The organism is Variovorax sp. JS1663 (genome assembly GCF_002157355.1).
GTDB lineage: Bacteria > Pseudomonadota > Gammaproteobacteria > Burkholderiales > Burkholderiaceae_C > Variovorax.
In genome coordinates this window covers 1-56,633 of the sequence record NZ_LYMK01000041.1, presented here as the reverse complement: position 1 = coordinate 56,633, position 56,633 = coordinate 1, and the positions used below count along the sequence as shown (strand labels likewise).

The following is a 56,633-nucleotide window of genomic DNA, read 5'->3' as shown; positions in this document are numbered from 1 at the left end:
GGTGATCACTACCAGCTTGTTACGGGGAATGTCAAGGTCGACGTTCTTGAGGTTGTGCGTGCGTGCGCCGCGGATGCTGATGCGCTGCTGGGCGAGCGCCGCGCCTAGGTAGGCGCCTTCGTCGTGATCGAGGTAGGCGCCGCCGGTGCTATCCATGGAGGGGGAGTTCACGGGACGGTCGTTTCTGGACAACCGGACATGATAAATCGGCGGGGATTTCGGGGGGCTGCGGCCGGTTTCGGTCCGACATCCCCGGCGGCGTCCCCGCGGCTGGGCGCGGGGCTGCATGACACCCGCTTGCATGCGGCACAATGTCCCGTTTTCCGTCTTCCACCCATTCATCCTCAGGGGCATCCATGGCATCGGTCAACAAAGTCATCCTCGTCGGCAACCTCGGGCGCGATCCCGAAACCCGCACTTTTCCGAGCGGGGACCAGGTCTGCAACGTGACCCTGGCCACCACGGACCGCTGGAAGGACAAGCAAAGCGGCGAGATGCGCGAAGCCACCGAGTGGCATCGCCTGGTGTTCAACGGACGCCTCGCCGAGATCGCCGCGCAGTACTTGCGCAAGGGCTCGCAGATCTACGTCGAGGGCCAGATCCGCACGCGCAAGTACACCGACAAGGACGGGGTCGAGAAGTACGCCACCGACATCCGCGTCGACCAGATGCAGATGCTGGGCAGTCGCCAGGGTCAGGGTGCGCCGTCGGGCGATGACGACGGCGGCTATGGCGGTGGCGGCGGTGGCGGTGGTTACTCGCGTCCGCCTGCCGCGGCGCCGCGCGCCCCTGCGCCGGCACCGCGCCAGGCGCCGGCCAAGTCTTCGTCCGGCTTCGACGACATGGACGACGACATTCCTTTCTGACGCGATTCTTCTGACCGCCTCGAAAAAGCGCAGGGTCTGACGACCCTGCGCTTTTTTTGCGCCTGATGCAAACGCTGGGATGAGGGCGCGGTGCGAGACGGTGCGTGCGAACCGTGACCTGTGACGCAAAGAGCACCTGGTGAGGACGCGGTATCTGATGAATTGTCGCGTCAATCGTTGCCGGTGAGAGCTTCCTCGCACCATACGCGCCCACGACTTCCAGACCCTGACGATGAGCCCTCGCCGATCGCTTCTCCAACATGCTGCACTGGCATGCATGGTGGCGGTCCTGGGCGGCTGCACGTTCGCTCCAGGCGGAAATTTCGGCGGCAAGGTCGAGTCTGCCAGCGTGTCGGCAGATTCGCCGCCACCGGGCGCGCTGCAGAGCATCACGCCCGAACTGATTCGCCGCCAGCGTGCCGCCAACGCGGGCGAATTGGGTCCGGAGGTCAAGCGTTTGTTCGGTGTGCCGCAGCCCTATCGGATCGGCAGCGGAGACATCCTGAACGTCGTGGTATGGGATCACCCCGACCTGGTTCTCGCACCTGCCGGTGCACTCACCACCGATGCCGTGACTGGGTCGCCCGTGAGCAATGGCTACAACGTCAGCGCCGATGGCCTGATTCAGTTTCCCTACGTGGGGCCTTTCAAGGTTGCGGGCCTCACCGAGGCGGAGGTGCGTGATCGCCTGGTCAGCCGTCTTGCCAAGTATTTCAGCGAACCGAAGGTGACGGTGCGCATTCAGTCGTATCGGGCCGGCCGAGTCTACGTGGATGGCGAGGTCCGTACGCCAGGCCTGCAGGCGGTCAACGACATCCCGATGACCCTGCCGGAGGCGATCAACCGTGCGGGTGGGTTCACGGCGCAGGCCGACCGCTCCGCTGTTTTTGTTTCGCGCGAGGGCGTGACAACCCTCATCAATCTCCAGCGGCTCGCAGAGAAGGGTGTCAATCCCGCGCAGATACTCCTGGCCCCTGGCGATCTGGTGCGTGTGCTCAGCAGCGAGGATGCCAAGGTCTATGTGATGGGGGAGGTCACGCGGCCTGTGTCTCCACCCCTTCGCAACGGGCGCCTGACGCTCAATCAGGCGTTGGGTGAGGCGGGCGGCGTCAGCAGCGCCAGCGGTAATCCCCAGCAGATCTACGTGGTGCGCGCCGGTGCGGGCGATTCGCCGGAGATCTTCCATCTCGACGCCGCTTCCCCTGTGGCCTACGCGCTGGCGGAAGGCTTCGAACTCAAAGCGCGCGACGTCGTGTATGTCGATCCGGCGTCTCTGGTTCGCTGGAACCGGGTCATCAGCCTGATCCTGCCGAGCGCGCAGGTAGTCAACGTGGCCAACAACCTCAAATGACGCAGCGCATCCTCGTCCTGTGTACGGGCAACGTCTGTCGCAGTCCCTTGGCTGCTGCGATGCTGGCGCGCGAGTTTCCGGGTGGAATGCTCGAGTCCGCGGGGTTGGCTGCGTTGCTGGGGCGGCCTGCCGACCCCATGGCGACCGAACTCGTCGAAGCGCTGAACCTGGACCTCTCGGCCCACCGCGCTCGGCAGGTCACGGGCGCCATGTGCCGGGCAGCCGATCTCATTCTTGTGATGGAGCAGAAGCACAAGGCGGAGCTTTCACGGAGATATCCACTTATGCGGGGCAAGGTGTTCCGGCTGGGTGAGGCGGGGGCGTTCGATGTCGCCGATCCCTATCGCGGATCCCGGCATGCCTACGAGGCTGCACTCGTGGAGATCGCGTCGGGCGTCAATGCATGGAGCAGGCAAATTCGCCAACTGAGCTGAAGCGCTTGCCCGGCCTTCTCCTTTTCATCTCGAAATGAACTCTTCCTTGTCCGCTTCTTCCGGCGCGTCGCCCCTCGCAGGCGACAGGGGCGGCGTCGGCCTGCTTGAACTGCTCGATGTCATCCTCGACAACCGCTGGATCATTGCTGCCGTCGCGGCATTCGGCATTGTGGTCGGGGTCGGCTACGCGTTGCTCGCCACACCCGTCTATCGAGCCGACACCATGGTGCAAGTGGAAGAAAGCAAGGGCGGGGCGGGAACGTTGCTCGGCGAGGCTTCCGCTTTGTTCGACATCCGATCTCCGGCTTCGGCCGAAATCCAGATTCTTCGCTCGCGCCTGGTGCTTGTGCAGGCGATACAGAACCTGGGGCTCGATATCGACCTGCAGCCCAAGTACTTGCCAGTCGTCGGTCGGGCGATGGCTCGTCTTGCGAGTGAGCCTTCCGATCCTGGCTTCCTGATGTTGCCGGGCTACATCAACGGCAACGAGACGCTGAACGTCGATCGCTTCGAGGTGCCGCCGGACCTGGAAGGCGAGCGCTTCCGAGTGAGGCTGACCCCCGGAGGATACGAGTTGCTGTTGCCAGGGGGTGAGCGTCTCGGTGTGCAGGAAATCGGTCGCCCGCTGGATTTTTCCGTGAATGGCGCACCAGGCGTTCTCCACGTCAAGGCTGCCATCGGCAAGCCTGGTGCCGAGTTCTACATCACGCGCAACGTACAGCTCGAAGTCGTGGAGCAACTGCAAAAAGACCTCGTGATCACGGAGGAGGGGAAGCAATCCGGCGTGATCCGTGCCAGTCTTCAAGGTGGCGATCCCCGCGCGATCGCTCGTGTGCTCAACGAGATCGGGTCGCTCTACGTGCGGCAAAACGTCGAGCGCAAAGCAGCCGAGGCCGAGAAGTCGCTCGGTTTTCTGAGCGCCTTCCTGCCTGAGCTGCGCAAGCAGCTCGAGGCTTCCGAAACGAGGTTCAACCAGTTCCGCAACCGCAACAGCACCTTCGACCTGGATGCGGAAGGCAAGCTGATCCTGGAGCAAGGCGTCAAGCTGCAGACCAGCCTCATCGAGCTGCAACAGAAGCGCAAGGAGTTGCTCGCGCTCTATACCCCCGAGCATCACCTTGTTCGCGCACTCGACGCGCGCATCGTTGCCTTGAACGGCGAGCTGAGCGCATTGAACGGTCGGGTGAAGACGCTTCCCGATGTCGAGCAGGAGATGTTGCGTTTGACGCGCGATGTCAAAGTCAACAGCGAGTTGTACGTCAAGCTTCTGGATAGCGCGCAGCAGCTGCGGCTGGTGAAAGAGGGCAAGGTCGGCAACGTGCGCATTGTGGATGTGGCGGCCGTGCCGAGAAAGCCTGCGAGGCCGATGCGCGTGCTGTCGGTGCTTCTCGCCACGATGCTGGGTCTGCTGGCGGGCATTGCGCTGGCTTTTGCTCGAACTGCCCTGCGTTCAGGCCTCGGAGATCCCGCCGACATCGAGGAGCGCATCGGGTTGCACGTGTTCGCCACCGTGCCGCATTCCGATGCACAGATGAAGCTCGCGCGCAAATCTGCTGGCAAGGGGCGCGGCGTCCTTGCAATCGACGTACCGGACGACGGGGCCGTGGAGAGCCTGCGCAGCTTCAGGACGGCCCTTCAGTTCGCGATGTTGGACGCTGTCACCAAAGTGGTCGTGATCAGCGGGCCGACGCCGGGTGTCGGCAAATCGTTCATCAGCGCCAACGTCGCCGCGGTGCTGGGGGCTGCCAACAAGAAAGTGCTTCTGGTCGACGGCGATCTTCGCAGGGGCCGCCTGAACCAGTATCTCGGCCTGGATCGCGGCAAAGGTTTGAGCGATGTGATCCACGGGAAGGTGGCGCTGGAGGATGCGCTGCATCGAGACGTTGTCCCGAATGTGGATTTTCTCTCGACGGGTCAGTTGCCGCCGAATCCGGCGGAGCTACTGATGAGGCCTTCGACATCGGCCTTGTTGTGGCAGGCCGCTGGTGGCCGTTATGACGTTGTCATTGTCGATACCCCGCCCGTACTGGTGGCCGCCGACACCGCCATTCTCGCGCCTCTGGCTGGCGCTGTGTTCCTCGTCGCGCGAGCGGACGTCAGCACGCAGGGCGACCTGAAGGAATCGGCCAAGCGCCTCCAGGCCGCCGGTGTGGAGGTCAAGGGTGTCGTCTTCAACGATCTCGATGTGACCAAGCGACGGTATGGCGCAGCGAAATACCGGGGCTATCGCTATGCCGACTATCGGTGTTGACTTGTTGTGATCTTCGCCTGTGCGAGTGACGCAGCCTACTGGAGGGTATGAACAAATGAAGAGCCATCTACGAGATGGGGTGATGATGGATGCTGCTGGCGGCGAATGTTTGGCCGCCAATGGTGGCGCTGCGGATTGGATGCATGCGCCGATCGCGGATGATGATGCAATCGCGATCGTCGGCCTCGGCTATGTGGGCCTTCCTCTTGCCGTGGAGCTCGGCAAGCGGCGCGCGGTGGTGGGATTCGACATCGATACGTCGCGCGTTGCGGACCTGCAGTCCGGCAAGGATGCGACGCTGGAGGTCGGCACCGAAGAGCTGCAGAAGGCCGAACGGCTTCGCTTCAGCAGCTGCGTCAAGGACATCGCAGAGTGTCGCGTCTTCATCGTCACCGTGCCGACGCCCGTGGACCTGGCGAACCGGCCCGACATGAGTACCCTGATCGCCGCGACGGAGATGGTGGGGCGCATCATCCGGCGCGGGGCGATCGTCATCTACGAGTCGACGGTCTATCCGGGCGCGACCGAAGAGATCTGCGTGCCGGTCCTCGAACGGGTCTCCGGCAAGAAATTCAATGTGGACTTCTTCTGCGGTTACAGCCCGGAGCGGATCAATCCCGGGGACAAGGAGCGTCGCCTGTCGACCATCAAGAAGATCACCAGTGGCAGCACGCCGGAGGTGGCGGATCTTGTCGACCGGCTCTACAGCGAGATAGTCGTCGCGGGCACGCACAGGGCGAGCAGCATAAAGGTCGCGGAAGCGGCCAAGGTCATCGAAAACACCCAGCGTGACCTGAATATCGCGCTGATGAACGAGCTCAGCCTTATTTTCCGCAGGCTCGGCATCGACACGCTCGAGGTGCTGGAAGCCGCGGGCACCAAGTGGAACTTCCTGCCTTTCCGTCCGGGGCTGGTCGGCGGGCACTGCATCGGCGTCGATCCGTATTACCTGACACACAAGGCCGAAGAGGTCGGCTATCACCCGCAGGTCATCCTGGCCGGCCGCCGCATCAACGACCACATGGCCACCCATGTGGCGGATGAAGCGATCAAGCTCATGCTGCAGAAGGGGCTGCCGGTATTGAACAGCAGGATCCTGGTGCTGGGGTTGAGTTTCAAGGAGAACTGCCCCGATCTGCGTAATTCGAAAGTGATCGATATCGTTCGTACATTGCAGCGCTACAAGACGCAGGTCGATGTGTTCGATCCGTGGATCGATGCGGCCGAAGCTGAGCACGAGTACGGCCTGCGCTGCCTGCGCGAGATGCCTGGCGCGGGCCAGTACGCTGCCATCGTGCTGGCCGTGAGCCACCGTCAGTTCGTGGCACTGGGTGCCGAAGGCATCAGGGCCCTGGGGCAACCCGGCGCTGTCGTTTTCGACGTGAAGGGCGTCCTTCCTCCAGGCGTTGCCGACGGGCGACTCTGAGGCGGCGCGAGGATCATGACGAACGACGCTGTCGCGCTCACTGCGTACGACATTCTTCAAGGGCGCCTGGTGAGGGAGCCGCGGACCTGGCTTGTCAGCGGCGTGGCCGGCTTCATCGGCAGCAACTTGCTGGAGACCCTGTTGAAGCTCGGCCAGCGCGTGGTGGGTTTGGACAACTTCGCGACCGGCCACAGGCGCAACCTGGAGGATGTGCGAGCAGCCGTCCGTCCGCAGCAGTGGGCCGGTTTCAGCCTTCTCGAAGGCGACATCCGTGACTTGGCAGTCTGCCGGGCCGCGTGCGAGGGCGTGGACCATGTTCTGCATCAGGCCGCGCTGGGCAGCGTCCCTCGCAGCCTGGCTGATCCGGTCGTCAGCAACGACGTCAATGTCGCCGGCTTTCTCAACATGCTGGAGGCCGCGCGGCAGGCCGAGGTCAAGAGCTTCGTCTACGCTGCAAGCAGCAGCACCTATGGCGACCATCCGGCGCTGCCGAAGGTGGAGGACGTCATCGGCAGACCCTTGAGTCCTTACGCGATCACGAAGTACGTGAACGAGCTGTACGCCGAAGTCTTCGACCGGTGCTATGGATTCAAGGCCGTGGGCCTGCGCTACTTCAATGTCTTCGGCAAACGCCAGGATCCCGAAGGGGCCTACGCCGCCGTGATCCCCCGATGGACCGCGGCGATGGCGCGCGGCGAGCCGGTTTACATCAATGGCGACGGGGAAAGCAGCCGGGACTTCTGCTACGTGGCGAATGCCGTGCAAGCCAATCTGCTGGCGGCGACGACCGATGATCCGGAAGCACGAAGCCAGGTCTACAACGTGGCGGTGAGCGGCCGCACCACGCTCAATGCATTGTTCGATCTGCTGCGCGGCAGCTTGGCCGCGCATGGCGTCGTGGCCGGCGCACCGATCTACCGGAACTTCCGTGCGGGCGACGTGCGCCACAGCCAGGCCGATATTTCTAAAGCCCGGAAGCTGCTCGGCTACAGGCCGACGCACGATATCGTCCAGGGCATACCCGCCGCGGTAGCGTGGTACATGAACCACTTGAAGAAACCGAGTTAGCCCGGTGTTCAAGGATTCCTTCGTCTACTTGGTTGTCCGCTTCGTCAACGGCGTGTTGTCGCTGGGGGCGATCTATGCATTGACGCGCACCCTCACGGCAGAGGAGTACGGGCTCTATGCATTGGGAGCCGCGGCGATAGGAATCGCCGCATCCGTCTTCTTTCAATGGATCGCGGTTTCCGTTTCGCGCTTCTACGCCGCTCACCGGGACGACCCCGAGGCGTTGCTGGGTGAGGCGTATCGGCTCCTGCTGTGCGTTGCCTCCGCGCTGATGCTCGTGTTGACAGTGCTTTTGGTGTGGACTCCGTCGGCCAGGCTCGCTCCTCTGCTCACGCTGGGCGTCGGCATCGGGGCGGTCGGGATGGGGCTTTTCAGCCTGGCGTTGCAGGTCGCCAATGCCCGCGGCCAGGTTCGCCGCTATGGGCTCCTGACGGGACTCCGCGGAGCCCTCGCACTGGTTTTTTCAGTGCTCATGGTGCAACTGGGACTGGCCGGCACCGGGGCCGTACTCGGTGTTGCGCTGGCGGCGATCGTCACCGTTCTGTGCCTGGGGGGGCGCCTCCAGTGTGGAACACGACACGGCGACGCTTCACTGCGCCGCCAGATGGTCGTCTACGGTTTGCCGCTCACCTTGACCTATCTGACGATCATGGTGCTGGATATGTCGGGCCGCTTCATGATCGGCTGGTGGTTCGGTGCAGCCTCGGTGGCGGCTTATGCGGCGTCCTACGATCTCACGCAGCAGACAGTGGGCGCCTTGCTGAATGTGCTCTTTCTCTCAAGCTACTCGCGCATCACGATGGCATGGGAAAGTGGCGGTACCTTGGCCGCCCGTGCAGCCATGTTGCCGTTGTCTCGCGCCATGGTGACGGGGATGCCCTTGATCGTGGGGGGCTTCATTGGGCTTGCTCCGGAGATATCGCGGCTCGTTCTGGGCGCGGCCATACAGAAGGAAGCCGCAGGACTGATCCCGTGGATTGCCCTGGCTATCGGATTCGGATGCTTCAGAAGCTACTTCCTGGACATCGCCTTTCAACTCGCCAAGACGACCCGTGTCCAGTTGGGGGTCACGACCGTGATGGCAGGCAGCAATTTTTCGTTGAACCTCGTCCTGATACCGATGTTCGGTGCGCGTGGCGCGGCCATGTCGACTACGGCGGCGTACCTGCTGGGCACGACGGTGAGCTGGTTCCTCGGCAGGCGACTGGGCGTGTACCCGACTTCATCGGGCGATCTGCTCGGCATGGTGCTGGCGCTCGGTGCGATGGCCCTCGGCTGCGCCCTCCCGCCGGTGGCCAGCGGCCATGCGCTGCTGGATCTGCTCCTTCGCGCAGTGATGGGAGGGGTCGCTTTTTCCGCGGTCGTGATCGCCATTGACCTTGCGGGCGCTCGCTCCCTTCTGATGCAGCGGGTCCGCGTCCTGCGCAGAAGCGCGCTCTGATCGGCGGCGGCCTGTGCTGGCAAGTCTTTTCATCGGGGGGCTCCTGGTATTGGCGGCTACTGCCTGTCTTGGTCTGCGCGGGGACGTTCTTCATCCAGCCATCGTGTTTCCGGCAGTCTGGGGCGCGGCCATTATCTTGCTCGGGCTGGCTGCCCCATTCGGATATTTCCAGTTGTCGGCTGCCGCCTTCCTGGTTTTTGTCGTGGGTGCCTTCTGTTTTGCGATCGGAGCTCTGGTCGCTGGATCAATGCGCGTATCACCGAAAGAGATTGGCGCCGATGCTTTGAACTACAAAAAGATCGCTTGGGCCTGTGTCGCTCTTCACGCAGTGATGCTGCCCCTTTCCTGGAGAGAAATCGAGGAGATGGTGAGTGGATCCAAGGACATATGGGCCGCCGCCTACTATCTGAGATCGAGTGCCGTGAGCGGTGAAGAATCAGTCGGACCTGTCGTGGGCAATTATTTGCTTGTCGGCCTGCTGTTTGTGCCGATGCTGATGACGGGATGGATGCGGAAGAAGATCTGGTTCTGGGTACTGTTGTCTCTATCGGCTCCTTGGGTTCTTCTGATTATTTTTGTCAATGGCAGAAGCAACCTGGTTTTCCTGATTCTGGCGCTGGCCTATATCTACTTTTCCTTGGGCGGAAGGATGTCATTCCGGGCTGGAACAGTGTTTGCCTTGGCATTTGTGGCCGTTCTGGTCGTGGGAAATCTGCTGGTCGGAAAGATAGATGCCGGTATCGATGATGCTTGGCTGGAAGTTTTTGCGCAGTCGGCAAAGGGGTTTTTCGATTATCTGCTGCAAGGCCCAATTCTTTTTTCCAGATACTTCGAGGATCCATCAAGAATCAACCCAACTTGGGATGCATTGATTTTTCCTTGTCATGTACTCGAGAAATTCAATCTGTGCGTCAGGCCTCCATTGCATCAGGATTTCATGGCTTTTTCGGTGCGGGGTGATCTTGGAAATGTTTATTCCATTTTCTTCTCGATTTACCCGAAATACGGATGGTTTGGGATTGTCTTGATCATGTTTTTGTATGGCTGCTGGGCAGGGTTTCATCATGCCCGTAGAGATAACGGGATTCTTCATCTGTTGATGGGAGGGTTTTTGTTTTCGGCTGCCCTGCTCTCTGTTTTTTCCGACATGTTCGGCGCCAATGCTTATTTTTTTCTGAAATTGCTTTTCATCGTCACAGGAGCGAATCTTGTCTTCCGGAAGACTTAGCGTTCTGGCTCTGACGCCGGGCGCGGGGGTTCCCAGCGCCAGATTTCGCTGGCAGCAATATGTCGGCGAGTTGAGGCGTTCCGGCCTGGATGCGTCCGAGATTCCGAGCCGGGCGGGTGCTTTTGCGCCGGGCGCGCGGGGCTTGCGGCCGTTATGGTTGGCCGGGTCGCTTGCCGAGAATTTCGCTCGCGTCCTGCGTTCGAATCGCCACGACCTGCGCTTCCTCCAGCGCCCGCTGATAGCGACCCTCCGCACGTGGGAACCTCTCCTGCGGCGACCTTTCGTCTTCGACGTGGACGACGCGATCTTCCTCGGCCCCCGGGGCGGCAGTGCGGATCGCATCGCGCGTTCCGCCGCGATGACCCTCTGCGGCAATGCCTTCCTCGCGGAACATTTTTCCCGGCATGGCCGCGTGGAAGTCCTTCCTACTGCCGTCGACACGGCGCGTTTCACGCTGCGAGCGGCGCCCCTCCCCTCGCGACCAGTGATCGGGTGGTCCGGTACCTCGTCGAATTTCAGGTATCTCCATGACATCGAGCCCGCGCTGCTGAAGTTGTTGAAGAGCGTGCCCGACGCGGTGTTTAAGGTGGTGTCAGACAGGCAGCCCGAATTCAGGCTTCTGCCCCCCGGTCAGGTCCTTTACGAGCGCTGGACGCCCGAGCGGGAAGTGGCGGTGCTGCATGAATTCACGGTGGGGCTCATGCCGCTGGAGGACAGTCTCTGGGCGCGTGGCAAGTGCAGCTTCAAGATGCTGACTTACATGGCTGTCGGCCTTCCGGTGGTGGTGTCGCCGGTCGGCATGAATGCCGAGGTCCTGGCGCAGGGGCCCTGCGGCCTGCCGGCCAGTACGACCGACGAATGGGTGGATGCCATGTCCTTCCTGCTGCTCGACGATGCCATGGCGGTCCGCATGGGTCGCCTCGGCCGTCGGATCGTCGAGACGCACTATGCGCAGAACACGGTGGCGCCCCGGTTGGCCCGGCTATTGAGGAGCGTGGCGTGAGAGGCGAATGCACGACACGCATCGTCCACGTCATCGTGGGCCTGGATATCGGGGGGGCGGAGCTCATGCTCAAGCGGCTGATCCAGGCATACGCCCAGGACGCCCGCTATCGCCACAGTGTCATCGTGCTGACCACGCCGGGACCGGTGGGTGCCGAGCTCAGGGCGCAGGGCGTCGAGGTCGAAGCGCTCGGGTTGCGGGGCGCGCTCGATGTGCTCCCGAAGATGTTCACGTTGACACGGATGATCCGGAAGGCACGTCCCGACATCGTGCAGACCTGGATGTATCACGCCGACCTGCTTGGCGGCCTGGCGGCACGCCTCGCCGGCAGGCAGAGCATCATCTGGGGCATTCGAACGACCGAGGTCGCTGCTGGTGGCGCGCGTGCCACGGCGATGGTGCGCTGGCTGTGTGCCCGGCTGTCGAGACGGGTGCCGTGCGTCACTGTCTGTGCGGCCGAGGCGTCGCGCCGCCGGCACGTGGCGTTGGGATACGACAGACGTCGGATGGTGGTCGTGCCCAACGGCTTCGATCTGGCGCGCCTGCAGGCAACATCTGCACAGGCAGCGGCGGTACGTGCCAGGGCCGGCCTGGAGCGGGACGCCCTGGTCGTCGGTACCGTGGGACGCTTTCACGAAAGCAAGGATCCACGCAACTTCGTTCGCGCTGCCGGACTGCTTGCGCGCGCACATCCGGAGGCCCGCTTTCTGATGGTGGGTCGCGGTTGCGACGACGACAACAGGACGTTGAGGCGCTGGATCGACGAGACGGGCCACGGCGATCGCTTCCGGCTGCTCGGCCAGCGGGAAGACGTGCCGGCCTGCCTGGCCGCTCTGGATGTCTTCTGCCTGCCGTCGCGCACCGAGGGCTTTCCGAACGTCGTTGGCGAAGCGATGGCCATGCGCAGGGCCTGCGTGGTGACGGATGCCGGCGACGCCGCCCACCTGCTGGGCGAATGCGGCGTCGTGGTTCCGAGGGAAGACGCGGCAGCGCTCGCGGCCGGCATGGCGCGCTTGCTTCGCATGTCGGCCGCCGAGCGGGACGCGCTGGGCGCACGCGCGCATGCCCGCATCGCCGCAGAGTTCACGATGGCGCGCACGCGCGATCGCTTCGAGGCGATATACCTCGACGTACTGAAGAGCCGGCATTGAGGCCGGGAGGAAAGAGCAAGCCATGTGCGGTTTCGTCGGATTTCTTTCGGCCCGGGCAGCCCACTGGGGCGAGCCCGTGCTGCGCGACATGGCCAATGCCATCGCCAGGCGCGGGCCAGACGACGCGGGTTACTGGCTGGATGCGCAGGCCGGTGCAGCCCTGGGTCACCGCCGCCTTGCCATCGTGGACCTGTCGGATGCCGGCCATCAGCCCATGGCCTCCGGCGGCGGACGCTATGTGCTGGCATTCAATGGCGAGATCTACAACCACCTGGAACTGCGCCGCGAACTGCAGGCCCATGGTGCGACAGGCTGGCGCGGCCGTTCGGATACCGAGACCCTCCTGGCAGGCTTCGATGCCTGGGGCATCGAGAAGATGCTCGGGAAGTGTGTTGGCATGTTCGCTTTCGCGGCCTGGGACAGACAAGAGCGCGTGCTGACGCTTGGGCGGGATCGCCTCGGAGAGAAGCCGCTGTACTACGGCTGGCAGGGCGTGGGTGAAGACGCCGCCTTTCTCTTCGGTTCCGAGCTCAAGGCCCTACAGGCGCATCCAGCCTTTGACGCGCCGGTCTGCCGCCATGCGTTGGCGCTCTTCATGCGGCACAGCTGCGTTCCTGCGCCCTATAGCATCCGTCAGGGCATCGCCAAGTTGCCGCCCGGCCATCTGCTCACGATAGGCCTGCATGACCGCACGCCCCGCGTCAGCGACTACTGGAGCGGCAAGACGGTGGTCGAGCAGGGGCTGGCGCAGACTTTCGCCGGCACGCCGGCGCAGGCGGTGGATGCCCTGGACGCGCTGTTGAGGCAGGCCATCGCCGGCCAATTGATGGCCGACGTGCCCCTCGGCGCGCTGTTGTCGGGCGGCGTGGACAGCAGCACTGTGGTTGCCCTGATGCAGGCGCTCGCGAAGGAGCGGGGCGCACCGCCGGTCAGGACCTTCACCATCGGCTTCGAGGAAGCGGGTTACGACGAAGCCGTGCATGCCCGGGCCGTGGCGAGGCATTTGGGAACGGCGCACACCGAGCTGTACATGTCCCACCACCACGCGCTGGCGGTCATCCCCGCGCTGCCCCGCATCTATTGCGAGCCGTTCGCCGACAGTTCGCAGATCCCGACTTACCTCGTCAGCCAGTTGGCGCGGGGCCATGTCACTGTGTCGTTGAGCGGCGATGGGGGAGACGAGCTGTTCGGCGGCTATCAGCGCTACTGGCTCGCGCACCGGCTGTGGCGCCGCATCGCGCAGATGCCGCGAAGCATGCGGCGGCTGGCCGCTGCGAGCCTGGTCGCGCTGTCTCCGTCGGCATGGAATCGCTTGCTGAAGCCGGCGCAGCGCTTGCTGCCGGCCCGCCAGCAGGCGAGGAACTGGGGCGATACCCTTCACAAGGGCGCCGGCATCCTGGCGGCGGCCGGAGAGATGGAACTCTACCGCCTGCTGGTGAGTGCATGGCCGGATCCGGCCGCGGTTGTGATTGACGGCATCGAGCCGCTGACCATCCTGACCGATGCGGCCCGGCAGCCCACCGGCGGCTCGTTCGTCCACCGGCTGATGGCGCTGGATATGCAGAGCTATCTGCCGGACGACATCCTGTGCAAGGTGGATCGCGCGGCCATGGACTGCAGCCTGGAGACCCGTGTCCCCATGCTCGACCACCGCGTGGTGGAGTTCGCCTGGAGCCTGCCATTGGGCTACAAGAAGCGCGCAGGCGTGAGCAAGTGGATTCTTCGGGAGGTTTTGCACAGGTACGTGCCACGCGAGTTGATCGAGCGGCCGAAGATGGGATTCGGCATTCCCCTGGGCGAATGGCTGCGCGGGCCGCTGCGAGGCTGGGCCGAGGAACTGCTGGCCGAGCCGCGGCTTTTGCGGCAGGGTTACTTCCATCCCGCGCCGATCCGTCGCAAGTGGGCGGAGCATACGAGCGGACAGCGCAACTGGGCGCGTCAGCTGTGGACAGTCCTGATGTTCCAGAGCTGGATAGAGGGGCAGGGGGCTCTTTCATGAAGCGCCTTCTGTTCGTCGTGTCGGAGGACTGGTACTTCGTTTCCCATCGGCTCCACCTGGCGCTGCGTGCCCTTGATGCCGGCTACCGTGTCGCCGTCTTGTGCCGGCTCTCGGTTCACCGGCGGCGGCTCGAGGAGGCAGGCATCGAGGTGTTCGAGTGGTCGCTCGAGCGGCGCTCGGGTGCTCTGCTGCGCGAGTGGCGCGCGGTGCGCGAACTTCGGGATGCACTTCGCAGCTTCAAGCCTTCCATCGTGCATGCAGTGGCGCTGAAGCCCGTGCTCTACAGCGCTCTCGCGTCGATCGCGCAGCAACCCTGCGGCAAAGTCTATGCCCTCGGAGGCCTGGGCTTCGTGTTCGCGTCGACGCGGCTATTGGCGCGCGTACTGCGACCGCTCGTGATGCAGGCACTTCGCCTCTCGTTCAGCGGGCCGTCGACGCGCTTGATCGTCCAGAACCCCGACGACCGGGCGCTGCTGCTGAATGCCCGATCCATCGAGGCCGGAAAGGTGCGCCTCATCCGTGGCGCCGGCGTCGACACCGGCGCGTTTGCGCCGACACCCGAGCACGGCGGCGAGGCGTTGGTCATGCTGCCTGCCCGTCTTTTGTGGGACAAGGGTGTGGGCGAGTTCGTCGAAGCCGCGCGGATCCTGCGCCGGCGCGGCACGCGCGCGCGCTTCGCCCTGGTCGGGGACCGTGACGAGCACAACCCCGCCTGCGTGGCGCTGGAGCAGTTGGCCTCATGGCGCGCGGAAGGTGTGGTGGAGTGCTGGGGGCGTCGCGACGACATGCCCGCGGCATTGGCCCAGGCCGACGTGGTCTGCCTGCCTTCCCGCCGCGAGGGATTGCCCAAGGCGCTGCTCGAAGCAGCCAGTTGCGCCAAGCCGATCGTGGCTTTCGATGTGCCGGGTTGCCGCGAAGTGGTCGTCCATGGCGGAAACGGCCTGCTCGCGCCCGCGGGCGATGTCCCTGCGCTGGCCGATGCACTCGAGACGCTGCTCATGGACGTACCTTTGCGCCGGCGAATGGGCACGCAAGGACGCCTCCTGGTGGAACAGCAGTTCTCGCAGGAGCTCGTCGCGGACCAGACGATGCAGGTGTGGCGCGAGGTGACCGCATGAAGGTTCTGATCACCGGCGCGACGGGCTTCGTCGGCGGCGCGCTTGTGCAACGCCTGGCGTCGCTCAGCGCCTGGCAGAGCCTGGAGGTCAACGTTGCGACCCGCCTGCCCGGCGGCGTCTGGCCGAGCGGCGTGCTGCATTGCACAGTCGGTGAGCTTTCCGGCAGCACCGCTTGGCAGGACGCCGTGCAAGGCACCGAGGTGGTCGTGCACTGTGCGGCACACGCGCATGTCCTGGGTGTTCGCGCTGCGAACGCACTCGCCGCATTCCGCGCGGTGAACGTCGAAGGCACGCTGCAACTCGCCCGTAGCGCGGCTGCCGCCGGTGTTCGGCGCTTTGTCTTCCTCAGCTCGATCAAGGTCAATGGGGAGTCGACCCCGCCGGGCGAGTGCTTCCGGCCGGATGACACGCCGCGCCCTCAGGATGCCTACGGCCTGAGCAAGCTCGAGGCGGAGACGGGCTTGCGCCGGATCGCGGAAAGCTCGGGCATGGAACTGGTGATCATTCGCCCCCCGCTGGTCCACGGGCCCGGCGCCAAAGGCAACTTCGCGACCATGGAGCGCTGGCTTCAGCGTGGATGGCCTTTGCCGCTGGGTGCCGTCGACAACCAGCGCAGCCTTGTCGGGCTGGACAACCTGATCGATCTCATCGTGACATGCATGACGCACACCGCGGCGCCGGGGCAGATCTTTCTCGTTTCCGACGGCGAAGATATCTCGACGACGCAACTGCTGCGTCGGCTCGGGCAGGCGCTGGGCCGTCCCGCGCGCATGTTCCCCGTGCCCTGTGCATGGCTGAGGCTGGGGGCGACGGCCGTGGGCAAGGCGGGCGTGGCCCGGCGCCTGTGCGACTCCCTGCAAGTGGATCCCCGTCGCACCTGCGAACTGCTGGGGTGGCGGCCTCCGTGGAGCCTGGATGAGGGCCTGGCAAGAGCAGTGAAAGGGCATGCGCATGAAACGGCTGCTTGATCTCGTGCTGGCGTCGATGGCCGTGGTCGCGCTGGCCATACCGGTGCTGCTCCTGGCCCTGTTGGTCCGGCTCACGTCCGCCGGCCCGATTCTTTACTGGTCCGACCGTGTCGGCTGCCACAACCGCATCTTCAAGATGCCCAAGTTCCGCAGCATGCGGGTCGGCACGCCGGCGGTCGCCACCCACCTGCTGGCCGATGCGACGTCGCATCTCACCCCTATCGGGGGCTTCCTGCGCAAGAGCAGCCTGGACGAACTGCCGCAGCTGTGGAGCATCTTGAGAGGCGAGATGAGCTTCGTCGGTCCTCGCCCGGCCTTGTTCAATCAGCAGGATCTCATCGAGCTCAGAACCCGACACGGCGTTCATGAACTGGTACCGGGCCTCACCGGGTGGGCGCAGGTGAACGGCCGGGACGAACTCTCGATCACCGACAAGGTGAAACTGGACATCGAATACCTGCGCCATCGGTCGGTCTGGTTCGATCTCCGGATCCTGTGGCTGACCGGCGCCAGGGTTCTGGCGCGGGAAGGAGTGGTGCACTGATGAAAATCTGGCTGACAAGGCACCGGCTCAAGGCATGGCGTGGTGCTTTCTGGAGCGTGGCGCTGGCGATGCTGGTCCTTTCGATCCTCCCACCGTCGCCACAGTTGCCTACCACCGGCTGGGACAAGAGCAATCACGTGCTGGGTTTCGCCGTGCTGATGATGCTGGGGCGCTGGGCGTACCCGAAGCGCGCGGTCTCGTTGCTGCTGCTCGGTTTGCTGGGCTACGGCGCAGCCATCGAATGCCTGCAATCGCTCACCCCCGATCGCTTTGCCGAATGGGCGGATCTGCTGGCGGACGGTATTGGGCTGCTGTGTGGATGGCTGCTTGGCAGCGCGATCGACTTCGTTCCAGCATGGCGCCGTGCGCCGAGGTCGGCCGATGAATGAGCATTCCATTCTTCTGAACAAGGCTGCCGCCCCGCTGCTGGCCCTGCCTCGTGCTGCCAAACGTGCATTGGCTTTGGGGCTTGACGCTGTCCTGTGTGCGCTCACCGTCTGGCTTGCCCTGTCGCTGCGACTGGAAGACTGGGTGCTGCCCTCGGCCCGTGACGGCTGGGCGGTCGGCGGGTCGCTCGCGCTCGCCCTGCCCCTGTTCGTCAAATTGGGCCTGTACCGTGCCATCTTTCGCTACAGCGGCTGGCCGGCTCTGGTGACGGTCATGAAGGCGATAGCGATCTATGCCGGGCTGTACGGCCTGGTGTTCTCGTTGATCGGTGTTCCCGGCCTCCCGCGCTCGGTGGGCCTGATCCAGCCCCTGCTGCTGTTGCTGTGCGTAGGCGCATCGCGCGTCATCGCGCGCTGGTGGCTGGGCGGTCTCTATCAAGCCGCATTGGCGCGCAGGTTGCAGCCGCGGGTCCTGATCTATGGCGCAGGCGACGCCGGCCGCAAGCTCGCGCAGGCGATGTCCAGCAGCTCGGAATTGCGCATGGTGGGCTTCCTTGACGACGACAAACGCCTGCATGGGGGCCTGATCCATGGCCTGCCGGTCCTCGACCCCGCGATGCTGAAGGTGCAGGTGGCCTCGCTGCAGATCAGCGACATCTTCCTGGCCATTCCCTCGGCATCTCACCGGCGTCGCCAGGAGATCCTGGAGCAGGTTCGGCAGGCCCGGGTCTCGGTGCGCACCCTGCCAGGCCTGATGGCGCTGGCCCAGGGGAGGGTTCAGGTCAGCGATCTGCGCGAGCTGGATATCGAGGATCTGCTGGGCCGCGAATCCGTGCCGCCGGATGTCGTCCTGCTGGCGAGGAAGATCCATCGCAAGGTGGTGCTGGTGACCGGCGCAGGCGGCTCCATCGGCAGCGAGCTGTGCAGGCAGATCGTCAACGGAGATCCCTCCGTGCTGCTGCTGGTGGATCGCTCCGAATATGCGCTCTACACCATCCATCGCGAACTGGTGCAGGCGCTGGAAGGCCGGGGTCCGGCGGCGCCGCGGATCGTGCCACTGCTGGCTTCTGTCGTGGATGCGCGCCGCATGCGCGAGATCATGGCTGCCTGGCATCCGCACACCGTCTACCACGCCGCCGCCTACAAGCATGTGCCGCTGGTGGAGCACAACCCGGCCGAGGGCGTTCGCAACAACGTGTTCGGCACCCTGGTCACCGCCGGTACAGCGGCTGCCCACGGCGTCCACGATTTCGTGCTGGTCAGCACCGACAAGGCCGTGCGGCCCACCAACATCATGGGCAGCAGCAAGCGCCTGGCAGAAATGGGCCTGCAGGCACTGGCCGAGCAGGGCGCACACAGGCACGGCGGCACGCGTTTCTCGATGGTACGTTTCGGCAACGTGCTGGACTCCTCAGGTTCAGTGGTCCCGTTGTTCCGCCAGCAGATCAGGAACGGGGGGCCGATCACGCTGACGCACCGCGACATCACCCGCTACTTCATGACCATCCCCGAGGCCGCGCAGCTGGTGATCCAGGCCGGGGCGATGGCGAGCGGCGGCGAGGTGTTCGTGCTGGACATGGGCGAGCCGCTGCGCATTGCCGACTTGGCTCGGCGCATGGTCGAGCTCTCGGGCATGACGGTGCGGGATGCCGACAACCCCGGGGGCGACATCGAGATCCGGGTGGTCGGTCTGAGGCCCGGCGAGAAGCTTTACGAAGAGCTGCTCATCGGCGACAACCCGTTGCCGACGTCACACCCCCGCATCATGAAGGCGCGTGACGAGTTCCTGCCCTGGGCCGAACTGGCGCCCCAGCTGGAGCGGCTGCAGGCCGCACTCGACGTCAATGACGCGCCACTGATCCGGCAGCAACTACAGCAGTTGGTGCTCGGCTATCGGCCTGGCGGCGAAGTGGTCGACTGGGTTCACCTCGAGCAGCGCGGCGAACTCGCGCTGGCAGCTCTCTGACATGGGCGCGGCGGCAGACAGGAAATCCCGATGCCGCCGGTGACGCCATGTTGGCGGTGATCAGGCCAGCATCCTGTCCACGATCAGATGCCAATGCACCGGCTCAACCGGCGTGATCGACAGCCGGTTGGCCCGGCGCAGCACGATCATGTCGGCCAGCTCTGGCGTGGCCCGCATCTCGGGCAGGCCCAGCAGACGCGTCTTGCGCAGCGCCTGCACGTCCACCAGCACCCAGCGCGGGTGCTCCGGCTTCGAGACGGGGTCGTAATAGGGCGATTGCGGATCGAACTGCGTCGGGTCGGGCTTCGCACCCGAGGCCACCCGCGCGATGCCGACGATCCCTGGCTGCGGACAGCTTGAGTGGTAGAACAGCACACCGTCGCCCACCTGCATCTGCTTGGCCATGAAGTTGCGTGCCTGCCAGCCGCGCACCCCGGTCCAGGGCACGGTCGCGTCGGATGCGGCCAGCGCATCGTCGATCGAGCAATCGTCGGGTTCGGACTTCATCAACCAGAACTGTTCGGACATGATGGCCTCGGGGAGTCTCGATAGGGCGGCGTTTTATCAGAACCCGCAAATGGGCCTGCGCGAGCGGGATTGACGGGTTCGCGCCATGATCCGCCGATCATGCCGCCCTTCTCCATCCTCGACCTTTCCCCCATCACCGACGGCAGCGATGCTGCGCAGTCCTTCCGCAACTCCCTCAGCCTCGCCCAGCATGGTGAGCGCCTCGGCTACCAGCGCTACTGGCTCGCGGAGCACCACGGCATGCCGGGCATCGCGAGCGCGGCGACGGCGGTGCTGCTGGCGTACGTGGGGGCGGGGACCTCGACCATCCGCATCGGCGCCGGCGGGGTGATGCTGCCCAATCACTCGCCGCTGGTGATCGCCGAGCAGTTCGGCACGCTGGAGTCGCTCTACCCGGGCCGCATCGACCTGGGCCTGGGCCGCGCACCGGGTTCCGACCAGCGCACCGCGCGGGCCCTGCGGCGCGACCTGCAGTCGGATGCCGACCAGTTCCCGCAGGACGTGGTCGAACTGATGGACTTCATGTCCAAGGAGCCGCAGCAGCCGGTGCGTGCTGTGCCGGGCATGGGGCTGGAGGTGCCGATCTGGATTCTCGGCTCCAGCACCTTCGGCGCCCAGCTGGCGGCGCACCTGGGCCTGCCCTATGCCTTCGCTTCCCACTTCGCGCCGCAGCAGCTGATGCAGGCGATCCGCATCTACCGCGACACCTTCAAGCCCTCGAAGCAATTGGCCAAGCCCTACGTGATGCTCGGCTTCAACGTGTTCGCGGCCGAGACCGACGAGGAGGCCGTGTTCCGCTCGAGCTCGTGGCAGCAGGCCTTCGTCAACCTGCGCAGCGGCAGGCCGGGGCGGCTGCCGCCGCCGGTGGAGAACTATCGCGCCCGCATCGGGCCGGCGGAGAACGCGCTGCTCGATTCGGTGCTGTCCTGCGCCGCGGTGGGGTCACGCGAGACGGTGCGAGCCGGCGTGCAGGCCTTCGTCGAGCGCACCGGGGCCGACGAGCTGATGATCACCTCGCAGGTCTTCGACCACCAGGCCCGGCTGAAGTCCTACGAGATCCTGGCCGGACTGCGGGACTGAAGGCGCGCCCTCAGTTCAAAGGGGCGGCTCGCTTCGATGATGCGGCGGACTTGCGAGGCGCTGCTGCCGGACGCGCGGCCTTGGCCGCAACCTTCTTGGCGACCACCTTGGGCGCGGCGCGCTTTCTGGCCGCGCGCTTGGGCGCCGCAGCAGCAGGCGCGGTGGCCGGTGATGCAGTCGCTGGTGCGGCGGCGGTAGCCGCGGGCACCGTGTCCTTCGCCTTGTCGCCCACGATCAGCCCGTACAGCTTGCGGTGCTCCGCCACCACGTAGTCGCCCAGATCCGCGACGTCAGGCACGGCCCGCCGGCAGGCCGTGAGGCCGAATTCGAGCGCGCCGTTGTAGCTCTGCACCGTCATGTTGAGCGCGAGCCCGTGGCCCGGGATCGAGACCGGGAAGTAGGCCGCCACCTTGGCCCCCGCGAAGTAGAGCGCGAAGGAGGGCCCCGGCACGTTGGAGATGGCCACGTTGGCAGCCGGCGGCAGCTTGTCGGCCAGGCCCGAGCGGCCGTAGAGCGAGGCCAGCCCCGACATCAGCGACGGCACCCCGAGCGAGGGAAAATCCGTCGGGATCGCCGCCTTGACGTTGCCGCTGAGCTTCTTGCCCTCGCTCGACGATTCGTGGATGGCCGCGAGCCGCTCCAGCGGATCGGTGATGTCGGTCGCCAGGCTCACCAGCATCACCGACACCTGGTTGTTGAAGTCGGTGTTGCCTTGCTCGCGCAGCGACACCGGCACGCCCGCGACGAGCGGCTTGTCGGGCTTGCAGCCGTAGTCGGCGAGGTAGCGCTTGAGTGCCCCGGCGCAGATGGCCAGGACGATGTCGTTGAGGCTGGTGTCGGTGGCCTTGGACATCTGCTTCACCTCGGCCAGCGACACCGTGCGCGCCGCGAAGGAGCGCTGGTTGGTGATCGAGACGTTCAGCGGTGTCCTCGGTGCGGTCCGCAGGCTCTTGGGCAGTTTGAAGCCGCCGCCCCGGCCCGCCGCCTCGGACCACGAGCCCAGCACGCTGCCGATGGCCTTGGCCGTGGCCGGGATCGACTGGATCAGCTTCACGTACTGCTGCACCGTGTTGCTGAGGGCGGCCGTGGCCAGCTCAGCCATGCCCAGCTGCGAGGACTCGGCCCGGCGCGTCGCGCGCGGCGGTTTCACCGGAGCCGGTGTCTCCGAGATGTCGAACAGCGCCTTGGCCACCGCCACGCCGGCCTGGCCGTCGATGGCGGCATGGTGCATCTTGCTGTAGAGCGCCACCTGGCCGGTCTGCAGGCCCTCGATGATGTGGATCTCCCACAGCGGGCGGCTGCGGTCCAGCAGCGAGGAGTGCAGGCGCCCGACCAGGCGCTCCAGCTGCGCCATGGTGCCGGGCCGGGGCATGATCACGTGGTGGATGTGGTGGTCCAGGTCCAGGTCGTCGTCGTCCAACCAGACCGGGTTGGCGAGGTCAAAGGGCATCATGGCCAGCTTGCGAACGAAGACCGAGGCCAGGTGCAGGCGGCCACTCAGGTACTTCTTGGCGTCCTCGGCGAAATCGCCCTCGTAGCCGGGCGGCAGATCGATCAGCTGCAGGCTGCCCACGTGCATCGGCTGCTCGGGCGTCTCGAGGTGCAGGAACGAGGCGTCCATGCCGCTGAGGTGATCCATAGGTGCTCCTTCCGGGTCGGGCGTTGCAGTGTGAACCTCGGCGCCCCTTCTTTCAAACTTCTTTGGCGGCCGCTCTTCGGTGATTACCCGGACGCGGGCACCGGCTTGGCCGGCCTGGGACAATCGCCGCCCATGGACAAGCAGCGCATCGTGGTGGGCCTGAGCGGCGGGGTGGACTCCGCGGTCACGGCGCACCTGCTCAAGCAGCAGGGCCACGAGGTGGTCGGCATCTTCATGAAGAACTGGGAGGACGACGACGACAGCGAGTACTGCTCGTCGAACATCGACTTCGTCGATGCCGCCAGCGTGGCCGATGTGCTGGGCATCGAGATCGAGCACGTCAACTTCGCGGCCGACTACAAGGACCGGGTGTTCGCAGAGTTCCTGCGCGAGTACCAGGCCGGCCGCACGCCCAATCCCGACGTGCTGTGCAACGCCGAGATCAAGTTCAAGGCCTTCCTCGACCATGCGATGCGCCTGGGCGCCGAGAAGATCGCCACCGGTCACTACGCACGCGTGCGCTTCGATCCGGCGACCGGCCGCCATGAGCTGCTCAAGGGACTGGATCCGGCCAAGGACCAGAGCTATTTCCTGCATCGCCTGAACCAGCAGCAGCTGGCGAAGACGATGTTCCCGGTCGGCGAGCTGCACAAGACCGAGGTGCGCCGCATCGCCGACGAGATCGGCCTGCCCAATGCGAAGAAGAAGGACTCCACCGGCATCTGCTTCATCGGCGAGCGGCCCTTCCGCGAGTTCCTCAACCGCTACATCTCGAAGGAGCCTGGGCCCATCCGCGACGATCGGGGACGACGCATCGGCGAGCATCAGGGTCTGAGCTTCTATACGCTGGGGCAGCGCCAGGGGCTGGGCATCGGCGGGGTCAAGCCGAAGGGCGCGCCGCGCGGGGGCGGCGAGCATGCGCCCTGGTTCGTCGCACGCAAGGAGCTCGAAAGCAACACGCTGTGGGTGGTGCAAGGCCATGACCACCCGTGGCTGCTGTCGCCGGCCCTGGATGCGGACGACGCCAGCTGGGTGGCCGGCGAGGCGCCGGCCGCGGGCGCCTACGCCGCGAAGTCGCGCTACCGCCAGGTCGATGCGGGCTGCACTCTTGCCGAGGGCGCTAACGGCGCCTTCCGGCTGGCCTTCGCCGAGCCCCAGTGGGCCGTCACGCCGGGACAGTCGGCGGTGCTCTACGACGGCGAGGTGTGCCTGGGCGGTGGCGTGATTGCCCGGGCAGGCTGACGTCCTCTCAGGCCTCGTCCTCGCCGGCCACCGAGGCATCGATGTGAATCAGATCCAGCGGATGGCGATGCCCGGCGAGATAGTCGTCCACGCACTGCATCAACAATGGGCTGCGGTGCCGCGACCGGCTGGCGCGCAACTCATCCGCCGTCATCCAGAGGGTGCGCACGATGCCATGGTCCAGTGCCCGGCCCGGCTCTCGCACGCCCAGGGCGCCTGTGAAGGCAAATCGCATGTAGGTGACGTCCTCGCCCCGAGCACCACGCTGGCGCGCCATGTAGATGCCCACCAGTGCGGTCGGCGTGAAGTGGTGGGCGGTTTCCTCCAGCGTTTCGCGCGCGCAGCCTGCAGCCGGCGACTCGCCGGGATCGAGGTGGCCGGCGGGCGAATTCAGCCGCAGGCCGTCGCTGGTCTCTTCCTCGACCACCAGGAAGCGGCCGTTTTGCTCGATCACTGCCGCAACGGTGACGTTGGGCTTCCAGCGATGCGCCATGGGCTCAGCGCAGCACGTAGCCCGAGAAGCGCCAGACCCGGTCCTCGCCCAGCTGGAAGGTCACCAGCTCGCGCACCGTGGCGTTGGCCTTGTTGGCGAAGCGCGTCTCGTACTCGATGCTCACGTACTGGCCGGCCAGGTCCGGGTCGCCGTCACCCACCACCTGGCGGTTGATCGCGACCCATGTGCGCTGCTGTGCGGCGCCCAGCGGAGCGCGGGCCTTGGCGACCTGGTTCACGAAATCGACGCGGGCGACGCGCTTGCGGGCCGCGGCGGTGGCGCCGTCCCAGAGCTCGCCTGTCTTGTTCTGGTCGATCATCTGGATCGCCTGGAGTCCGCCGCGCACCAGGTCGCTCGGCTCGGCGTCCTGCGCAAAAGAGAGTGGCAGCCAGCCGGTCAGCAGGATGGCGGCGAACAGGAAGCGGATGACGCGATTCATGGTGAAAGGACTCCTTGGGTTGACAGCATTGCTCATTCTGCGGCGTCGGCTGTGGGATAGGGCGAATCGTTCCAGTCGTTGCCGAGGAATTCGAGCCGGTAGCCCATGCCGTAGACCGAGGCGAGCACCATGCCGTTGTCCGGGCGCAGCTCCATGCGCGCTCGCAGCCGAGACACGTGCGTGTCGAGCGAGCGGGAATGGCGCTCGAGATCCTGGCCCCAGACTGTGCGGATCAGGTGCTCGCGCGAGAGCAGCCGGCCGATATTGCGGAACAGATAGAGCGCAAGTTCGTACTCGCGATGCTTGAGCCGCACCGGCACGCCGCGCAGGCTCAGCGTGCGCGCAAGGGGGTCGAAGTGGTAGGGGCCGCAGACCAGTTCCTTGTCGAAGCGGGTCGGGTAGGCGCGACGCAGCAGGGCCTGCACGCGCGCCTGGAGCTCCGCGCGACCCAGGGGCCTGAGCATGAAGTCGTCGGCACCCGACAGCAGGGACGCGATCAGGTCGGCCTTGTCACGCTGGGCGGCGACCAGGAGCAGCGGCATCCGGTTGCCGAAGCGGTCGCGCAACCATTTCACCAACTCGGGCCCCTGGAGATCCGGCGGACGCCAGTCGAGCAAAAGCAGGTCGTAGCTCGTGACGCGCAGTCCGCGCAGCAGTGACTGACCATTGGCGAATGCGTGGCACTCGTGACCGATCGTCGTCAACATGCGCTGGATCCACCTGGTCTCGCGCGGCTCGTTGTCGAGCGTCGCTATTCGCATGGCATCCCCCTGAAAATTCTTGATCTGTCGCGCCGGCCTTCCGCGTGCCGGTCGCTGTCGAGGGGGCAACTGTACAGGAAGCGTTGGGCCTGCGCGATCATTCCGCGCCTCGAAACGCATGGGGGCAGCGCCAGCCCCTGCGGCTGTCATCTTCATGTAAGCTCGGCCCGAATTCCAACGCTGCCCCGAGGAGAATCCCATGCTGATAGGCGTGCCGGCCGAGACTGTGCCCGGCGAAACCCGAGTGGCCGTGACATCGGAGACGGCCAAGAAACTCACGGCACAGGGACATACCGTGCGCGTGCAGTCAGGCGCCGGCGTCACTGCCGCCATCACCGATGCCGCCTACCAGGCTGCTGGAGCCGAGATCACCGACGCGGCCGGTGCCTTCGCCTGCGAACTCGTCCTCAAGGTGCGCGCCCCTTCCCAGGCCGAGCTCCCTCTCCTGAAGCCCGGCACCGTCGTCGTGGGCATGCTCAACCCCTTTGACGCCGAGGGCCTGCAGCGCCTGGCAGCAGCCGGCCTCACCAGCTTCGCCTTGGAAGCCGCCCCCCGCACCACCCGTGCCCAGAGCATGGACGTCTTGTCCTCCCAGGCCAACATCGCCGGCTACAAGGCCGTCATGATCGCCGCGGACAAGTACCAGCGCTTCTTCCCCATGCTCATGACCGCCGCCGGCACCGTCAAGGCTGCCCGAGTCGTCATCCTCGGCGTGGGCGTGGCCGGCCTGCAGGCCATCGCCACCGCCAAGCGCCTGGGCGCCGTCATCGAGGCCAGCGACGTGCGCCCCTCCGTCAAGGAGCAGGTCGAGTCCCTGGGCGCCAAATTCATCGACGTCCCCTACGAAACCCAGGAAGAGAAGGAAGCCGCCGAAGGCGTCGGCGGCTACGCCAGGCCCATGCCCCAGAGCTGGCTCGACCGCCAGAAGGCCGAAGTCGCCAAGCGCGTCGCCCAGGCCGACGTCGTCATCACCACCGCCCTCATCCCCGGCCGCCCCGCCCCTGTCCTCGTCACCGAGGACATGGTCAAGGCCATGAAGCCCGGTAGCGTCATCGTCGACCTCGCCGCCCCCCAGGGCGGCAACTGCCCGCTGACGGAGCCCGGCCAGACCGTCATCAAGCACGGCGTCACCCTCGTGGGCGAGACCAACCTTCCCGCCCTGGTGGCCGCCGACGCCTCCTCCCTCTACGCCCGCAACGTCCTGGACTTCCTCAAGCTCGTCCTGCCCAAGGAAGGCGGCTTCAAGATCGACCTGGAAGACGACATCGTCGCCGCCTGCCGCATGACGCAGGACGGCCAGGTCACCCGCAAGTAAAGCCGAACGAGGAGAAACAGCACCATGGATCCCGTCTCCCACACCGTCATCAACCTCATCATCTTCGTGCTGGCCATCTACGTGGGCTACCACGTCGTGTGGACCGTCACCCCCGCCCTGCACACCCCCCTGATGGCCGTCACCAACGCCATCTCCGCCATCGTCATCGTCGGGGCCATGCTGGCCGCGGCGCTGACCACCGGCTGGTTCGGCAAGAGCATGGGCGTCTTGGCCGTGGCCCTGGCCGCGGTCAACGTCTTCGGCGGCTTCCTGGTCACCCGGCGCATGCTGGAGATGTTCAAGAAGAAGGACAAGAAGCCTGCGAAGGCGGGGGAGTGACGCGATGTCGATGAATGTCGTCACCCTGCTGTACCTGATCGCCAGCATCTGCTTCATCCAGTCCCTCAAGGGCCTGAGCCATCCCACCACCTCCATCCGGGGCAACATCTTCGGCATGGTCGGCATGGCCATCGCCATCCTGACCACCGCCGCGCTGATCGTGCAGCTCTCCGGCGGCAAGGCCGCCGGCATGGCCTGGGTGCTGCTCGGCCTGGTGGTCGGCGGCGGCTACGGCGCCTACCGCGCCAAGACCGTCGAGATGACCCAGATGCCCGAACTGGTGGCCTTCTTTCACAGCATGATCGGCCTGGCCGCCGTCTTCATCGCCGTCGCCGCGGTGGTCGAGCCCTGGGCCTTCGGCATCACCCCGCCTCCGGTGGCCGGCGTCATCGGCGCCGCCACCCCCGAGGGCACGATGCTCATCGACGGCATCGCGCGCTACGCCATCCCGGCGGGCAACCGGCTGGAGCTGTTCCTGGGCGCGGCCATCGGCGCCATCACCTTCAGCGGCTCCGTCATCGCCTTCGGCAAGCTCTCGGGCAAGTACAAGTTCCGCCTGTTCCAGGGCGCGCCCGTGCAGTTCAAGGGCCAGCACATGCTCAACCTGGTGCTGGGGCTGCTCACCATCGCCCTGGGCCTGGTGTTCGTCTTCACCGAGAGCTGGACCGCCTTCTTCCTGATGCTGGTCTTGTCCTTCGTGATGGGCGTCCTGATCATCATCCCGATCGGCGGGGCGGACATGCCGGTGGTGGTGTCCATGCTCAACAGCTACTCGGGCTGGGCAGCCGCGGGCATCGGCTTCAGCCTGAACAACGCCATGCTGATCGTGGCTGGCAGCCTGGTGGGCTCCTCGGGTGCGATCCTGAGCTACATCATGTGCAAGGCGATGAACCGCTCGTTCTTCAACGTGATCCTGGGCGGCTTCGGGGGCGAGGCGGCTGCGGCCACGGGCGGCGCCAAGGAGCAGCGGCCGGTCAAGAGCGGCAGCGCGGACGATGCGGCCTACATGCTGAGCAATGCCGAGACGGTGATCATCGTGCCGGGCTACGGCCTGGCGGTGGCGCGGGCGCAGCACGCGGTCAACGAGCTGGCGCAGAAGCTCACCGAGCATGGCGTGACGGTGAAGTACGCCATCCACCCGGTGGCCGGGCGCATGCCGGGGCACATGAACGTGCTGCTGGCGGAGGCGGAGGTGCCCTACGACCAGGTGTTCGAGATGGAGGACATCAACGGCGAGTTCGCGCAGGCCGACGTGGCGATCATCCTGGGGGCCAACGACGTGGTGAACCCGGCGGCGCTGCAGAAGGGCACGCCGATCTACGGGATGCCGATCCTGGAGGCGTACAAGGCCAAGACGGTGATCGTGAACAAGCGAAGCATGGCCGCCGGTTATGCCGGGCTGGACAACGAGCTGTTCTACATGGACAAGACGATGATGGTCTTCGGCGATGCCAAGAAGGTGGTCGAGGACATGGGGAAGGCCATCGAGTAGACAAGCGGGGCGCCAAGGCGCCCGCCGCCCGGCGCTTTCGAAGCCCGGGCGGCGCTCTTGCGAGCAGAACCCAAGAATTCGTTTGAGGAGACACATCCATGACAGACCGTCCCTGGCTCAGCAGTTACCCGCAGGGGGTGCCGGCCGACATCGACGCCTCAGGCTACACCTCGCTGGTGGGCATCATGGAGGAGAGCTTCAAGCGCTTCGCCGGGCGCACCGCCTACAGCTTCATGGGCAAGGACCTGAGCTACGCCGACGTCGACAAGGCGAGCCACGCCTTCGCCGGTTACCTGCAGGGTCTGGGCCTCGGCAAGGGCGAGCGCGTGGCCGTCATGATGCCCAACTGCCTGCAGTACCCGATCGCGGTCTGCGGCATCCTGCGCGCCGGCCTGATCCTGGTGAACGTGAACCCGCTGTACACGCCGCGCGAGTTGGAGCACCAGCTCAAGGACTCCGGCGCCAAGGCGATCGTGATCATGGAGAACTTCGGCAACACGCTGCAGCAGTGCATCGGCGCCACGCCGGTCAAGCATGTGGTGCTGAGCGGCATGGGCGACCGCCTGGGCCTCCTCAAGGGCGCGCTGGTGAACTACGTGGTGCGCAATGTCAAGAAGATGGTGCCCGAGTACAGCCTGCCGGGCGCGGTGCGCTTCAACGATGCGCTGGACAAGGGGGCAGGGCGCACCCTGCAGCCGGTGGCCGTGGGGCCGGACGACGTGGCGGTGCTGCAGTACACGGGCGGCACCACCGGCGTCTCCAAGGGCGCGGTGCTTCTGCACCGCAACGTGATCGCCAACGTGCTGCAGTCCGAGGCCTGGAACGACCCGGTGATGCAGAAGGTGCCGGCAGGCGAGCAGCCCACCAGCGTGTGCGCGCTGCCGCTCTATCACATCTTCGCCTTCACGGTGAACATGATGCTGAGCATGCGCACGGGCGGCAAGCTGATCCTGATTCCCAATCCGCGCGACATCCCGGCCGTGCTCAAGGAACTGTCGAAGCACACGTTCCACAGTTTTCCGGCGGTCAACACCCTGTTCAATGGTCTGGCGAACCATCCGGACTTCAACACCGTCAACTGGAAGAACCTCAAGATCTCGGTTGGCGGAGGCATGGCGGTGCAGGGCGCCGTGGCCAAGCTGTGGCTCGAGAAGACCGGCTGCCCGATCTGCGAAGGTTATGGCCTGTCGGAGACTTCGCCATCGACGACCTGCAACCCCACCAACAGTACCGCGTACACCGGCACCATCGGCGTGCCGCTGCCGAGCACCTGGCTCAAGCTGCTGGACGACGACGGTCATGAGGTGCCGCTGGGCCAGCCCGGCGAGATCGCGATCAAGGGCCCACAGGTGATGGCCGGCTACTGGCAGCGCCCCGACGAAACGGCCAAGGTCATGACCGCCGACGGCTACTTCAAGTCCGGCGACGTGGGCGTTGTGGACGAGCGCGGCTACTTCAAGATCGTCGACCGCAAGAAGGACATGATCCTGGTCTCGGGTTTCAACGTGTACCCCAACGAGGTCGAGGACGTGGTGGCTCAGGTCCCCGGCGTGCTCGAATGCGCAGCCGTGGGCATCGCCGACGACAAGACCGGCGAGGCCGTCAAGCTGGTGATCGTCAAGAAGAATCCCGATCTCACCGAGGCCCAGGTGCGCGAGTTCTGCCGTGCCAATCTCACGGGCTACAAGCAGCCCAAGGTGATCGAGTTCCGCACCGACCTGCCGAAGACGCCGGTGGGCAAGATCCTGCGCCGCGAGCTGCGGGATAAGAAGTAGGGCGTTCCGGCATGGCGGCACCGGTCGCGATCGTGGCGGCCATGCAGGAGGAGCTGGGCGCACTGCTCGCCGCCATGCCCGACGAGCGGCGCGTGCGCGTCGCTGGCCGCGAGTTCTGGGTTGGCCACCTGCAGGGCCAGTCCGTGGTGGCGGTGCTGTCGCGCATCGGCAAGGTCGCTGCGGCCACCACGGCCACCGTGCTGCTCGAGCGCTTCGGCGTACGCGCCATCGTCTTCACCGGTGTCGCAGGCGGCTTGGCGCCCCAGGTGCGGGTGGGGGATGTCGTGGTGGCGAGCCGACTGCTGCAGCATGACCTGGATGCGTCGCCGATCTTTCCGCGCTACGAGGTGCCGCTGACCGGCCATGCGCGCTTCGCGACCGACACCGCAATCAGCGACGCGCTGGCCACTGTGGCCGAGAGGCTCTTGCGCGATCCGGTGGCGTTACTGGGCCAGAAGGTGGTGGACGATTTCGGGCTGCAGGCACCGCGCCTGCATCGCGGCCTGGTGGTCAGCGGCGACCGCTTCATCGCCCGGGCGGCCGACAGCGAAGCGCTGCGCCACGACCTGCCCGATGCGCTGGCCTGCGAGATGGAAGGGGCGGCCGTGGCCCAGGTCTGTCACGATTTCCGCGTGCCCTTCGCTGCGATGCGGACGATCTCGGACCGCGCCGACGACCAGCCCCATACCGATTTCCTGCGCTTCGTCGCCACGGTGGCCAGCCGCTACAGCCTCGCATTGATCGAGGCCTGGCTGGCCGGGTTGTCCGAGTGCCGCGCTACTTGAGCCAGCCGCGCCGGCGGAAGTACCACATCGGCACCAGCGCACTGGCGATCATCAGCACGATCGCGTACGCATAGCCGTACCCCCATTCCAGCTCCGGCATGAGCTTGAAATTCATGCCGTACACGCTCGCGATCAGCGTCGGCGGCAGCAGCGCCACGCTGGCCACCGAGAAGATCTTGATGGTCTTGTTCTGGTTGATGTTGATGAAGCCGACGGTGGCGTCCATCAGGAAGTTGATCTTGTCGAACAGGAAAGCCGTGTGGTTGTCCAGCGACTCGATGTCGCGCAGGATCTGCCGCGCCTCCTCGAACTGCTCGGCGTTGAGCATGCGGCTGCGCATCATGAAGCTGACCGCGCGGCGCGTGTCCATCACGTTGCGGCGGATGCGGCCGTTCAGGTCTTCCTGCCGTGCGATTGCAGCCAGCACCTCGCCGGCCAGCTCGTCGCTCACGTTGCCTTCCAGCACCTTCTTGCCAGCGACCTCGAGTTCGTCGTAGATGTTCTCCAGCGAGTCGGCCGAGTACTCGGCATCGGCGTCGAAGAGCTTCAGCAGCACCTCCTTCGCGTCCTCGATGAGCCCGGGCGCGCGCCGGGCGCGCATGCGCACCAGGCGGAACACCGGCACGTCCTCGTCGTGGATCGAGAACAGCACGCCGCGGCTGCGCAGTTCGGTGTTGTGCTGGTTGAGGATGAAGGCCACGCGCACCGAGCGCGGGTTCTCGTCGTCATCGATCAGGAAGTCGCTGCGCACGTGCAGCTCGCCGTTGTCTTCCTCGTAAAAGCGCGCCGACTCCTCGATGTCCTCGTCCATTGCGTCCTCGGGGATGGACAGGCCGTAGTACTGCTTGATCCAGCGCTTTTCTTCCAGCGTGGGCGCTTCGAGGTCGACCCAGATCGGCTGGAACTTCGACAGTTCTTCCAGCGCCTCGATCTCTTCCTGGACGAGGCGGCCGTTGGCAAGCGTGAAGATGTTGAGCATGGCTCGCTCCCGTGGGGCTTTTGGCGATTGGCGAGGGTTCGGGGCGCTTTCAAATCCCTGGCCAACAACGCGTCACCGGGGAGTTGAAAGCTGCCGAGGCGGAACGGTTTCCATCTGGAGTCTCCGGTTGCAGCGAGGCGCGATTATGTCACCGGGCCCTTTCATTTATCTGGCAAACATGGATGGGCATCCAGTGGCGTCGCAGGTCCTGGAGCACAGGGCGCGGCCTTTTGGACTACTGAATCGATAGCTGCCAGGGCTTGACCCTACGGGGGCGCTGGGGTTTGCGCTCGGAGGGATTGCAATTCGATGACAGCATGGGCATAGTGAACCGACAGTCCTCTCTCATCCTTCTCTTTCTTCTCCCCTCACCCCCTTCGATTTCGCCGGCCAGGCTTCACCTCCATGAAGCAGGGTCTTTTCCCCAACCGTCAATTCCAGGAGGTCATTCATGAATTTGACGATCAGCGGTCATCACCTCGACGTCACCCCCGCGCTTCGCAGCTACGTCACGAGCAAGCTGGACCGAATCACTCGACATTTCGACCAGGTGGTCGATGTCAAGGTGATCCTTACGGTGGAGAAGCAGAAGGAAAAGGAAGGCCAGCGCGCCGAATGCAATATTCACGTCAAGGGCAGTGACATGTTCGCCGAGTCGAGCCACGCTGATCTCTATGCCGCCGTCGACGCGCTCGTCGACAAGCTCGACCGCCAGGTCAAGCGGCACAAGGAACTGGTCAAGGACCATGTCCACGCGGCACCCAAGCGCGTGATGTAGTGCCACTTCGGGCAAACACTCTTGCGGGCCGCCTTCGGGCGGCCCTTTGCTTTTTGCGGCGCGGGTGCATAATCGCCCCCGCCCCGCTCCACCATGAATCGACTCGCGTCCATCCTGCCGCCCGCTCAAGTCCTCGTGAGCGTCGATGCCACGAGCAAGAAACGAGCTTTCGAAGAAGCCGGCTTGCTGTTTGAAAATCTGCACGGCCTGGGTCGCGCGCTGATCACGGACAGCCTGTTCGCCCGCGAGCGCCTCGGCTCCACCGGGCTGGGTCATGGGGTCGCCATTCCGCACGGGCGGATCAAGGGCCTCAAGTCCCCGATGGCCGCCGTGTTCCAGCTGGAAAACCCGATCGGCTTCGATGCGCCGGACGAGCAGCCGGTGGTGCTTCTGATCTTCCTTCTGGTGCCCGAGGCGGCAACCCAGAAACATCTGGAAATACTCTCCGAGATTGCCGAGTTGCTCAGCGATGCCGGCCTGCGCGAGCAGATCAAGTCCAGCAAGGACGCCGCGCAGCTGCACGCGCTGATCGCAGGATGGCAATCGGCCCAGGTCGCTTGACGCAGCGCCTCATTCGCCCGGGACCGTCTGGCGCATGAAGCCGACCGTCATCAGCGCCGACGCGATGTTCGAGGAGTTCCGCGGCTCGCTCCGATGGGAGTGGCTGGCGGGCCTGGGCGCCTCGGAGCGGCAGTTCGATCCCGGCGTCATCAGCCGGGCCCAGTCCGCCGCCGATCTGGTCGGCTACCTCAACTACATCCATCCCTACCGCGTACAGATCCTTGGCGCGCGCGAAGTGGCGTACCTGACGCGCGGCTCGCCCGAGGACTGCGTGCGGCGCATCGCCCGCATCGTGACCCTGGAGCCGCCCATGCTGGTGCTGGCCGACGGCCAGGCCGCGCCCGACCAGTTGCTGTCGATCTGCGAGCGCGCGCAGTTGCCCCTGTTCGCGACGCGGGAATCCTCCGCCTTCGTGATCGACCTGCTGCGCGCCTACCTGTCCAAGCACTTCGCCGAGCGCACCTCGATGCACGGCGTATTCATGGACATCCTGGGCATGGGCGTCATGATCACCGGCGAGTCGGGGCTCGGGAAGAGCGAGCTGGGGCTGGAACTCATCTCCCGCGGCAACGGCCTGGTGGCCGACGACGCGGTCGACCTCTACCGCATCAACCAGGCCACGCTGGAAGGGCGCTGCCCCGACCTGCTGCAGAACCTGCTGGAGGTGCGCGGCATCGGCCTGCTGGACATCCGCGCGATCTTCGGTGAGACGGCCGTGCGTCGGAAGATGCGGCTCAAGCTCATCGTGCACCTGGTGCGGCGCGACAGCTTCGAGCGCGACTACGAGCGCATGCCTTCAGCGCCGCTGACCCAGGACGTGCTGGGCATCCCGGTGCGCAAGGTGATCATCCAGGTGGTGGCCGGCCGCAACATCGCGGTGCTGGTGGAGGCCGCCGTGCGCAACTCGATCCTGCAGTTGCGCGGCATCGACACCTACGCCGATTTCGTGGCCCGCCACCACAAGGCGATGGAAGGCGCCAGGGACGACGACTAGCGTTTGCTCGCGCAGTCGGCACACAGACCATAGAGGGACATGGCGTGGTCCTGCAGGATCCAGCCCTTGTCCTTCGACACCATCTGCTGGCGCTGCTCGATCTCCGGGTCGTAGAACTCCTCGACCTTGCCGCAGCCGGTGCACACCAAGTGGTCGTGGTGCTTGCCCTCGTTGAGCTCGTAGACCGCCTTGCCGCTCTCGAAGTGGCTGCGCTCGAGGATGCCGGCCTGCTCGAACTGCGTCAGCACGCGGTAGACGGTCGCCAGGCCGATGTCCGAATGCTCGTTGAGAAGCACCCGGAACACGTCTTCCGCCGTCATGTGGCGCTGGCCGCCGTTCTGGAAGATCTCGAGGATCTTGAGGCGCGGCAGCGTGGCCTTGAGGCCGGTGTTCTTGAGTTCGTCGATGTTGCCCATGATGCTTCCTGCGTCCGTCCCTGAAAGGGCCGACAAAGGGCCAGCCGCTACAATGGCTCGATCATATCGCTTGCCCTCCTGGCCCTTTTCCATGCCTGAGATTTCCCAACGCCGCCTCTGGCTGCTCGTCGGCGCCGTCGCCGCGATGCTGAGCCTGGGGGCCTGCAGCAGCTTCACCGAGCGTTCGCGCAGCGCGCTGTACGCCATCACCCCCTACAAGGTGGAAGTGGTGCAGGGCAATTTCGTCTCGAAGGAACAGGTCGAGCTGCTCAAGCCCGGCATGTCGCGCCAGCAGGTGCGCGAAATCCTCGGCACCTCGCTGCTCAACGACGTGTTCCACGCCAACCGCTGGGACTATGTATTCACCATCCGGCGCCAGGGCGTCGAGGCGCAGCAGCGCCGCCTGACCCTGTTCTTCAACGGCGAGGTGCTCGACCGCTTCGAAGGCGACCCGATGCCCAGCGAGCAGGAGTTCGTCGCTGCGGTCGACGCCCGTGGGCGCGCCGGCAAGGTGCCCGTGCTGGAGGCCACCGAGGACCAGCTCAAGAAGTTCGACCCGGCCAAGGACAAGGAAAAGTCCGCCGAGAGCGATACCGCTTCCGCATCCCTGCCGCCGCTGCCCCCCAGCTATCCGCCGCTCGAATCCGGCCGTTAGCGTGCTGTTCGAGCCGGCCGGCGCGGCCGGCCTCCCCCGAAAGCTCCCCCGCGTGACCGACTCTTCCTCCTCCACTCCTCCGCTCCACCGCGTCGCGGTGGCCGGCGCTTCCGGCCGCATGGGCCACATGCTGATCGAGGCCGTGCGCGAGGCGCAGGACTGCCGCCTGGCCGGTGCCCTCGACATCGCGGGCAGCCCGGCCCTCGGCAGCGACGCCGCCGCTTTCCTTGGCTTCGCCAGCGGCGTGCCCATCGTGGCCGACCTGCGCGAAGGCCTGAAGAATGCGCAGGTGCTGATCGACTTCACCCGCCCCGAGGGGACGCTGGCGCACCTGGCGGTATGCCGCGAGCTCGGCGTGCAGGCTGTGATCGGCACCACCGGCTTCAGCGAGGCGCAGAAGGCGGAGATCGCCGCCGCGGCGAAGGACATCGCGATCGTCATGGCGCCCAACATGAGCGTGGGCGTGAACGTCACCTTCAAGCTGCTGGAGATGGCGGCCAAGGCGCTGTCCACGGGCTATGACATCGAGGTCATCGAGGCGCACCACCGCCACAAGGTCGACGCGCCCTCGGGCACCGCGCTCAAGATGGGCGAGGTGATCGCCGAGGCGCTGGGCCGCGACCTGAAGGATTGCGCCGTCTACGCGCGCGAGGGCGTCACCGGCGAGCGTGACCCGTCGACCATCGGCTTCGCGACCATCCGCGGCGGCGACATCGTCGGCGACCACACGGTGCTCTTCGCCGGGACCGGCGAGCGCATCGAGATCACGCACAAGTCCGCCAGCCGCGCCACCTACGCCCAGGGCAGCCTGCGCGCCGTGCGTTTCCTGGCCGGGCGCCAGGCCGGGCTGTTCGACATGTTCGACGTGCTCGGGCTGAAATGACGCTCTCCCCCAGGCTTCGCGCACTTCGTGTCGCTACGCCAACCCCCTCACCGGGGGCAACACCAGCGGCCCGGCAAAGCCGGTTCCGCGGTGTTTCCCGAACGGGCATCGCTTCGCTTGCCGCGATGCTCCAGAGGGAGCGCAGCGTCATGGGGCCACCGGAATGACAGTCCTGGAGTTGCTCACCCATGGCGATGGCGTCAGCCGCTCGGTGGCAGCGCTGCTCCTGCTGATGTCGGTGTCGAGTTGGGTGATCATCCTCTGGAAGGCCTGGCTGCTGCGCGGCGGCACGCGTGACGTGGCGCGCAGCATCGCCGCGTTCTGGCAGTCGGCCTCGCTCGGCGACGCCGAGCAGAAGCTGCGCAGCTTCGACCGCGCGGCCCTGGTCTGGCCGGCGGTGAGCGCAGTGCGCCAGTTGGCCGTCGATCCCGATCCCGCCACGCTGGGCGGCGCCGTCGACCGGGCGCAGCGCCTGACGCGCGTGCTGCGCGACGCCCTCCATGCCGCGCTGCGGCGCCTGCAGTCCGGCCAGATCCTGCTTGCCACCGTGGGCGCGACAGCTCCCTTCGTCGGCCTGCTGGGCACGGTGTGGGGCATCTACGGCGCCCTGACCGGCATCGCCGGCGAGACCGGCGGCTTCACCATCGACAAGGTGGCCGGCCCGGTGGGTGAGGCGCTGATCATGACCGCCTTCGGCCTGGCGGTGGCGATCCCCGCCGTGCTGGCCTACAACGTGTTCGGCCGGGTGGTCGGTCGCATCGAGGCCGAGCTGGAAGGCTTCGCGCACGACCTGCTCGGTGCCCTGGGCGAAACGCCGGCACGCGAGGCGCAGCTGCCGCCCGCGCGGCCCGTGCCTGCCTGAGAGGCCCCTGCGCATGGCCTTCGGTCGCACCTCGCTCGGCAGCACCGCCACCGGCGGGCGCGCGATCGGCGGCGGAGGCCAACGCCCGCTGTCCGACATCAACGTCACGCCGCTGGTCGACGTGATGCTGGTGCTCTTGGTGATCTTCATCATCACCGCCCCCTTGATGGCCAGCTCGATCAAGCTCGACCTGCCGCGCACGGCGGCCGGCCAGCCCACCGACACGCCGAAGTTCGTGAGCCTGTCGGTGAATGCGGCGGGCGAGGTCTTCCTCAACGACCAGCCCGTCACCGCCGAGGTGTTGGTCGAGCGGCTGCGCAAGGCGGCCGCCGACAGCCCCGACACCGAGATCCAGCTGCGCGCCGACCAGGCCGTGCCCTACGGCCGAGTGGTCGAGCTCATGGGCGTCGCGAACCAGGCCGGCCTCCATCGCATCGGCTTCGTGACGGAAGCGCCCCCGAAGAAGCCCTGAGTCCTCTCTGCGGAGGAGGCAAGGCGTGTCTTCCCGGCCCGCGCCGAGCGGCACGGCGTTCCCAGCCGCGATAATCCGCTTTTCCCCGGTTCCCGGCCACCCGCTGCCGGGCCTTTGTTGCCCTGCCCAATGAACCCCAGCTACAAACCCAGTGACGTCGAGTCCGCCGCCCAGGCGGCCTGGACTGCGGCCGACGCCTACCGCGTGACCGAGGACGCGAAAAAGAAGAAGTACTACGCCTGCTCGATGCTGCCCTACCCCAGCGGCAAGCTGCACATGGGCCACGTGCGCAACTACACCATCAACGACATGCTCACGCGCTACCTGCGCATGAGCGGCTACAACGTCCTGATGCCGATGGGCTGGGATGCCTTCGGCCTGCCGGCCGAGAACGCGGCGCTCAAGAATGGCGTGCCGCCGGCCAAGTGGACCTACGAGAACATCGGTTACATGAAGAGCCAGCTCCAGGCCATGGGCCTGGCGATCGACTGGAGCCGCGAGATCGCGACCTGCGACCCCGGCTACTACAAGTGGAACCAGTGGCTGTTCCTCAAGATGCTCGAGAAGGGCATTGCCTACCGCAAGACCCAGGTGGTCAACTGGGACCCGGTCGACCAGACCGTGCTGGCCAACGAGCAGGTGATCGACGGCAAGGGCTGGCGCACCGGCGCCACCGTCGAGCGGCGCGAGATCCCGGGCTATTACCTGAAGATCAGCGATTACGCCGAGGAATTGCTGGATCACACCCAGCACAAGCTGCCGGGCTGGCCCGAGCGGGTCAAGCTGATGCAGGAGAACTGGATCGGCAAGAGCGAGGGCGTGCGCTTCGCCTTCACCCACGACATCCGGGATGCGCAGGGCGAGCTGATCCAGGGCGGCCGCATGTACGTCTTCACGACGCGTGCCGACACCATCATGGGCGTGACCTTCTGCGCCGTAGCGCCGGAGCATCCGCTGGCCGCGCACGCCGCCCGGAAGGACGCCAAGGTCGCCGCATTCATCGAGGAATGCAAGAGCGGCGGCACGACCGAGGCCGAGCTCGCGACGCAGGAGAAGAGGGGCGTGCCCACCGGCCTGTTCGTCCAGCACCCCATCACCGAGGAGCCGGTCCCGGTGTGGGTCGGCAACTACGTGTTGATGGGCTACGGTGACGGTGCCGTGATGGGCGTGCCCGCCCACGACGAGCGCGACTTCGCCTTCGCCAACAAGTACGGCATCGAGATCATCCAGGTGGTGCTGGTCGACGACGAGCCCCATTTCGACTACCACCGCTGGCAGGACTGGTACGCCGACAAGCAGCGCGGCGTCACCATCAACTCCGACAACTTCAGTGGCATGTCGTATGCGGAGGCGGTCAAGGCGGTGGCCCACGCGCTTGGCCAGAAGGGCCTGGGCGAGATGCAGACTACCTGGCGCCTGCGCGACTGGGGCATCAGCCGCCAGCGCTACTGGGGCACGCCGATCCCCATCATCCATTGCGAGGAGCACGGCGCGGTGCCGGTCCCCGAGAAGGACCTGCCGGTGGTGCTGCCCACCGACTGCGTGCCCGACGGCTCGGGCAACCCGCTGCACAAGCACGAAGGCTTCCATGCCGGTGTGGTCTGCCCCGTCTGCGGCAAGCCGGCGCGGCGCGAGACCGACACCATGGACACCTTCGTGGACAGCGCCTGGTATTTCATGCGCTACTGCGACCCGACGAACGACGAGGCGATGGTGGCCGAGGGCGCCCGCTACTGGATGCCGATGGACCAGTACATCGGCGGCATCGAGCATGCGATCCTGCACCTGCTGTACGCGCGCTTCTGGACCAAGGTGATGCGCGACATGGGCCTGGTGAAGGCGGACGAGCCCTTCAGCAAGCTGCTGACCCAGGGCATGGTGCTCAACCACATCTTCTATCGGCGTACCGAGAAGGGCGGCAAGGAGTACTTCCCACCCTCCGAGGTCACACAGGTGCTTGACGCGCAGGGCCGCATCAGCGGCGGCACGCTGGCCGACGGTACGGCGGTCGAGTACGGCGGCGTCGGCAAGATGGGCAAGAGCGAGCGCAACGGCGTCGACCCACAGGACCTGATCGAGAAGTACGGCGCCGACACCGCACGCCTCTACACCATGTTCACCGCGCCGCCCGAGGCCACGTTGGAGTGGAACGACGCCGCGGTGGAAGGCAGCTTCCGCTTCCTGCGTCGAGTCTGGAACTATGGCGTCGCGCTCGGCACCGCGGAGGCCGCCGTGCCTGAGGGCGACCAGATCGACCTCGATACGGTGGACCCGCGTTCGGCCTTCGGCAAGGAGGCCAAGGCCCTGCGCCGCGAGGTGCACACCGTGCTGCGCCAGGTCGACTACGACTACCAGCGCATGCAGTACAACACCGTCGTCTCCGGCGCGATGAAGCTGCTGAACGCGCTGGAGGGCTTCAAGTCCGACGGCAGCCCCGGCGACCGTGCGGCCGCGCGCGAGGGCTTCGGCATCCTGCTGCGCTGCCTCTACCCGGCCACGCCGCACATCACCCATGCGCTGTGGCACGCGCTGGGCTACGACCGTCTGCAGGGCCCGCTGCTCGATGCGCCCTGGCCGGAGGTCGATGCCGTCGCGCTGGAACAGGACGAGATCGAGTTGATGCTGCAGGTCAACGGCAAGCTGCGCGGCTCCCTGCGCGTGCCGGCCAACGCCACCAAGCCGGAGATCGAGAAGATCGCGCTGGCGAGCGAGGACTTCGTCAAGTTCGCCGGTGGTGCGCCCGCCAAGCGCGTGATCGTGGTGCCGGGCCGGCTGGTCAACGTGGTGGTATGAGAGGCGGCATGAACAGCTCTTTTTCTTCGCGCCGTGCACTGCTGGCCGGCGCTGCCGCCACGTTGGCGCTCGCGGGCTGCGGCTTCCAGCTGCGCCGCGCGCCGGATTTCGCCTTCAAGTCACTGTTCGTACCGGGCAAGACGGCTTTCGTGAACGCGCTGCGCCGTCAGTTGCGTGCCGCCGGCAACGTCGAGCTGGTGCCGGAGGAGGAGAAGGAGCGCGCCGATGCGATCCTGGAGGTGCTTTCGGAAAACCGCGGTACCGCCGTCCTCTCTACCAACTCGGCCGGCCAGGTGCGCGAGTTGCAGCTGCGCCTGACCATGCGCATCCGCCTGCGTACGCCCGGCGGCAAGGAGTTGCTGGGCCCGACCCAGATCGAGCAATTCCGCGACATCACCTACAACGAGACCGCCGCCCTGGCCAAGGAAGGCGAGACCGAGCTGCTGTACCGCGACATGCAGAACGACATCGCTCAGCAGACCCTGCGCCGGCTGGCGGCCGTCAAGAGCCTCTGATCCGATGCAGCTTGCGGCGGCCCAGCTCGATGCGCACCTGCAGAAGGGGCTGAAGCCGCTGTACGTCATCCACGGCGACGAGCCCCTGCTGGCGCAGGAGGCGGCGGATGCCATCCGGGCCGCCGCGCGGACGCAGGGCTGCACCGAGCGCAGCTCCTATACCGTTGCAGGCGCCCATTTCGACTGGAGCGCGGTGCTCGCAGCCGGTGGATCGCTGAGCCTGTTCGCCGAGCGGCAGATCGTCGAGATCCGCATTCCCTCGGGCAAGCCGGGCAAGGACGGCAGTGCCGCGCTGCAGCAGATCGCCGAAAGCGCTGCCGGCAACGACAGCACCCTGACCCTTGTGCTGCTGCCCCGGCTGGACAAGGCCACGCGCACCGGCGCCTGGTTCGCGGCGCTGGAGGCGCATGGCGTCAGCCTGGCGGTCGAGACCATCGAGCGCGCCGCGCTGCCGCAGTGGATCGCGCAGCGCCTGGCGCGGCAGGACCAGCGCGTGAAGGCTGGCGAGGAAGGCCAGCGCACGCTGCAGTTCTTCGCCGACCGGGTGGAGGGCAACCTGCTGGCTGCCCACCAGGAGATCCAGAAGCTGGCCCTGCTGTACCCGGCCGGCGAACTGGGCTGGGCGCAGGTCGAGGCCGCGGTCAACAACGTGGCGCGCTACGACGTCTTCAAGCTCTCCGAGGCGGTGCTGGGCGGCAATCCCCAGCGCGTGGCCCGCATGCTTGACGGCCTGCAGGCCGAAGGCGAGGCCGAGGTGCTGGTGCACTACACGCTGGCGGAAGACATCCGCGCCCTCAAGCGGGTGAAGGACGCCATGACGGCCGGCCGTCCTTTGCCCATGGCCCTGCGCGAGAACCGCATCTGGGGGCCGCGCGAGCGCGCTTTCGAGCGCGTGCTGCCGCGGTTGGACGACCGTGCGCTGGTTCGCCTGCTGCGTGCCGCCCACGTGGTGGATGGCATCGTCAAGGGCCTGAAGCAGCCCGACTGGCCGGCCAGCGGCTGGCAGGCGCTGCAGCGGCTGGCGCTGATGCTGTGCCGCGCGTGCGCCGCGCCGGCGCGCGGATGAGAGCCTGAGAGGCTTTCGTTGCATTTTCAGGAACTCGGCGTTTCGCGCCGGCGCCATGCCGCCCGGACCCTGCGTGGGACAATCCGGAGGATGAACGCCTTCAACGTCAACGAATACATGCAGACCCTGGGCATGCAGGCCAAGACGGCCGCTGCCCGGATGGCGAAGGCCTCCGCTGCGACCAAGAGCCAGGCGCTGCGCGTCCTGGCCCGGCGCCTGCGCGAGAGCGCCGAGGCGTTGGGCCCGGCCAATGCCCGCGACGTGGAGCGCGCCCGGGCCGCCGGCCTCTCGGCCCCCCTGGTCGATCGCCTCAAGCTCAGCCCCGAGGCCCTCGAGACCGTCGCGCTGGGCTGCGAGCAGCTGGCCGCCATGCCGGACGTGATCGGCGAGGTCATCGGCATGCGCCAGCAGCCCAGCGGCATCCGCGTGGGCCAGATGCGGGTGCCGATCGGCGTCTTCGGCATGATCTACGAGAGCCGCCCCAACGTGACCATCGAGGCCGCCAGTCTGGCGATCAAGAGCGGCAACGCGGCGATCCTGCGCGGCGGCTCGGAGGCGATCGAGTCCAACAAGGCGCTGGCCGCGCTGGTTGGCGAGGCACTGGCCGAGGCCGCCCTGCCGGTGGAGGCGGTGCAACTGGTACAGACCACCGACCGCGAGGCCGTCGGCCGGCTGATCGCCATGCCCGAGTTCGTCGACGTGGTCATCCCCCGCGGCGGCAAGGGCCTGATCGAGCGCATCAGCCGCGAGGCCAAGGTGCCGGTCATCAAGCACCTGGACGGCAACTGCCACGTCTACGTCGACGACACCGCCGAGCTCGACATGGCGGTGCGTATCGTGGACAACGCCAAGACCCAGAAATACAGCCCCTGCAACGCGGCCGAAGGGCTGCTGGTGGCCGCCTCGATGGCCGATAGCTTTCTGCCCGAGATCGGTGCCATCTTCGCGGCCAAGGGCGTGGAGATGCGCTGCGACCCAGCCGCCGCCCGCATCCTGCGCGCCGAAGGTGCGCTGCCGCCGGGGGCCAAGGTGGTCGACGCGGTCGAGTCGGACTGGTCGGAGGAATACCTTGCAGCCGTCATCAGCATCAAGGTCGTGGCGGACGTGGACGAGGCCATCGCCCACATCAACCACTACTCCAGCCATCACACCGATGCCATTGTCACCCGGGATCACATGCATGCCCAGCGCTTCCTGCGCGAGGTCGATTCGGCCAGCGTCATGGTGAATGCCAGCACCCGCTTCGCCGACGGCTTCGAGTTCGGGCTGGGCGCCGAGATCGGCATCAGCACCGACAAGTTCCACGCTCGCGGGCCGGTGGGCATCGAGGGGCTGACCTCGCTGAAGTACGTGGTGCTGGGGCAGGGCGAAGTGCGCACCTGAGGTGGCGGGGCGGCCGGGGCGCTTGTCATCCGGGCCGGCGCCCTCAAATCCTACAATTCCACTCCACCTTTCGCCGCAGAACACGCACTACAAGGCCGCCGCATGGTCCCCCATCTCGTCACTGCCCTGACCGGCCCGATCAACGAACTCGAGCAGCGCATCCTCGATTCCATGCCGGCCATCGAGCGCTGGTTCCGGCTGGAATGGATGGAGCACACCCCGCCCTTCTACAGCTCGGCCGACATCCGCAACGCCGGCTTCAAGCTGGCGCCGGTGGACACCAACCTCTACCCGCGCGGCTGGAACAACCTGACCGAGGACATGCTGCCGCTGGCAGTGCAGGCCGCGCAGGCCGCGATCGAGAAGATCTGCCCGGAGGCGCGCAACCTGCTCGTCATTCCCGAGAACCATTCGAAGAACACCTTCTACCTGGCCAACGTGGCCCGGCTGGTGCGCATCTTCCACATGGCGGGGCTCAACGTGCGCGTGGGCTCCATCGACCCCGCCATCAAGTCACCCAAGAAGATCGAGCTGCCGCACGGCGAGAGCGTGTGCCTGGAGCCTGTGGTGCGCAGCCGCCGGCGCCTGGGGCTCAAGCATTTCGATCCCTGCACCATCCTGCTCAACAACGACCTCTCGGCCGGCACGCCCGGCATCCTGGAGGACCTGCACGAGCAGTACCTGCTGCCGCCGCTGCATGCTGGCTGGTCGGTGCGCCGCAAGAGCAACCACCTGCACAGCTACGAGGAAGTGTCCAAGCGCTTCGGCAAGCTGCTGGGCATCGACCCCTGGCTGATCAACCCGATGCACGCGCGCGCCGGCGGCGTCGACCTCGCCGAGGGCAAGGGCCTGGACGTGCTGACCAGCCACGTCGATGCGCTGCTCACCAAGGTCCGGCGCAAGTACAAGGAATACGGCATCAACGAAAAGCCCTTCGTGGTGGTCAAGGCCGACAACGGTGCCGACCCGATGGGCGTGATGACCGTGCGCGACGTCAAGGACCTGGAGGCCTTCGGTCGTCGCAGCCGCGGCAAGGCGCCCGCCTCGCCGGGGCAGGAAACGCCCCAGGGGCCGACCGACCTGATCGTGCAGGAGGGCGTGCTGACCAACGAGCGGGTCAACAACGGCGTGGCCGAGCCGGTGGTCTACATGATGGACCGCTACGTGGTCGGCGGCTTCTACCGCGTGCATGCCGAGCGCAGCCCGGACGAGAACCTCAACATGCCGGGCGCCAGCTTCGTGCCGCTGGCTTTCTCGGAGAGTGCGCACTTACCGCAACCCGGCGCCAAGCCCGGTGCGAGCGCACCCAATCGCTTCTACATGTACGGGGTGATTGGCCGGCTGGCCATGGTCGCGGCCAGCTACGAAATGGAAGCGACCAATCCGGACGCCGAAACGTACGAATAATTTCTTAGCGGACTTGGCCTTGCGGCCGGTCCCGCTGGCGGCAAAATAGCGGCCCCACAGCAACGCAAACCCGAGGGCGGAGGGCGACGCGGAGGCCAGACAAGGCCGCCCCGCCGCCCCGGCGTGCATTCGACGCCGGACACCCTCGTGCACCCACTTTCGTGTCCCCGACCAAATCCTCCTCCGCCGCGCTGATCGTCGCGGCCATCGGCGTCGTCTACGGCGACATCGGCACCAGCGTGCTGTATGCAGTGAAGGAGGTCTTCGGCCACGGCCACGTGCCGTTCACCACCGAGAACGTCTACGGCATCTTGTCGATGTTCTTCTGGACGCTGACGGTGATCGTCTCGCTGAAGTACGTGGTGCTGGTGCTGCGCGCCGACAACGAGGGCGAAGGCGGCCTGGTCGCAATGCTGGCGCTGGCCTCGCAGGCGGTGGTCGACAAGCCGCGGCTGCGCCAGGTGCTGCTGGCGGTGGGCATCTTCGGCACCTCGCTCTTCTACGGCGACGGCGTCATCACGCCGGCGATCTCGGTGCTCTCGGCGGTCGAGGGCCTGGAGGTGGTGTCGCCGCACTTCAAGCACTACGTGATACCGATCACCCTGGTGGTGCTGTTCTGCCTGTTCGCCGTCCAGAAGCATGGCACCGCGGGCATCGGCCGCTTCTTCGGCCCGATCACGCTGGCCTGGTTCATCGCCATCGCTTTGCTGGGCGTTGCGCAGATCCTCACCCATCCGGAGATCCTCAAGGCCATCAGCCCGCTTTATGCGCTGCGCTTCATGTGGGACAACCCGGGCACCAGCTTCATCATCCTGGGCGCCACCGTGCTGTGCGTGACCGGCGCCGAGGCGCTCTATGCCGACCTCGGCCACTTCGGCAAGGGCCCGATCCGCATCGCCTGGTTCTCGGTCGTGATGCCCGCGCTCGTGCTCAACTACTTCGGCCAGGGCGCGCTGCTGCTGGAGAACCCGGCGGCAGTGAAGAACCCGTTCTTCATGATGGCGCCCGAGTGGGCCCTGATCCCGCTGGTGCTGCTGGCCACCGCCGCCACCGTGATAGCCTCGCAGGCGCTGATCACCGGCGCCTTCAGCGTCACCCGCCAGGTGATCCAACTCGGCTACCTGCCGCGCCTGAACATCGAGCACACCAGCGTGCGCGCCGCGGGCCAGATCTACATCCCCTTCGTCAACTGGGGCCTGTTCGTGGCGATCGTGCTGGCGGTGGTCATGTTCCGTTCGTCGAGCAACCTCGCGGCGGCGTACGGCATCGCCGTCACCACCGACATGCTGATCACCACGGTGCTGACCTTCTTCGTGATCCGCTATGCCTGGAACTACCCGCTGTGGCTCTGCGTCGCGGCCACCGGCTGGTTCTTCGTGGTGGACTTCCTGTTCTTTGCCTCCAACCTGCTCAAGCTCTTCGAGGGCGGCTGGTTCCCGCTGCTCATCGGCGGCTCCATCTTCATGCTGATGCTGACCTGGAAGGAAGGCCGGCGCCTGATGGGCCAGATGCAGCTGGCCGAGGCCATCGACCTGCGCGGTTTTCTCGATTCCGTCTTCGTCAACCCGCCGGCGCGGGTGGACGGCACCGCCGTCTTCATGACGGCCGAGCCGGGCGTCGTGCCCAACGCGCTCCTGCACAACCTCAAGCACAACAAGGTGATGCACGAGCAGAACCTGTTCGTCACCGTGCGCAACCACGAGGTGCCGTGGATCCCGATGGACAAGCGCATCGAGATGGAGGCGCTCGGCCACCACTGCTGGCAGGTGATCGTGCACTACGGCTTCAAGAACGACGTGGACCTGCCGCGCGCGCTCGAGCATGCGCGCCTGCGCGGCTGCCAGCTCGAGCCCATGACCACCAGCTACTTCCTGTCGCGCGACGTGGTCATTCCCACCCTGGGCAGCGGCATGGCGCCGTGGCGCGAGAAACTCTTCGCGCAGATGCACCACAGCGCGAGCGGGGCGGCCGGCTTCCTCGGCCTGCCGAACAACGCGGTGGTGGAATTGGGTTCGAAGATAGAAATTTAGCTCTCCCCCAGGCTCCCCCACTTCGTGCGGTCCGCCAACCCCCTCACCGGGGGCGACACCAGCGGCCCGGCAAAGCCGGTTCCGCGGTATCTCCCGAACGGGCCTGGCTTCGCCGGCCATGACTCGGCGCTCGGCGGCACAATTCTCGAATGAGATTCTTCAAGGACCTGGGCTTCTCGTCTTTTACCGCCGGCTTCGTCGCCGTGCTGGTGGGCTTCACCAGTTCCGTGGCCATCGTGTTCCAGGCGGCGCAGGCCTTCGGCGCCACGCCCGAGATCATCAGCTCCTGGATGTGGGCGCTGGGCCTCGGCATGGGCCTGGCCACGGCGCTGCCCTCGCTGTGGTGGCGCAAGCCGGTGATGATCGCCTGGAGCACGCCCGGCGCGGCTGTGCTGGCGGTGGCCGGGTCGGGCTACGGCATGGGCGAGGCCGTGGGCGCCTTCATCGTCTGCGCCCTGCTCATCACGCTGGCCGGCGCCACCGGATGGTTCGAGCGCGTGATGAACCGCATCCCGATGGCGCTGGCCTCGGCCTTGCTGGCCGGCGTGCTGGCGCGCTTCGGCCTGGAGGCCTTCCTCGCGGCGCGCACCGCGCTGCCTCTGGTGCTGCTGATGCTGCTGTGCTACCTCGTCACGCGGCGCCTGCTGCCGCGCTACGCGGTGCCGCTGACGCTGCTGGCCGCCATCGCCTTCGCGGCGGCGCGCGGCGAACTGGCATGGAACGCGGTGCACCTCAGCGTGGCGGCGCCGGTCTTCACCTTGCCGGTCTTCAGCTGGCAGGCGGTGGTCAGCCTGGCGCTACCGCTCTTCGTCGTCACCATGGCCTCGCAGAACCTGCCGGGCGTGGCGGCGATCCGCGCGGCCGGCTACGACCTGCCCATCTCGAAGCTGATCACCCTCAGCGGCCTGGCCACGCTGGCGTTCGCGCCCTTCGGCGCCTTCGCACTCAACCTGAGCGCGATCACCGCCGCCATCTGCATGGGCCGCGAGGCGCACGAGGATCCGGCGCGGCGCTATACCGCGGCAGTGAGCTGCGGAGCGATCTACGTGGTGATCGGCCTGTTTGGCGCCGCGGTCACGGGGCTGCTCACCGCCTTCCCGAAGGAACTGGTCGCTGCCATCGCCGGCCTGGCGCTGCTGGGCACCATCGGCAGTGGCCTGGCCGCGGCGGTGCGGGAGGAATCGCACCGCGAGGCGGCGCTGATCACCTTCCTGGTCACGCTCTCGGGCCTCACCATCGCCGGCATCGGCTCCGCCTTCTGGGGCGTGGCGGCCGGCGCCGTCGGGCTCGCGATCCAGCAACTGGGCCGCAAACCCTTCGCCGGCAAGGACATCGCACCTGCCTGCAAGATCAGGCAAGACGCCCGGGCCGCGGCAGACGCAGCCCGCTCCTCATCGACCACCGGAAAGACATCCTGATGCACATCCTTTTCGTTGCGGACCCTCTCGAGCAGTTCAAGATCTACAAGGACACCACCTTCTCGATGATGCGCGAGGCCCAGCGCCGCGGGCACAAGCTCTCGGCCTGCGTGCCGCAGGACCTCACCTGGCAGCGCGGGCGCCCCGTCATCGCGAAAGTGCGCGAAATCACGCTCACCGGCGAGCAGGCCTGGTTCCGCGAGGAGGCCGTGATCGAGCGGCCCCTGCATGCCTTCGACGCGGTGCTGATGCGCAAGGACCCGCCCTTCGACGCCGAATACATCTACGCCACGCACCTGCTGGAGCAGGCCGAGCGCGAGGGCGCGCGCGTGATCAACCGCCCGCGCGCGCTGCGCGACCATCCAGAGAAGCTGGCGATCATGGAGTTCGCCGAATACACCACGCCCACGCTGGTCACGCGCGATCCGGCCGCGGTGCGCGCCTTCCATGCCGAGCACCAGGACATCATCCTCAAGCCGCTGGACGGCATGGGTGGCATGGGGATCTTCCGCGTGCGGGCCGACGGGCTCAACCTGGGTTCCATCGTCGAGACGCTCAACAATCATGGGGAGCAGACCCTCATGGTGCAGCGCTTCGTGCCCGAGATCACGCAGGGCGACAAGCGCATCCTGGTGATCGCCGGGCAGGCCGTGCCCTTCAGCCTGGCGCGCATTCCCCAGGGCACCGAGGTGCGCGGCAACCTGGCCGCCGGCGGCAAAGGCGTGGCCCAGCCGCTGACCGACCAGGACCGGCGCATCGCCGAGGCCATCGGCCCGGTGCTCAGCGAGCGCGGGCTGCTGCTGATCGGGCTGGACGTGATCGGCAATGCGCTGACCGAGATCAACGTGACCAGCCCGACCTGCTTCCAGGAGATCACCGAGCAGACCGGCTTCGACGTGCCGGCCATGTTCATCGACGCGCTCGAGGCGGAACTGCGCTAGCCTCACTCAGGCTCTCAGCCCAACGCCAGCGCTTTGGGGGAACCCGGGGAGCGCTCAGCTTTGTCGCTGGCCGTCGACGAACACCGCCAACTCGCCGGGCATGAAAGCGGTCCAGGTCTCGTTGGTGGTCAGGGGCGCGGTGACCACCACCGCCACGCGATCGTCGGGCGTGGTGTGCTGCGCGAAGTCGATGGACAAGTCCTCATCCGACAGCTCCGCCGTCAGGAAGGGATGGCGCCGCTCGATGTACCAGAGGTGCGTGGAGGCATGGGACCACAGCGCCTGCCCGTTCGAGAGCATGAAGTTGAAGCTGCCGTGGCGCGCGAAGCGCGGCGCCAGCTCGCGCAGCGTGAGCGTCAGCTCCTCGACCGTCGGCACGCCGGCATGCGACTTGGCCAGCTCCTGCATGATCCAGCAGAAGGCATGCTCGCTGTCGGTGCTGCCCACCGGGTGGAAGTTGCCGTGCAGGCGCGGGCGGAAGTCCTTCAGGTCACCGTTGTGGGCGAACACCCAGTAGCGGCCCCACAGCTCGCGCACGAAGGGGTGGCAGTTCTGCAGGTTCACCGCGCCCTGCGTGGCCTTGCGGATGTGGGCGATGACGTGGCGGCTCTTGATCGGGTAGCGCCGGATCAGATCGGCCACCGGCGATTCGCAGGCCGGCTGGTGGTCGACGAAATGCCGCAGCCCCCGGTCCTCGAAGAAGGCGATGCCCCAGCCGTCGGCATGGTGGTCGGTGCGGCCGCCGCGCTGCGCGAAGCCCGTGAAACTGAAGGTCACGTCCGTGGGCGTGTTGCAGTTCATTCCGAGCAGTTGGCACATGCCGGCTATTAGAACGCAGCGGCGCCCACTCAGGCGCCAGGCTTTTCTTTCAGTTGCCAGGCGGCGCACATCGCCAGCGCGCATAGCGCCGCCAGCAGCGCGAACACCTCGTCGAAGGCCGCCAGCCGCGCGGCGCTGGTGGCCGGGTTCGCCAGCGAATCGCCGTGCGCGGCCAGCCGCCATTCGAGCACGATCGCGCACAGGCTCACGCCGGCTGCGCCGCCCAGCATGCGCAGGAAGTTGATCGCGCTCGCGCCCTGGGGGATCAGCGGTTTCTCCAGCGGCCGCATCGCGCCCAGGTTGAGCGAGGGCAGGATGAAGCCCAGCCCGATGCGGCCGATCACGGCGAAGACGGCCAGCAGCCAGATCGCGCTGTCCAGCCGCAGCACCAGCATCAGCGCGAAGGAGAGGGCCAGCAGCGCCAGCCCGATGCTCACCAGCAGCCAGGTCGGCTGCCGGTCCGCCAGCCGACCCACCAGCGCGATGGCGAAGGCCAGCACGATGCCGGCCGGCAGCAGGATGGTGCCGACGTGCGAGGCCGACAGCTGCAGCCCCACCTGCATGTAGACCGGCAGCAGGTAGGTCGAGCCGAACAGCGCCGTGCCGTAGATGAAGGCGACCACGCTGCCCATGGCGAACTGGCGGTGATGGAACAGCGCCAGGTTCATCAGCGGCGCGCCGCCCGCGGCCGCCACCCGCCGCTGCCAAGCCACGAAGGCGCCGAAGGCCAGGCCGGCGCCGGCCAGCAGCGCCGCGGCCTGCAGCGGTGCATCGCCGCGCAGTTCCACCAGGCCATTCAGCAGGCACAACGTGCCCACGGTGCCCAGCGCCACGCCGCCCCAGTCCAGCGCCGCGCCGCGCGCCGCGGTCGCGCCGCCCGGCGCGGTGACCGGCACGAAGCGATACGCCAGCCAGATCGACGCCAGGCAGAAGGGCACGACCATGAAGAAGATCGAGCGCCAGCCGAACAGATCCACCAGCACACCGCCGATGCTGGGCCCGATGGCCGGCGCCAGCACCACGCCCATGCCGAAGATGCCGCTCGCGCGGCCCTGCTCATGGGGCTCGAAGGCGCGCAGGATGATGATGGCGGGGATCGGCTGCACCACCCCGGCCGCCAGCCCCTCCGCCACGCGTGCGGCCAGCACCAGCGGGAAGTGGTTCGCGACCCCGCCCGTGATGCCGCCGGCCAGCAGCAGCACCATGGTGCCGACGTAGGTGCGGCGGTAGCCGTAGCGCGCCAGCAGCCAGGGCGTGGTGAGCATCGAGACCGTCATCGCCACCATGAAGCCGGAGCTGACCCACTGGGCCCGTTCCTGCCCCAGCGTGAAGTGGTGGCTCAGACCCGGGATCGCCACGTTGACGATGGTCGAGGACATGATCGACGCCATCACGCCCACCATCACGGAGAACAGCAGCAGCCAGCGGTAGCGGGTGCCGTAGCGGGCGGTGAGGGTCTGGGTGGAGGGAACGGCGTCGGTCATCGGGCGCAGCCGGGCGGGCTGTCCTACAAGGATATCGGGGTTTGCGCGCCGGGCCGGCCGGCCAGGCGACCGCAAAATGGCCCGCCTTCCCTTTCGCGCCCCCGAGAAGAACACATGGAACCCGCCACCGCCGACCCCACGCCCGCCGACGACGGTGGGGCATCCTCGCTCGCCGCCGAACTGAAGGCCCCCACCGTCACCCGCGCCTACCAGTGCCAGTGCGGCCGGCCCGTGTTCCTGCACAACAGCCGTTGCCTGGCCTGCCAGACCCCGCTCGGCTACGTGATCGAGCAACTCGGGGTGGTGCCTCTCGCACCGGCCACCCACGAGGGCGCCGAGCCCGACACCTTCGCCGTCTTCGGCGATGCTGGCGGTCGGGCCTACCGCTGCTGCGCAAACCTGATGACGCCGGCGGCCTGCAACTGGATGGTCCCCGCGCCGCGCGCGGGCGACGATCCGTCCTTCAACACCGACGGCCTGGTGCCCGGCATGTGTCTGGCCTGCAGCGTGACGCGCACCATCCCCGACCTGTCCATCGAGGTCAACGGCGAGCTGTGGCGCAAGCTGGAGCTGGCCAAGCGGCGCCTGATCTCGCAATTGCTGGCGCTGAAGCTGCCGGTGGCCACGCGCCTGTCCGACCCGGAGCACGGCCTTGCCTTCGACTTCCTCGGCAACCTGCCGGGCGGCCCGCACGTGATGACCGGCCACCAGATGGGCGTGATCACCCTCAACGCCGAGGAGGCCGAGGACGCGGTGCGCGAGCGCATCCGCGCCGAGATGCGCGAGCCCTACCGCACCCTGGTCGGCCACTTCCGCCACGAGATCGGCCACTACTACTGGGACCTGCTGGTGCACCCCGCGCCCTGGCTCGAAGGCTTTCGCGAGCTATTCGGCGACGAGCGCGCCGACTACGCGGCCGCGCTGCAGAACCACTACAACAACGGTCCGCCCGCGGACTGGGCCAATCACCACGTCACCAGCTATGCCAGCGCGCATCCGTGGGAGGACTGGGCCGAGACCTGGGCCCACTACCTGCACATGGCGGACACGGCCGACACGGCGAAGAGCTTCGGCGTGGATGCGCAGAACGTGGAGCTCACCAGCGACCTGTTCGAGCTGTCCGACCTCTGGCAGCCGGAGCATCCCGAGGCGAGCGAGTTCCTCGACTTCCTCAACGGCTGGGTGCGATTGACCAACGTGCTCAACGAGCTCTCGCGCAGCATGGGCCAGCCCGATTTCTATCCCTTCGTGCTGCCGCGCGAGGCGGTGCGCAAGCTGCAGTTCATCCACGAGGTGATCGCGCAGCAGCGCAAGGGCGGCGCCGCGCCGCCGGCGGTCATGCCTGGGACTGATGAAGAGCCGCCACCGGCGCCGGAGCCGGAGGTGGCACCACAGGAGCCGCCATCTCCGTCGCCGCCTGCGTAGCACAGCGGGCGCAGATGCAGGCGAGGCCGCGCGCCTCGGCCGGCACACGTGCCAATACTGACGGAGGCATCGGGGTCTGCATGCACCAGCAGGGACCCTGAGGCTGGCCCGTCTCGCGTTCGAGTTCGATGGAGCAGCGGTTGGCTTCGCTGCACAGGGGGCAGCGCGTGGCGTCGGGCAGCGGCGTCGCAGGCTTCACTTCGTGATCTCGAAGGGTGGCAGCTTCTTGGCCACCGGATGGTTCTGCAGCGTCACGTAGACCGGCAGCCCGTCGCGGTAGCTGGGGTAGTCCTCGCCCTGGATCAGCGGCAGCAGGTAGGCGCGGCCCTTGTCGCTGATGCCGTAGCCATCGGCCGAGATGTAGTCGCGCGGCATGAACTTCTCGGCATTGGCCACCTGGTCCAGCGGCGCGCTGCCGATGCGGTAGGCATAGGGCGAGTCGGAGGTGCGCTCGATGGTCGGCATCACCGAATTCTTGCCTTCCAGCGCCAGCTCCACCGCGTGCTGGCCCAGCTCATAGGCCTGGCGCGCGTCGGTGGCCGAGGCGATGTGGCGCGCCGAGCGCTGCAGGTAGTCGGCCACGGCCCAGTGGAACTTGTAGCCCAGCGCCTCCTTCACCATCTGCGCCACCACCGGCGCCGCGCCGCCGAGCTGCGCGTGCCCGAACGCGTCCTTCGTGCCCTGCTCCGCGAGGAAGCTGCCGTCGGGATGGTGTGCGCCTTCGGACACCACCACCGTGCAATAGCCGTGGTGCTTGACCAGCGCATCCACGCGCGCGAGGAAGGCCGGCTGGTCGAAGGGAATCTCGGGGAACAGGATCACCACCGGAATGCCGTGGTCCGCCGCCAGCCCGCCCGCCGCGGCGATCCATCCTGCATGGCGGCCCATCACCTCCAGCACGAAGACCTTGGTCGATGTCGCGGCCATCGAGCGCACGTCCAGCGAAGCCTCGAGTGTCGACACCGCGACGTACTTCGCGACCGAGCCGAAGCCCGGGCAGCAGTCCGTCAGCGGCAGGTCGTTGTCGATGGTCTTGGGCACGTGGATCGCCTGCAGCGCATAGCCCATCGACTGCGAGAGCTGGCTCACCTTGAAGCAGGTGTCGGCCGAATCGCCGCCGCCGTTGTAGAAGAAGTAGCCGATGCCGTGCGCCTTGAAGACCTCGATCAGCCGCTCGTACTCGCGGCGGTTCTTCTCCAGCGACTTGAGCTTGTAGCGGCAGGAGCCAAAGGCGCCCGCGGGCGTGGTGCGCAGCGCCGCGATGGCCTCGGCCGATTCGAGGCCGGTGTCGATCAGGTCCTCGGCCAGCGCGCCGAGGATGCCGTTGCGCCCGGCATAGACGGTGCCGATGCGGTCGGCATGCCGGCGTGCCGTCTCGATGACGCCCGCGGCGGAGGCGTTGATCACGGAGGTGACGCCGCCGGACTGGGCATAGAAGGCGTTGACAGGCATTGGATTAACTCCTGGAGATGAGCCCGCGGCGCTTGTGTAGAGCACAAGTGCTAGCGGATTTGATCAAAGGCAATTTTGCTCGCTTTGACGGTGTTCTCTCGGATATTCTCCGGCGGCCCAAAAAGCAGGGAGCAAGTTGCTGCCTTTCAAAAAACGAGATCAGGGAGAGTTGATGAGTTGGAGCTTCGCGCCAATGAGCGCCGTGTTGGCTGAGGCATGGGCGCCAGCCCGTTGCTTCGCCATCCGCGTGTTCTGTGTACTCGCGGTCGGTTCGACGGCTTTGGATGTTGCCGGCTGCGCGGGCATCGAACGACCGACGGCCGGTGCATCTGGGGAGGCGGCGGCGGATGGGTCGGAACCACGGGAACGCGGTCCGAAAATGCCGCCGAGCCACGTGCTTCGAGAATTCGTTATGTGCCACGAGACGCGCATCAATGGCGTCGTTGTCCCTTCGCGCAATCCGATCCATGTGGCCAACGGCGGTGTCAGCTGGGAGGGTAGCTGCATCGAGGTGACTGCGGAGGGCAAGCTGATCACCGTTCCCGGCCAGTGCATGTGGCTGCGTTCAGCAGAAGGGCCTTGCGGGGGCGCGAAGTGAACCGCTGGCTCGGCAGATGGTTAATGCTCTTTCTTGCCATGCAGAGCGTGGAGCCGGCGATGGCGTCGCCTGCTGAACCGCTGGCTTGCTCGGTCCCCAAGACGCAATTCGCTTCGGGCAAGCGGACCCGCTATCTGATCTCAGCCGTTCTTCGAAAAGGCGTTCAAGGCCTGCAGATCAGGCTCGTTCACACCCTGGAGTCGGCGGGCAACGCTGACGAGGCAACGGGCATCTTTCTTCGCCGCGTCCAGCAAGAGTACGCCGGCTATTCGGTAATGAGCACGTTGACATCCGAAGTCGAAGACGTCGCGCCTGCCTGTCCTGCGCGCGGCGCATTGCACGCATCGGGTTCATTCAACAGGTACGACCCACGGCCTGAGGCGTGGACTTTGATGCGGCGCCTGCCGTCTCAGGGACGCTTTCTAAATCAGAAAAATGAGTCCGAGAAAAATGATGAGTCATAGTTTTGCACGAATCTGTGTGAGCTCGGGTGACATATGGGCGCGTTGCGCCTGCTACTTCACTGAGCATGCATTCCGTCGCTTGGCATTCGATTTGACTGCTTTTGCTTTTTCTGCTTTTCTTGTGGCCGCTTGCATCAGTCTTGTGAAGCTGACCCGAGCTACGATCCCCATAAAGAAAACTGCTTCAATCTTATTGGTGATCATGGCGCTGTCCGGGTGCGCTTCAAACATCCAGCGTAAGCCGCTCTATTCACAAGGCCAAATGCAATACGGCTCGCGAGTGGCTTTGCTCGACCGGTTGAAGAATGAGAAAAAGTACGACGAACTCATGCTCGTACTTTTCCCCGATCTCCGGAATGGTGGCGTGGTTCCTCTAATGAACAAAGAAGAAAGCGAAGCTGACTTCTTTTGGTTGCGCCAGGAAACAGCTCTTTCGCCTCCAGCTGCAGTGGATTTTCCGCTGTATCTTTCGTGGAAATTGGCTTTTTCCGATGTTAACGCTAGCAGGCTGATGAATGCTCGCGGAAGAATTCTATTAATGCTTGATTCCAGCCTGTGTATCAAAAATTCGCGAGTTAGTTTTCCTTGGATGGCGTTGGTCGAAGGCGGTCTGTTCAATAATATGAAACTGCGTGAAGGGCGGATGTGGTTTGATGCAGTGAATGCAGCACTGAATTGGCATGGAACGGCTGTTGATCCGTTTTTGGCGCTCAAAACACGCTTTCCTCATCGGAAATCGCTGCGCGATATTTTGAAATGATAGAGAAGATTCGACAATCCAGCTCAGAGAAGTTGAAGCAATATGTGCCTTGATTTGGTTTTAATGTTATCTGCAAACAAATCTGAGTGAGATTAAGCAAGTGAAATATCTCTGCATATCGCTGTTGGTTTTTGTTTTTTCAAATCAAGCGGGTGCGGCATCGCCAAATGATTTGGAGCTGAAACCCGAGTTGCGCGCGCTATTTGTTGAGGCGCCGGGTGAAATCTCGCTGAACGGCTTCGCGGCATTGAAGTCGCTCGACTCGAACGCCGACAACCTCTTCGACAGCGCCGACGCGGCCTGGAACGACCTGCGCGTGTGGGTCGATGCCAACCACGACGGCAGGACCGACGCGGGCGAGCTCAAGACCTTCGCGGACCTGAACATCAC

The 56,633-nt window shown here is 66.1% G+C and carries 55 protein-coding genes (1 of these 55 running past the window's edge); 43 read left to right on the top strand and 12 right to left on the bottom strand.

Annotated features, from left to right (window positions below):
• Positions 1-156: the start of an excinuclease ABC subunit UvrA gene (locus A8M77_RS26910; protein WP_086924589.1), read on the bottom strand. It extends 2,967 nt beyond the left edge of the window; only the first 156 of its 3,123 coding nucleotides appear in the window; it begins with the start codon at positions 154-156; the stop codon falls past the left edge of the window.
• A 200-nt stretch (positions 157-356) separates the two neighbouring features.
• Here A8M77_RS26910 and ssb point away from each other — a divergent pair, with 200 nt between their 5' ends.
• The 16 genes from ssb (at position 357) to A8M77_RS26830 (ending at position 19,200) form a co-directional block, all read left to right on the top strand.
• Positions 357-866: a single-stranded DNA-binding protein gene (ssb, locus tag A8M77_RS26905; RefSeq protein ID WP_086924588.1), complete on the top strand. Its 510-nt coding sequence runs from the start codon at positions 357-359 to the stop codon at positions 864-866.
• A gap of 277 nt (positions 867-1,143) precedes the next feature.
• The gene (locus A8M77_RS26900; protein ID WP_238136982.1) at positions 1,144-2,217 is read left to right on the top strand and encodes a polysaccharide biosynthesis/export family protein; all 1,074 of its coding nucleotides are present in this window, start codon (positions 1,144-1,146) and stop codon (positions 2,215-2,217) included.
• Positions 2,214-2,651: a low molecular weight protein-tyrosine-phosphatase gene (locus tag A8M77_RS26895; protein WP_086924586.1), complete on the top strand. Its 438-nt coding sequence runs from the start codon at positions 2,214-2,216 to the stop codon at positions 2,649-2,651. The genes A8M77_RS26900 and A8M77_RS26895 overlap by 4 nt, the downstream gene beginning before the upstream one ends.
• 46 nt (positions 2,652-2,697) lie before the next feature.
• The gene (locus A8M77_RS26890) at positions 2,698-4,902 is read left to right on the top strand and encodes a polysaccharide biosynthesis tyrosine autokinase (RefSeq protein WP_238136981.1); all 2,205 of its coding nucleotides are present in this window, start codon (positions 2,698-2,700) and stop codon (positions 4,900-4,902) included.
• 139 nt (positions 4,903-5,041) lie between these two features.
• Positions 5,042-6,328, top strand: a complete 1,287-nt coding sequence (locus A8M77_RS26885; RefSeq protein WP_086924598.1) for a nucleotide sugar dehydrogenase — start codon at positions 5,042-5,044, stop codon at positions 6,326-6,328.
• 15 nt (positions 6,329-6,343) lie between these two features.
• Entirely contained in the window at positions 6,344-7,396 is a 1,053-nt protein-coding gene (locus A8M77_RS26880; protein ID WP_086924584.1) for an SDR family oxidoreductase, read from the top strand.
• A 4-nt stretch (positions 7,397-7,400) separates the two neighbouring features.
• Complete coding sequence (locus tag A8M77_RS26875; RefSeq protein WP_086924583.1) at positions 7,401-8,837, top strand: lipopolysaccharide biosynthesis protein; 1,437 nt, start codon at positions 7,401-7,403, stop codon at positions 8,835-8,837.
• A gap of 13 nt (positions 8,838-8,850) precedes the next feature.
• Positions 8,851-10,065, top strand: coding sequence for an O-antigen polymerase (locus tag A8M77_RS26870; RefSeq protein WP_086924582.1), 1,215 nt, complete (start codon positions 8,851-8,853; stop codon positions 10,063-10,065).
• Positions 10,046-11,068, top strand: coding sequence for a glycosyltransferase (locus tag A8M77_RS36985; protein ID WP_086924581.1), 1,023 nt, complete (start codon positions 10,046-10,048; stop codon positions 11,066-11,068). Before A8M77_RS26870 ends, A8M77_RS36985 begins: the two co-directional genes overlap by 20 nt.
• Entirely contained in the window at positions 11,065-12,219 is a 1,155-nt protein-coding gene (locus A8M77_RS26860) for a glycosyltransferase family 4 protein (RefSeq protein WP_238136980.1), read from the top strand. Before A8M77_RS36985 ends, A8M77_RS26860 begins: the two co-directional genes overlap by 4 nt.
• Before the next feature lie 22 nt (positions 12,220-12,241).
• Positions 12,242-14,218, top strand: a complete 1,977-nt coding sequence (gene asnB, locus A8M77_RS26855; protein WP_086924579.1) for an asparagine synthase (glutamine-hydrolyzing) — start codon at positions 12,242-12,244, stop codon at positions 14,216-14,218.
• Positions 14,215-15,336, top strand: coding sequence for a glycosyltransferase family 4 protein (locus A8M77_RS26850; RefSeq protein ID WP_086924578.1), 1,122 nt, complete (start codon positions 14,215-14,217; stop codon positions 15,334-15,336). Before asnB ends, A8M77_RS26850 begins: the two co-directional genes overlap by 4 nt.
• Positions 15,333-16,304, top strand: a complete 972-nt coding sequence (locus A8M77_RS26845) for a UDP-glucose 4-epimerase family protein (RefSeq protein WP_086924577.1) — start codon at positions 15,333-15,335, stop codon at positions 16,302-16,304. Before A8M77_RS26850 ends, A8M77_RS26845 begins: the two co-directional genes overlap by 4 nt.
• Entirely contained in the window at positions 16,288-16,848 is a 561-nt protein-coding gene (locus A8M77_RS26840; RefSeq protein WP_086924597.1) for a sugar transferase, read from the top strand. Before A8M77_RS26845 ends, A8M77_RS26840 begins: the two co-directional genes overlap by 17 nt.
• Positions 16,848-17,237: a VanZ family protein gene (locus A8M77_RS26835; RefSeq protein WP_238136979.1), complete on the top strand. Its 390-nt coding sequence runs from the start codon at positions 16,848-16,850 to the stop codon at positions 17,235-17,237. The genes A8M77_RS26840 and A8M77_RS26835 overlap by 1 nt, the downstream gene beginning before the upstream one ends.
• The gene (locus A8M77_RS26830; RefSeq protein WP_086924576.1) at positions 17,230-19,200 is read left to right on the top strand and encodes a polysaccharide biosynthesis protein; all 1,971 of its coding nucleotides are present in this window, start codon (positions 17,230-17,232) and stop codon (positions 19,198-19,200) included. The genes A8M77_RS26835 and A8M77_RS26830 overlap by 8 nt, the downstream gene beginning before the upstream one ends.
• A gap of 60 nt (positions 19,201-19,260) precedes the next feature.
• Here the strand turns inward: A8M77_RS26830 and A8M77_RS26825 are convergent, their stop codons facing one another.
• Entirely contained in the window at positions 19,261-19,728 is a 468-nt protein-coding gene (locus A8M77_RS26825; RefSeq protein WP_086924575.1) for an EVE domain-containing protein, read from the bottom strand.
• 99 nt (positions 19,729-19,827) lie between these two features.
• Here A8M77_RS26825 and A8M77_RS26820 point away from each other — a divergent pair, with 99 nt between their 5' ends.
• Positions 19,828-20,808 carry an LLM class flavin-dependent oxidoreductase gene (locus tag A8M77_RS26820; protein WP_086924595.1) on the top strand — a complete coding sequence of 327 codons (981 nt, stop codon included), beginning with the start codon at positions 19,828-19,830 and terminating at the stop codon, positions 20,806-20,808.
• 10 nt (positions 20,809-20,818) lie between these two features.
• Here the strand turns inward: A8M77_RS26820 and A8M77_RS26815 are convergent, their stop codons facing one another.
• Positions 20,819-22,447 carry a WS/DGAT/MGAT family O-acyltransferase gene (locus A8M77_RS26815; protein ID WP_086924574.1) on the bottom strand — a complete coding sequence of 543 codons (1,629 nt, stop codon included), beginning with the start codon at positions 22,445-22,447 and terminating at the stop codon, positions 20,819-20,821.
• Between the two features lie 132 nt (positions 22,448-22,579).
• On the opposite strand from A8M77_RS26815, the gene mnmA reads away from it, so the two are divergent.
• On the top strand, positions 22,580-23,689 hold the full coding sequence (mnmA, locus tag A8M77_RS26810) for a tRNA 2-thiouridine(34) synthase MnmA (protein WP_086924573.1): 1,110 nt from the start codon (positions 22,580-22,582) through the stop codon (positions 23,687-23,689).
• Between the two features lie 7 nt (positions 23,690-23,696).
• Here mnmA and A8M77_RS26805 read toward each other — a convergent pair whose 3' ends face one another.
• The 3 genes from A8M77_RS26805 to A8M77_RS26795 are packed head-to-tail and all read right to left on the bottom strand — an operon-like array spanning position 23,697 to position 25,382.
• Complete coding sequence (locus A8M77_RS26805; RefSeq protein ID WP_086924572.1) at positions 23,697-24,182, bottom strand: NUDIX hydrolase; 486 nt, start codon at positions 24,180-24,182, stop codon at positions 23,697-23,699.
• 4 nt (positions 24,183-24,186) lie between these two features.
• The gene (locus A8M77_RS26800) at positions 24,187-24,621 is read right to left on the bottom strand and encodes a DUF4019 domain-containing protein (RefSeq protein WP_086924571.1); all 435 of its coding nucleotides are present in this window, start codon (positions 24,619-24,621) and stop codon (positions 24,187-24,189) included.
• Between the two features lie 32 nt (positions 24,622-24,653).
• Entirely contained in the window at positions 24,654-25,382 is a 729-nt protein-coding gene (locus A8M77_RS26795; RefSeq protein ID WP_086924570.1) for a response regulator transcription factor, read from the bottom strand.
• A 199-nt stretch (positions 25,383-25,581) separates the two neighbouring features.
• Between A8M77_RS26795 and A8M77_RS26790 the strand changes: the two genes are divergently transcribed.
• The 5 genes from A8M77_RS26790 (at position 25,582) to A8M77_RS26770 (ending at position 31,088) form a co-directional block, all read left to right on the top strand.
• Entirely contained in the window at positions 25,582-26,697 is a 1,116-nt protein-coding gene (locus A8M77_RS26790; RefSeq protein WP_086924569.1) for a Re/Si-specific NAD(P)(+) transhydrogenase subunit alpha, read from the top strand.
• Between the two features lie 24 nt (positions 26,698-26,721).
• Positions 26,722-27,036: an NAD(P) transhydrogenase subunit alpha gene (locus tag A8M77_RS26785; protein ID WP_086924568.1), complete on the top strand. Its 315-nt coding sequence runs from the start codon at positions 26,722-26,724 to the stop codon at positions 27,034-27,036.
• A gap of 4 nt (positions 27,037-27,040) precedes the next feature.
• A complete protein-coding gene (locus A8M77_RS26780) occupies positions 27,041-28,528 on the top strand; it encodes an NAD(P)(+) transhydrogenase (Re/Si-specific) subunit beta (RefSeq protein WP_086924567.1) in 1,488 nt (495 codons plus the stop codon).
• A 98-nt stretch (positions 28,529-28,626) separates the two neighbouring features.
• Positions 28,627-30,303, top strand: coding sequence for a long-chain-fatty-acid--CoA ligase (locus A8M77_RS26775; RefSeq protein ID WP_086924566.1), 1,677 nt, complete (start codon positions 28,627-28,629; stop codon positions 30,301-30,303).
• 11 nt (positions 30,304-30,314) lie between these two features.
• Entirely contained in the window at positions 30,315-31,088 is a 774-nt protein-coding gene (locus A8M77_RS26770) for a 5'-methylthioadenosine/adenosylhomocysteine nucleosidase (protein WP_086924565.1), read from the top strand.
• On the opposite strand, the gene corA is transcribed toward A8M77_RS26770, so the two are convergent.
• Positions 31,081-32,067 (bottom strand): magnesium/cobalt transporter CorA, encoded by a 987-nt coding sequence (corA, locus tag A8M77_RS26765; protein ID WP_086924564.1) that lies wholly within the window; start codon positions 32,065-32,067, stop codon positions 31,081-31,083. The two genes, A8M77_RS26770 and corA, sit on opposite strands and share 8 nt — an antisense overlap.
• Positions 32,068-32,518: 451 nt before the next feature.
• Here corA and hpf point away from each other — a divergent pair, with 451 nt between their 5' ends.
• From hpf to hprK, 3 genes are all read left to right on the top strand, one after another.
• Positions 32,519-32,845 carry a ribosome hibernation-promoting factor, HPF/YfiA family gene (gene hpf / locus A8M77_RS26760; RefSeq protein WP_086924563.1) on the top strand — a complete coding sequence of 109 codons (327 nt, stop codon included), beginning with the start codon at positions 32,519-32,521 and terminating at the stop codon, positions 32,843-32,845.
• Positions 32,846-32,938: 93 nt separating this feature from the next.
• On the top strand, positions 32,939-33,406 hold the full coding sequence (locus tag A8M77_RS26755; protein WP_076999479.1) for a PTS sugar transporter subunit IIA: 468 nt from the start codon (positions 32,939-32,941) through the stop codon (positions 33,404-33,406).
• A gap of 34 nt (positions 33,407-33,440) precedes the next feature.
• On the top strand, positions 33,441-34,400 hold the full coding sequence (gene hprK / locus A8M77_RS26750) for an HPr(Ser) kinase/phosphatase (protein WP_086924562.1): 960 nt from the start codon (positions 33,441-33,443) through the stop codon (positions 34,398-34,400).
• On the opposite strand, the gene fur is transcribed toward hprK, so the two are convergent.
• Positions 34,397-34,816: a ferric iron uptake transcriptional regulator gene (gene fur, locus A8M77_RS26745; protein WP_086924561.1), complete on the bottom strand. Its 420-nt coding sequence runs from the start codon at positions 34,814-34,816 to the stop codon at positions 34,397-34,399. The genes hprK and fur overlap by 4 nt on opposite strands.
• A 91-nt stretch (positions 34,817-34,907) precedes the next feature.
• Between fur and A8M77_RS26740 the strand changes: the two genes are divergently transcribed.
• From A8M77_RS26740 to gshB, 12 genes are all read left to right on the top strand, one after another.
• Complete coding sequence (locus A8M77_RS26740) at positions 34,908-35,471, top strand: outer membrane protein assembly factor BamE (RefSeq protein WP_086924560.1); 564 nt, start codon at positions 34,908-34,910, stop codon at positions 35,469-35,471.
• A gap of 52 nt (positions 35,472-35,523) precedes the next feature.
• Positions 35,524-36,354, top strand: a complete 831-nt coding sequence (dapB, locus tag A8M77_RS26735; protein WP_086924594.1) for a 4-hydroxy-tetrahydrodipicolinate reductase — start codon at positions 35,524-35,526, stop codon at positions 36,352-36,354.
• A 163-nt stretch (positions 36,355-36,517) separates the two neighbouring features.
• The gene (locus tag A8M77_RS26730; protein WP_086924559.1) at positions 36,518-37,216 is read left to right on the top strand and encodes a MotA/TolQ/ExbB proton channel family protein; all 699 of its coding nucleotides are present in this window, start codon (positions 36,518-36,520) and stop codon (positions 37,214-37,216) included.
• Between the two features lie 13 nt (positions 37,217-37,229).
• Positions 37,230-37,688 (top strand): ExbD/TolR family protein, encoded by a 459-nt coding sequence (locus tag A8M77_RS26725; protein WP_086924558.1) that lies wholly within the window; start codon positions 37,230-37,232, stop codon positions 37,686-37,688.
• A gap of 129 nt (positions 37,689-37,817) precedes the next feature.
• Positions 37,818-40,481, top strand: coding sequence for a leucine--tRNA ligase (gene leuS, locus A8M77_RS26720; protein WP_086924557.1), 2,664 nt, complete (start codon positions 37,818-37,820; stop codon positions 40,479-40,481).
• A gap of 8 nt (positions 40,482-40,489) precedes the next feature.
• Entirely contained in the window at positions 40,490-40,996 is a 507-nt protein-coding gene (locus tag A8M77_RS26715) for an LPS-assembly lipoprotein LptE (RefSeq protein WP_086924556.1), read from the top strand.
• Between the two features lie 4 nt (positions 40,997-41,000).
• Positions 41,001-42,062: a DNA polymerase III subunit delta gene (gene holA / locus A8M77_RS26710; protein WP_086924555.1), complete on the top strand. Its 1,062-nt coding sequence runs from the start codon at positions 41,001-41,003 to the stop codon at positions 42,060-42,062.
• 90 nt (positions 42,063-42,152) lie between these two features.
• A complete protein-coding gene (locus A8M77_RS26705) occupies positions 42,153-43,445 on the top strand; it encodes a glutamate-5-semialdehyde dehydrogenase (RefSeq protein WP_086924554.1) in 1,293 nt (430 codons plus the stop codon).
• Between the two features lie 102 nt (positions 43,446-43,547).
• The gene (gene gshA, locus A8M77_RS26700; RefSeq protein ID WP_086924553.1) at positions 43,548-44,852 is read left to right on the top strand and encodes a glutamate--cysteine ligase; all 1,305 of its coding nucleotides are present in this window, start codon (positions 43,548-43,550) and stop codon (positions 44,850-44,852) included.
• Positions 44,853-45,013: 161 nt separating this feature from the next.
• Entirely contained in the window at positions 45,014-46,882 is a 1,869-nt protein-coding gene (locus tag A8M77_RS26695; protein ID WP_086924552.1) for a potassium transporter Kup, read from the top strand.
• 149 nt (positions 46,883-47,031) lie between these two features.
• Positions 47,032-48,300, top strand: coding sequence for a benzoate/H(+) symporter BenE family transporter (locus A8M77_RS26690; RefSeq protein WP_086924551.1), 1,269 nt, complete (start codon positions 47,032-47,034; stop codon positions 48,298-48,300).
• Positions 48,300-49,241, top strand: coding sequence for a glutathione synthase (gene gshB / locus A8M77_RS26685; RefSeq protein ID WP_192871686.1), 942 nt, complete (start codon positions 48,300-48,302; stop codon positions 49,239-49,241). The genes A8M77_RS26690 and gshB overlap by 1 nt, the downstream gene beginning before the upstream one ends.
• Before the next feature lie 54 nt (positions 49,242-49,295).
• Here gshB and A8M77_RS26680 read toward each other — a convergent pair whose 3' ends face one another.
• Both A8M77_RS26680 and A8M77_RS26675 read right to left on the bottom strand, forming a co-directional pair.
• Positions 49,296-50,060 carry a class II glutamine amidotransferase gene (locus A8M77_RS26680; protein ID WP_086924550.1) on the bottom strand — a complete coding sequence of 255 codons (765 nt, stop codon included), beginning with the start codon at positions 50,058-50,060 and terminating at the stop codon, positions 49,296-49,298.
• Between the two features lie 29 nt (positions 50,061-50,089).
• Positions 50,090-51,544, bottom strand: coding sequence for an MFS transporter (locus tag A8M77_RS26675; protein ID WP_086924549.1), 1,455 nt, complete (start codon positions 51,542-51,544; stop codon positions 50,090-50,092).
• A 114-nt stretch (positions 51,545-51,658) separates the two neighbouring features.
• Between A8M77_RS26675 and A8M77_RS26670 the strand changes: the two genes are divergently transcribed.
• The gene (locus A8M77_RS26670; protein ID WP_086924548.1) at positions 51,659-52,969 is read left to right on the top strand and encodes a zinc-binding metallopeptidase family protein; all 1,311 of its coding nucleotides are present in this window, start codon (positions 51,659-51,661) and stop codon (positions 52,967-52,969) included.
• Here A8M77_RS26670 and A8M77_RS26665 read toward each other — a convergent pair.
• Together A8M77_RS26665 and A8M77_RS26660 are read right to left on the bottom strand one after the other, a co-directional pair.
• Complete coding sequence (locus tag A8M77_RS26665; RefSeq protein ID WP_086924547.1) at positions 52,881-53,168, bottom strand: cysteine-rich CWC family protein; 288 nt, start codon at positions 53,166-53,168, stop codon at positions 52,881-52,883. The two genes, A8M77_RS26670 and A8M77_RS26665, sit on opposite strands and share 89 nt — an antisense overlap.
• A complete protein-coding gene (locus A8M77_RS26660; RefSeq protein WP_086924546.1) occupies positions 53,165-54,421 on the bottom strand; it encodes a 6-phosphofructokinase in 1,257 nt (418 codons plus the stop codon). Before A8M77_RS26660 ends, A8M77_RS26665 begins: the two co-directional genes overlap by 4 nt.
• A 136-nt stretch (positions 54,422-54,557) precedes the next feature.
• Here A8M77_RS26660 and A8M77_RS35575 point away from each other — a divergent pair, with 136 nt between their 5' ends.
• From A8M77_RS35575 to A8M77_RS26650, 4 genes are all read left to right on the top strand, one after another.
• Complete coding sequence (locus tag A8M77_RS35575) at positions 54,558-55,019, top strand: hypothetical protein (RefSeq protein ID WP_143694768.1); 462 nt, start codon at positions 54,558-54,560, stop codon at positions 55,017-55,019.
• Positions 55,016-55,483: a hypothetical protein gene (locus tag A8M77_RS35570; protein ID WP_143694767.1), complete on the top strand. Its 468-nt coding sequence runs from the start codon at positions 55,016-55,018 to the stop codon at positions 55,481-55,483. Before A8M77_RS35575 ends, A8M77_RS35570 begins: the two co-directional genes overlap by 4 nt.
• A gap of 79 nt (positions 55,484-55,562) precedes the next feature.
• On the top strand, positions 55,563-56,243 hold the full coding sequence (locus tag A8M77_RS35565) for a hypothetical protein (protein ID WP_143694766.1): 681 nt from the start codon (positions 55,563-55,565) through the stop codon (positions 56,241-56,243).
• A 100-nt stretch (positions 56,244-56,343) separates the two neighbouring features.
• On the top strand, positions 56,344-56,633 hold a 290-nt coding region (locus A8M77_RS26650), incomplete at its 3' end, for a hypothetical protein (protein ID WP_143694765.1).

Bases quoted from the DNA above. Each gene is read 5' to 3' on its own strand.
- gshB (WP_192871686.1), top strand. From the start codon at position 48,300: ATGCACATCCTTTTCGTTGCGGACCCTCTCGAGCAGTTCAAGATCTAC.
- A8M77_RS26785 (WP_086924568.1), top strand. From the start codon at position 26,722: ATGGATCCCGTCTCCCACACCGTCATCAACCTCATCATCTTCGTGCTG.
- hpf (WP_086924563.1), top strand. From the start codon at position 32,519: ATGAATTTGACGATCAGCGGTCATCACCTCGACGTCACCCCCGCGCTT.
- gshA (WP_086924553.1), top strand. From the start codon at position 43,548: ATGGTCCCCCATCTCGTCACTGCCCTGACCGGCCCGATCAACGAACTC.
- A8M77_RS26755 (WP_076999479.1), top strand. From the start codon at position 32,939: ATGAATCGACTCGCGTCCATCCTGCCGCCCGCTCAAGTCCTCGTGAGC.
- leuS (WP_086924557.1), top strand. From the start codon at position 37,818: ATGAACCCCAGCTACAAACCCAGTGACGTCGAGTCCGCCGCCCAGGCG.
- A8M77_RS26705 (WP_086924554.1), top strand. From the start codon at position 42,153: ATGAACGCCTTCAACGTCAACGAATACATGCAGACCCTGGGCATGCAG.
- A8M77_RS26885 (WP_086924598.1), top strand. From the start codon at position 5,042: ATGCATGCGCCGATCGCGGATGATGATGCAATCGCGATCGTCGGCCTC.
- A8M77_RS26880 (WP_086924584.1), top strand. From the start codon at position 6,344: ATGACGAACGACGCTGTCGCGCTCACTGCGTACGACATTCTTCAAGGG.
- mnmA (WP_086924573.1), top strand. From the start codon at position 22,580: ATGGACAAGCAGCGCATCGTGGTGGGCCTGAGCGGCGGGGTGGACTCC.
- A8M77_RS26840 (WP_086924597.1), top strand. From the start codon at position 16,288: ATGAAACGGCTGCTTGATCTCGTGCTGGCGTCGATGGCCGTGGTCGCG.
- corA (WP_086924564.1), bottom strand. From the start codon at position 32,067: ATGCTCAACATCTTCACGCTTGCCAACGGCCGCCTCGTCCAGGAAGAG.
- A8M77_RS26680 (WP_086924550.1), bottom strand. From the start codon at position 50,060: ATGTGCCAACTGCTCGGAATGAACTGCAACACGCCCACGGACGTGACC.
- holA (WP_086924555.1), top strand. From the start codon at position 41,001: ATGCAGCTTGCGGCGGCCCAGCTCGATGCGCACCTGCAGAAGGGGCTG.
- A8M77_RS26780 (WP_086924567.1), top strand. From the start codon at position 27,041: ATGTCGATGAATGTCGTCACCCTGCTGTACCTGATCGCCAGCATCTGC.
- A8M77_RS26805 (WP_086924572.1), bottom strand. From the start codon at position 24,182: ATGGCGCATCGCTGGAAGCCCAACGTCACCGTTGCGGCAGTGATCGAG.
- asnB (WP_086924579.1), top strand. From the start codon at position 12,242: ATGTGCGGTTTCGTCGGATTTCTTTCGGCCCGGGCAGCCCACTGGGGC.
- A8M77_RS26825 (WP_086924575.1), bottom strand. From the start codon at position 19,728: ATGTCCGAACAGTTCTGGTTGATGAAGTCCGAACCCGACGATTGCTCG.
- hprK (WP_086924562.1), top strand. From the start codon at position 33,441: ATGAAGCCGACCGTCATCAGCGCCGACGCGATGTTCGAGGAGTTCCGC.
- A8M77_RS26770 (WP_086924565.1), top strand. From the start codon at position 30,315: ATGGCGGCACCGGTCGCGATCGTGGCGGCCATGCAGGAGGAGCTGGGC.
- A8M77_RS26895 (WP_086924586.1), top strand. From the start codon at position 2,214: ATGACGCAGCGCATCCTCGTCCTGTGTACGGGCAACGTCTGTCGCAGT.
- A8M77_RS26775 (WP_086924566.1), top strand. From the start codon at position 28,627: ATGACAGACCGTCCCTGGCTCAGCAGTTACCCGCAGGGGGTGCCGGCC.
- A8M77_RS26820 (WP_086924595.1), top strand. From the start codon at position 19,828: ATGCCGCCCTTCTCCATCCTCGACCTTTCCCCCATCACCGACGGCAGC.
- ssb (WP_086924588.1), top strand. From the start codon at position 357: ATGGCATCGGTCAACAAAGTCATCCTCGTCGGCAACCTCGGGCGCGAT.
- A8M77_RS26815 (WP_086924574.1), bottom strand. From the start codon at position 22,447: ATGGATCACCTCAGCGGCATGGACGCCTCGTTCCTGCACCTCGAGACG.
- fur (WP_086924561.1), bottom strand. From the start codon at position 34,816: ATGGGCAACATCGACGAACTCAAGAACACCGGCCTCAAGGCCACGCTG.
- A8M77_RS26850 (WP_086924578.1), top strand. From the start codon at position 14,215: ATGAAGCGCCTTCTGTTCGTCGTGTCGGAGGACTGGTACTTCGTTTCC.
- A8M77_RS26800 (WP_086924571.1), bottom strand. From the start codon at position 24,621: ATGAATCGCGTCATCCGCTTCCTGTTCGCCGCCATCCTGCTGACCGGC.
- A8M77_RS26675 (WP_086924549.1), bottom strand. From the start codon at position 51,544: ATGACCGACGCCGTTCCCTCCACCCAGACCCTCACCGCCCGCTACGGC.
- A8M77_RS26715 (WP_086924556.1), top strand. From the start codon at position 40,490: ATGAACAGCTCTTTTTCTTCGCGCCGTGCACTGCTGGCCGGCGCTGCC.
- A8M77_RS26845 (WP_086924577.1), top strand. From the start codon at position 15,333: ATGAAGGTTCTGATCACCGGCGCGACGGGCTTCGTCGGCGGCGCGCTT.
- A8M77_RS26795 (WP_086924570.1), bottom strand. From the start codon at position 25,382: ATGCGAATAGCGACGCTCGACAACGAGCCGCGCGAGACCAGGTGGATC.
- A8M77_RS26690 (WP_086924551.1), top strand. From the start codon at position 47,032: ATGAGATTCTTCAAGGACCTGGGCTTCTCGTCTTTTACCGCCGGCTTC.
- A8M77_RS26900 (WP_238136982.1), top strand. From the start codon at position 1,144: ATGGTGGCGGTCCTGGGCGGCTGCACGTTCGCTCCAGGCGGAAATTTC.
- A8M77_RS26730 (WP_086924559.1), top strand. From the start codon at position 36,518: ATGACAGTCCTGGAGTTGCTCACCCATGGCGATGGCGTCAGCCGCTCG.
- A8M77_RS26740 (WP_086924560.1), top strand. From the start codon at position 34,908: ATGCCTGAGATTTCCCAACGCCGCCTCTGGCTGCTCGTCGGCGCCGTC.
- A8M77_RS26660 (WP_086924546.1), bottom strand. From the start codon at position 54,421: ATGCCTGTCAACGCCTTCTATGCCCAGTCCGGCGGCGTCACCTCCGTG.
- A8M77_RS26670 (WP_086924548.1), top strand. From the start codon at position 51,659: ATGGAACCCGCCACCGCCGACCCCACGCCCGCCGACGACGGTGGGGCA.
- A8M77_RS26835 (WP_238136979.1), top strand. From the start codon at position 16,848: ATGAAAATCTGGCTGACAAGGCACCGGCTCAAGGCATGGCGTGGTGCT.
- A8M77_RS26790 (WP_086924569.1), top strand. From the start codon at position 25,582: ATGCTGATAGGCGTGCCGGCCGAGACTGTGCCCGGCGAAACCCGAGTG.
- A8M77_RS26725 (WP_086924558.1), top strand. From the start codon at position 37,230: ATGGCCTTCGGTCGCACCTCGCTCGGCAGCACCGCCACCGGCGGGCGC.
- A8M77_RS26830 (WP_086924576.1), top strand. From the start codon at position 17,230: ATGAATGAGCATTCCATTCTTCTGAACAAGGCTGCCGCCCCGCTGCTG.